General features: G+C 27.5%; 51 protein-coding genes and 1 pseudogene (2 of these 52 running past the window's edge). 25 read left to right on the plus strand and 27 right to left on the minus strand.

The features are described 5' to 3' along the window. From hydG to QZ306_RS04310, 3 genes are all read right to left on the minus strand, one after another. On the minus strand, window positions 1-252 hold the 5' end (the start) of the coding sequence (gene hydG, locus QZ306_RS04300; RefSeq protein ID WP_295161544.1) for a [FeFe] hydrogenase H-cluster radical SAM maturase HydG. It extends 1,167 nt beyond the left edge of the window; only the first 252 of its 1,419 coding nucleotides appear in the window; it begins with the start codon at window positions 250-252; its stop codon lies off the left edge, out of view. 37 nt (window positions 253-289) lie between these two features. Beyond that, window positions 290-544 (minus strand): TM1266 family iron-only hydrogenase system putative regulator, encoded by a 255-nt coding sequence (locus QZ306_RS04305; RefSeq protein WP_295161547.1) that lies wholly within the window; start codon window positions 542-544, stop codon window positions 290-292. A gap of 124 nt (window positions 545-668) precedes the next feature. Further along, the gene (locus QZ306_RS04310) at window positions 669-2,513 is read right to left on the minus strand and encodes a methyl-accepting chemotaxis protein (RefSeq protein ID WP_295161548.1); all 1,845 of its coding nucleotides are present in this window, start codon (window positions 2,511-2,513) and stop codon (window positions 669-671) included. Between the two features lie 173 nt (window positions 2,514-2,686). On the opposite strand from QZ306_RS04310, the gene pbpC reads away from it, so the two are divergent. Both pbpC and QZ306_RS04320 read left to right on the plus strand, forming a co-directional pair. Beyond that, window positions 2,687-5,218, plus strand: coding sequence for a penicillin-binding protein 1C (gene pbpC, locus QZ306_RS04315; RefSeq protein WP_295161549.1), 2,532 nt, complete (start codon window positions 2,687-2,689; stop codon window positions 5,216-5,218). A gap of 76 nt (window positions 5,219-5,294) precedes the next feature. Further along, window positions 5,295-6,008: a FecR domain-containing protein gene (locus tag QZ306_RS04320; RefSeq protein ID WP_295161551.1), complete on the plus strand. Its 714-nt coding sequence runs from the start codon at window positions 5,295-5,297 to the stop codon at window positions 6,006-6,008. Between the two features lie 56 nt (window positions 6,009-6,064). Here the strand turns inward: QZ306_RS04320 and radA are convergent, their stop codons facing one another. Next, window positions 6,065-7,432, minus strand: a complete 1,368-nt coding sequence (gene radA / locus QZ306_RS04325; RefSeq protein WP_295161553.1) for a DNA repair protein RadA — start codon at window positions 7,430-7,432, stop codon at window positions 6,065-6,067. Window positions 7,433-7,685: 253 nt separating this feature from the next. On the opposite strand from radA, the gene QZ306_RS04330 reads away from it, so the two are divergent. Beyond that, a complete protein-coding gene (locus QZ306_RS04330) occupies window positions 7,686-8,420 on the plus strand; it encodes a hypothetical protein (protein ID WP_295161555.1) in 735 nt (244 codons plus the stop codon). Window positions 8,421-8,503: 83 nt separating this feature from the next. Here QZ306_RS04330 and dxs read toward each other — a convergent pair whose 3' ends face one another. After that, the gene (gene dxs / locus QZ306_RS04335; protein WP_295161557.1) at window positions 8,504-10,372 is read right to left on the minus strand and encodes a 1-deoxy-D-xylulose-5-phosphate synthase; all 1,869 of its coding nucleotides are present in this window, start codon (window positions 10,370-10,372) and stop codon (window positions 8,504-8,506) included. Window positions 10,373-10,631: 259 nt separating this feature from the next. Between dxs and QZ306_RS04340 the strand changes: the two genes are divergently transcribed. From QZ306_RS04340 to QZ306_RS04380, 9 genes and pseudogenes are all read left to right on the plus strand, one after another. After that, complete coding sequence (locus QZ306_RS04340) at window positions 10,632-11,744, plus strand: hypothetical protein (protein ID WP_295161559.1); 1,113 nt, start codon at window positions 10,632-10,634, stop codon at window positions 11,742-11,744. A gap of 49 nt (window positions 11,745-11,793) precedes the next feature. Further along, the gene (locus QZ306_RS04345) at window positions 11,794-12,096 is read left to right on the plus strand and encodes a BrnT family toxin (protein WP_295161561.1); all 303 of its coding nucleotides are present in this window, start codon (window positions 11,794-11,796) and stop codon (window positions 12,094-12,096) included. Then, the gene (locus QZ306_RS04350; protein WP_295161563.1) at window positions 12,089-12,304 is read left to right on the plus strand and encodes a hypothetical protein; all 216 of its coding nucleotides are present in this window, start codon (window positions 12,089-12,091) and stop codon (window positions 12,302-12,304) included. Before QZ306_RS04345 ends, QZ306_RS04350 begins: the two co-directional genes overlap by 8 nt. Before the next feature lie 231 nt (window positions 12,305-12,535). Further along, entirely contained in the window at window positions 12,536-13,537 is a 1,002-nt protein-coding gene (locus tag QZ306_RS04355; protein WP_295161565.1) for a type I restriction enzyme HsdR N-terminal domain-containing protein, read from the plus strand. A 12-nt stretch (window positions 13,538-13,549) separates the two neighbouring features. Further along, window positions 13,550-14,566: pseudogene (locus tag QZ306_RS04360) on the plus strand (N-6 DNA methylase); the annotation flags it as partial. Between the two features lie 19 nt (window positions 14,567-14,585). Further along, the gene (locus tag QZ306_RS04365) at window positions 14,586-15,938 is read left to right on the plus strand and encodes a hypothetical protein (RefSeq protein ID WP_295161568.1); all 1,353 of its coding nucleotides are present in this window, start codon (window positions 14,586-14,588) and stop codon (window positions 15,936-15,938) included. 478 nt (window positions 15,939-16,416) lie between these two features. Next, window positions 16,417-16,572 (plus strand): hypothetical protein, encoded by a 156-nt coding sequence (locus QZ306_RS04370; protein ID WP_295161570.1) that lies wholly within the window; start codon window positions 16,417-16,419, stop codon window positions 16,570-16,572. A gap of 186 nt (window positions 16,573-16,758) precedes the next feature. Then, on the plus strand, window positions 16,759-17,280 hold the full coding sequence (locus QZ306_RS04375) for a Panacea domain-containing protein (protein WP_295161572.1): 522 nt from the start codon (window positions 16,759-16,761) through the stop codon (window positions 17,278-17,280). Continuing rightward, window positions 17,267-17,584 carry a hypothetical protein gene (locus tag QZ306_RS04380; RefSeq protein WP_295161574.1) on the plus strand — a complete coding sequence of 106 codons (318 nt, stop codon included), beginning with the start codon at window positions 17,267-17,269 and terminating at the stop codon, window positions 17,582-17,584. Before QZ306_RS04375 ends, QZ306_RS04380 begins: the two co-directional genes overlap by 14 nt. A gap of 3 nt (window positions 17,585-17,587) precedes the next feature. Here QZ306_RS04380 and QZ306_RS04385 read toward each other — a convergent pair whose 3' ends face one another. From QZ306_RS04385 to dnaG, 7 genes are all read right to left on the minus strand, one after another. Continuing rightward, on the minus strand, window positions 17,588-18,559 hold the full coding sequence (locus tag QZ306_RS04385) for a site-specific DNA-methyltransferase (RefSeq protein WP_295161576.1): 972 nt from the start codon (window positions 18,557-18,559) through the stop codon (window positions 17,588-17,590). Window positions 18,560-18,567: 8 nt separating this feature from the next. Continuing rightward, window positions 18,568-20,112: a glutamine-hydrolyzing GMP synthase gene (guaA, locus tag QZ306_RS04390; RefSeq protein WP_295161578.1), complete on the minus strand. Its 1,545-nt coding sequence runs from the start codon at window positions 20,110-20,112 to the stop codon at window positions 18,568-18,570. A gap of 176 nt (window positions 20,113-20,288) precedes the next feature. Continuing rightward, entirely contained in the window at window positions 20,289-21,158 is an 870-nt protein-coding gene (locus tag QZ306_RS04395; RefSeq protein WP_295161580.1) for a hypothetical protein, read from the minus strand. 16 nt (window positions 21,159-21,174) lie between these two features. Then, window positions 21,175-22,149, minus strand: coding sequence for a lysis protein (locus QZ306_RS04400; RefSeq protein WP_295161582.1), 975 nt, complete (start codon window positions 22,147-22,149; stop codon window positions 21,175-21,177). 29 nt (window positions 22,150-22,178) lie between these two features. Further along, window positions 22,179-22,439 carry a hypothetical protein gene (locus QZ306_RS04405; RefSeq protein WP_295161584.1) on the minus strand — a complete coding sequence of 87 codons (261 nt, stop codon included), beginning with the start codon at window positions 22,437-22,439 and terminating at the stop codon, window positions 22,179-22,181. 239 nt (window positions 22,440-22,678) lie between these two features. Beyond that, the gene (rpoD, locus tag QZ306_RS04410; RefSeq protein WP_295161585.1) at window positions 22,679-24,442 is read right to left on the minus strand and encodes an RNA polymerase sigma factor RpoD; all 1,764 of its coding nucleotides are present in this window, start codon (window positions 24,440-24,442) and stop codon (window positions 22,679-22,681) included. After that, a complete protein-coding gene (gene dnaG, locus QZ306_RS04415; protein WP_295161587.1) occupies window positions 24,439-26,271 on the minus strand; it encodes a DNA primase in 1,833 nt (610 codons plus the stop codon). The genes rpoD and dnaG overlap by 4 nt, the downstream gene beginning before the upstream one ends. Before the next feature lie 233 nt (window positions 26,272-26,504). Between dnaG and QZ306_RS04420 the strand changes: the two genes are divergently transcribed. From QZ306_RS04420 to QZ306_RS04460, 9 genes are all read left to right on the plus strand, one after another. Continuing rightward, window positions 26,505-27,551: a hypothetical protein gene (locus QZ306_RS04420; protein WP_295161589.1), complete on the plus strand. Its 1,047-nt coding sequence runs from the start codon at window positions 26,505-26,507 to the stop codon at window positions 27,549-27,551. Further along, window positions 27,535-28,104: an NUDIX domain-containing protein gene (locus QZ306_RS04425; RefSeq protein ID WP_295161591.1), complete on the plus strand. Its 570-nt coding sequence runs from the start codon at window positions 27,535-27,537 to the stop codon at window positions 28,102-28,104. The genes QZ306_RS04420 and QZ306_RS04425 overlap by 17 nt, the downstream gene beginning before the upstream one ends. 74 nt (window positions 28,105-28,178) lie before the next feature. Then, window positions 28,179-28,697: a signal peptidase I gene (gene lepB, locus QZ306_RS04430; protein ID WP_295161593.1), complete on the plus strand. Its 519-nt coding sequence runs from the start codon at window positions 28,179-28,181 to the stop codon at window positions 28,695-28,697. A 59-nt stretch (window positions 28,698-28,756) separates the two neighbouring features. Next, a complete protein-coding gene (locus QZ306_RS04435) occupies window positions 28,757-30,754 on the plus strand; it encodes an ATP-dependent helicase (RefSeq protein WP_295161595.1) in 1,998 nt (665 codons plus the stop codon). Window positions 30,755-30,826: 72 nt separating this feature from the next. Further along, on the plus strand, window positions 30,827-31,810 hold the full coding sequence (locus QZ306_RS04440; protein WP_295161597.1) for a DUF2157 domain-containing protein: 984 nt from the start codon (window positions 30,827-30,829) through the stop codon (window positions 31,808-31,810). Between the two features lie 110 nt (window positions 31,811-31,920). Continuing rightward, window positions 31,921-32,703 carry a diadenylate cyclase CdaA gene (gene cdaA, locus QZ306_RS04445; protein ID WP_295161599.1) on the plus strand — a complete coding sequence of 261 codons (783 nt, stop codon included), beginning with the start codon at window positions 31,921-31,923 and terminating at the stop codon, window positions 32,701-32,703. Further along, window positions 32,700-33,698, plus strand: coding sequence for a hypothetical protein (locus QZ306_RS04450; RefSeq protein WP_295161600.1), 999 nt, complete (start codon window positions 32,700-32,702; stop codon window positions 33,696-33,698). The genes cdaA and QZ306_RS04450 overlap by 4 nt, the downstream gene beginning before the upstream one ends. 6 nt (window positions 33,699-33,704) lie before the next feature. Beyond that, complete coding sequence (locus QZ306_RS04455; protein ID WP_295161602.1) at window positions 33,705-34,067, plus strand: NusG domain II-containing protein; 363 nt, start codon at window positions 33,705-33,707, stop codon at window positions 34,065-34,067. Between the two features lie 7 nt (window positions 34,068-34,074). Then, window positions 34,075-34,599: a Gx transporter family protein gene (locus tag QZ306_RS04460; RefSeq protein ID WP_295161604.1), complete on the plus strand. Its 525-nt coding sequence runs from the start codon at window positions 34,075-34,077 to the stop codon at window positions 34,597-34,599. A 114-nt stretch (window positions 34,600-34,713) separates the two neighbouring features. Here QZ306_RS04460 and QZ306_RS04465 read toward each other — a convergent pair whose 3' ends face one another. Beyond that, window positions 34,714-36,375 (minus strand): methyl-accepting chemotaxis protein, encoded by a 1,662-nt coding sequence (locus QZ306_RS04465; RefSeq protein WP_295161606.1) that lies wholly within the window; start codon window positions 36,373-36,375, stop codon window positions 34,714-34,716. Between the two features lie 210 nt (window positions 36,376-36,585). On the opposite strand from QZ306_RS04465, the gene QZ306_RS04470 reads away from it, so the two are divergent. Further along, entirely contained in the window at window positions 36,586-37,770 is a 1,185-nt protein-coding gene (locus QZ306_RS04470; RefSeq protein ID WP_295161607.1) for a DUF815 domain-containing protein, read from the plus strand. 25 nt (window positions 37,771-37,795) lie between these two features. On the opposite strand, the gene QZ306_RS04475 is transcribed toward QZ306_RS04470, so the two are convergent. From QZ306_RS04475 to lysS, 5 genes are all read right to left on the minus strand, one after another. Continuing rightward, complete coding sequence (locus QZ306_RS04475; RefSeq protein ID WP_295161609.1) at window positions 37,796-38,677, minus strand: metallophosphoesterase; 882 nt, start codon at window positions 38,675-38,677, stop codon at window positions 37,796-37,798. Between the two features lie 19 nt (window positions 38,678-38,696). Beyond that, complete coding sequence (locus QZ306_RS04480; protein WP_295161611.1) at window positions 38,697-40,736, minus strand: hypothetical protein; 2,040 nt, start codon at window positions 40,734-40,736, stop codon at window positions 38,697-38,699. Window positions 40,737-40,979: 243 nt separating this feature from the next. After that, on the minus strand, window positions 40,980-42,176 hold the full coding sequence (locus tag QZ306_RS04485) for a glycosyltransferase family 9 protein (RefSeq protein ID WP_295161613.1): 1,197 nt from the start codon (window positions 42,174-42,176) through the stop codon (window positions 40,980-40,982). Between the two features lie 31 nt (window positions 42,177-42,207). Beyond that, complete coding sequence (locus QZ306_RS04490; RefSeq protein ID WP_295161615.1) at window positions 42,208-43,449, minus strand: glycosyltransferase family 2 protein; 1,242 nt, start codon at window positions 43,447-43,449, stop codon at window positions 42,208-42,210. 269 nt (window positions 43,450-43,718) lie between these two features. After that, entirely contained in the window at window positions 43,719-45,233 is a 1,515-nt protein-coding gene (gene lysS, locus QZ306_RS04495) for a lysine--tRNA ligase (RefSeq protein ID WP_295161617.1), read from the minus strand. 237 nt (window positions 45,234-45,470) lie between these two features. On the opposite strand from lysS, the gene QZ306_RS04500 reads away from it, so the two are divergent. Next, window positions 45,471-45,824: a hypothetical protein gene (locus QZ306_RS04500; protein WP_295161620.1), complete on the plus strand. Its 354-nt coding sequence runs from the start codon at window positions 45,471-45,473 to the stop codon at window positions 45,822-45,824. 18 nt (window positions 45,825-45,842) lie between these two features. Here the strand turns inward: QZ306_RS04500 and QZ306_RS04505 are convergent, their stop codons facing one another. Further along, window positions 45,843-46,178 carry an ankyrin repeat domain-containing protein gene (locus tag QZ306_RS04505; protein ID WP_295161622.1) on the minus strand — a complete coding sequence of 112 codons (336 nt, stop codon included), beginning with the start codon at window positions 46,176-46,178 and terminating at the stop codon, window positions 45,843-45,845. Window positions 46,179-46,459: 281 nt separating this feature from the next. On the opposite strand from QZ306_RS04505, the gene QZ306_RS04510 reads away from it, so the two are divergent. Both QZ306_RS04510 and QZ306_RS04515 read left to right on the plus strand, forming a co-directional pair. Beyond that, window positions 46,460-47,989, plus strand: a complete 1,530-nt coding sequence (locus QZ306_RS04510; protein ID WP_295161624.1) for a sodium:solute symporter — start codon at window positions 46,460-46,462, stop codon at window positions 47,987-47,989. Window positions 47,990-48,005: 16 nt separating this feature from the next. After that, window positions 48,006-49,163 carry a cyclically-permuted mutarotase family protein gene (locus tag QZ306_RS04515; protein ID WP_295161626.1) on the plus strand — a complete coding sequence of 386 codons (1,158 nt, stop codon included), beginning with the start codon at window positions 48,006-48,008 and terminating at the stop codon, window positions 49,161-49,163. 69 nt (window positions 49,164-49,232) lie between these two features. Here the strand turns inward: QZ306_RS04515 and QZ306_RS04520 are convergent, their stop codons facing one another. The 8 genes from QZ306_RS04520 to QZ306_RS04555 all read right to left on the minus strand — a co-directional run. Further along, window positions 49,233-49,451, minus strand: coding sequence for a putative Se/S carrier-like protein (locus QZ306_RS04520; protein ID WP_295161627.1), 219 nt, complete (start codon window positions 49,449-49,451; stop codon window positions 49,233-49,235). A gap of 2 nt (window positions 49,452-49,453) precedes the next feature. Further along, complete coding sequence (locus QZ306_RS04525) at window positions 49,454-50,557, minus strand: aminotransferase class V-fold PLP-dependent enzyme (RefSeq protein WP_295161628.1); 1,104 nt, start codon at window positions 50,555-50,557, stop codon at window positions 49,454-49,456. Window positions 50,558-50,582: 25 nt separating this feature from the next. After that, window positions 50,583-51,158: a sulfurtransferase-like selenium metabolism protein YedF gene (gene yedF / locus QZ306_RS04530; RefSeq protein WP_295161629.1), complete on the minus strand. Its 576-nt coding sequence runs from the start codon at window positions 51,156-51,158 to the stop codon at window positions 50,583-50,585. A gap of 79 nt (window positions 51,159-51,237) precedes the next feature. After that, window positions 51,238-51,726 carry a CvpA family protein gene (locus QZ306_RS04535; RefSeq protein ID WP_295161630.1) on the minus strand — a complete coding sequence of 163 codons (489 nt, stop codon included), beginning with the start codon at window positions 51,724-51,726 and terminating at the stop codon, window positions 51,238-51,240. Further along, the gene (locus tag QZ306_RS04540; protein WP_295161631.1) at window positions 51,726-53,678 is read right to left on the minus strand and encodes a methyl-accepting chemotaxis protein; all 1,953 of its coding nucleotides are present in this window, start codon (window positions 53,676-53,678) and stop codon (window positions 51,726-51,728) included. Before QZ306_RS04540 ends, QZ306_RS04535 begins: the two co-directional genes overlap by 1 nt. Window positions 53,679-53,689: 11 nt before the next feature. Further along, a complete protein-coding gene (locus tag QZ306_RS04545; RefSeq protein WP_295161632.1) occupies window positions 53,690-55,624 on the minus strand; it encodes a methyl-accepting chemotaxis protein in 1,935 nt (644 codons plus the stop codon). A 169-nt stretch (window positions 55,625-55,793) separates the two neighbouring features. After that, window positions 55,794-57,194 (minus strand): MATE family efflux transporter, encoded by a 1,401-nt coding sequence (locus QZ306_RS04550; RefSeq protein ID WP_295161633.1) that lies wholly within the window; start codon window positions 57,192-57,194, stop codon window positions 55,794-55,796. A gap of 112 nt (window positions 57,195-57,306) precedes the next feature. Continuing rightward, window positions 57,307-57,671, minus strand: the 3' portion of a protein-coding gene (locus QZ306_RS04555; protein ID WP_295161634.1) for a hypothetical protein. 163 nt of this gene lie beyond the right edge of the window; 365 of the gene's 528 nt are visible here — the last part of the coding sequence; its start codon lies off the right edge, out of view; it ends in the stop codon at window positions 57,307-57,309.

Raw genomic sequence — 57,671 nt, forward strand, 5'->3', positions numbered from 1 at the left:
TTTACCGTATATTTCTAATTTTATTTTTTTAGCCGTTTCAAATATTTTGCTTTCAGTATCTTTATCACCGCAAAGAAGCAAAGCTAATGCTTCTTTAGGTTCAAGACCTTTCATTTCATTTGCTTTTTCTAGTATATCTTTTATACTATATTTTCCGTTTTGTACCTGAGATATTGTTTTTAGAATTTCCTCATCGTTTATAAATTCATTTGCATTTTTTGATTTTGAACTATAATTAAATAAAGCATACATAAATAGAACTCCTGCTGATAATAAAAACCGTTAAAGATTATCGTTTTCTATCTGCATAAAGCGCTTTTGCAAAAACGCCTTCAAGCATACCGATTTTACCTGTTAAACTGTTAATTTTATCAATAGGAGCATTTAAGACTATACTGATTATATTTATATTTTCTTCTCTGTAAGGAATGCCCATTCTTCCTATAATAAAATCGCTGTATTCATGCAAAGCTTTATTTACTTTTGAAGCATTTTCAGTTTTCTCAACTATTATGCTGATAACAGCAATTCTATTATTTTCCATAAACTAATAAATCAGATAAATATAAATTATAAAAAATTCCTTTATGATAAACATTAAAAGTTATTCATTTAGGTTTTAAATATTATAGCCTTTATTTTTTATTTTGTAAATAGTTTTTTAATCATTATTGTTCTATACTGAAAAAACTTACAATATTCTGCAGTTCTTTAGCATTATTATATAATGATATGGAAGAAGCTGTGGATTCTTCCACTAAAGCTGCATTTTCCTGAGTAATATTATCCATTTCCGTAACAGCTTTATTAACCTGAGCCACACCTGATTGCTGTTCTAAAGCAGCAGAACTTATATCTTTAATGATGTTTGCCGTTTCTTCTATCTGTTCTTTAATGCCCATAAATAATTGTTCCTGACTTTCAACTATTTCATTAGCTTTGCTTATTTTTTCATATACCTGATTAACTAATTCAGTAATATCTTTAGCCGAATCCTGACTGCTCTGCGCTAAACTTCTTACTTCGCTTGCAACAACGGCAAAACCTTTTCCCTGTTCTCCTGCACGGGCCGCTTCCACTGCGGCATTAAGAGCTAAAATATTAGTTTGAAAAGCTATGCCTTCTATAACTTTTATAATATCTTTAATTTTTGCACTGTCATTATTAACTTCATTCATACTTCTTACCGTTTCAGACACGATAGATGAAGCCGTTTCTATAGATTCTCTGCAGCTGTTCATCATGTTATTGCCTTTAACCGAATTATTTGCAGCCATAGATATTGCAGAAGCTATTTCTTCCATAGAAGAAGCTGTCTGTTCAAGGTCAGCCGCCGTGCTCTCAGACTTTTTTGCAAGATCTTTATTTCTGGAAGCAAGTATATTAGCCGCATCTGACATTTTTTCTGCATTACTTAAAGTGCTGTCTATTATCTGTATAAGCTTGTATTTCATATTATGGAAGGAATGAGATAAATCGCCGAGTTCGTCTTTTCTATTCATTTTTCTTCCATGTCTGATAAGTTTTCCTTCCTCTATTTCTTTAGCCTCTTCAACTACAATATTAAGCGGCTTTATTATGCTTCTGGTATATAAAAATACCACTAATGTCATAACGGCAATAGAAAATATACTGATTATCACGCTGGTTGCAATTATTGAATTATTGATTTCATAAATCTCTTTATTGTTCATAACATAAATAACTGTCCAAGGTTGAACGCCCATTTTTTTATAATATCCGCTGCGTATATTGTTATTATACAAGTATTTTAACTCCCCTTCTGTACTCGCTCCTTGAACTATTTTAATATATTCGCTAATAGCTTCTTCGCCTATATTGGAAATATCGGAACCCATAACGATGATTCCTTTTTCATTTACCATAACTATTTTAGCGGTTTTTCCAAGTCTTATATCGCTGAAATATTTTTTATGAATAACGGGCAATTTAATAACGGATAACAAATATCCTATTAAATTATTATTAAAATCTAAAACTCTTATTCCTAATGAAATTGTAAATTCTTTTGACTCTTCGGATCTTATAATATTATTGCCGAATACGAACTCTCTGCCTGATCTTAGCTTACTCCAAGTATCCGATCTAAAATCCTGAATATTTCTGCCTATTAATTTGCTGCTTCTGGCTAAAGATATATTGCCGTTGGTATTAATCACATATATATCTTCAATATATTCATTTCTATCGCAGAATAAATTTATATCTATCAAACTATTCTGCCTATATGTTTCGTCATTACCGTTCATCAAATAATTTATAATATTAACACTGCTGGCATAAGCTGTAGAAACCATAAGCTGCGACTCTAGTATAGAATCAAATAAATCAACATATCCGCCAGTAGTATTGTGAAAACCTCTATATGTAGTATCTGTTAAGCCTTTATTCGAAAAATAGAGTGAAGTTCCAAGAAGAAATACCAGCATTAATATCAACATTGAACTTATAGTTACAGGCATTTTAAAAGACAAGCTATGTATTTTTTTCATAAGATGATTTACTCCTGAAATTGAAAATAATAAAACGGTAATAAAACCCATAACAAGTTTAATTATAGTAAATAAAAATATATTTGTCAATGAAAATTTAATTTATATAAATATTCTGTTTCTTCAAATAAATAATTTGACTATTTGTTAATTCTTTTGTAAAATAGCGCTCTATGGAAAAAATTATCAGAAGAACTGCATTAACTATAATATATACCGTATTGTTGTTTTTGATAATATTATCGGTTATATTCATACCTAAAGTATATAATTTTTATAAATACTGCAGAGAATATATAAATAAGCCGTTTTCAAAAGATGAATTAAATATAAAAGAAGAGAGAGCTTTAAAAATATATGATAGAAATTCTGTACTAATATCAACCGTATTTCCGAAGTACGGCGGATTTTTTGAAGAAGTGGAATATAAAGATTTATCAGCAAATTTAATTAATGCCGTAATAAGTGCGGAAGATAAAAATTTTTTTCATCATAGCGGTATAGATTATAGATCCGTAATAAGAGCATTTTTATCAAATCTGATAAGAGGCAGAGTTGTGTCGGGAGGAAGTACAATTACTCAGCAGCTCGCTAAAAATATCATACCCCGCAGAAGAACATATATAAATAAGTTCTATGAAGCCCTTGATGCAATAAGACTTGAAAGAAATCTTTCAAAAGAGGAAATAATTACGGAATATTTAAATAGAATATTTTTCGGAAATAACTGTTACGGAGCAGGAGCTGCAAGCGATTTGTATTTTCATAAAAGTACAAAAGATTTAAATAATAATGAAGCTGCGGTGCTCGCTTCAATAATAAAATCGGGTACAAAATTCAATCCGTATAAATTTGAAGAGAGATTAAATTCAAGAAGAATATATGTATTAAGCAAAATGAAAAATAATAATTTCATAACAGATGAAGATTATATTAAATATATAAATGAAAAACCTAAAATCTATGATGATAAAGAAAAATATACATTTAAAACGCCTCATTTTACAATGTATGCAAGAGAATCACTTGATAAATTAAAATATACTGAAGTAACGGAATTAAGAACCACATTAGATTATAATATGCAAAAAGAGGCCGTTTTGGTTATAAGCAATTCAAGTCAGTCTCTTCATACTTTCAACGTGCGTAATATATCATGCATAATACTCAATGCTAAAACTGGAGAAGTTCTTTCAATGATAGGCTCAATGGACTATTTTGATGCGGAAACTCATGGCGCTGTAAACGGATCTACTGCATTAAGGCAGGCGGGAAGCACATTAAAGCCTTTTATGTATGCATATTTATTTGATAAAGGAGAATCTCCTGCTTCCGTTATAGCCGATATTAAAACATATATTAATTCGCCGGGCGGAGATTATATACCTGAAAACTTTGATCATAAGTACAGAGGTCCTGTTACCATAAGAGATGCATTAGCAAATTCGCTTAATATACCCGCAGTTAAATGGCTTGCAAGATACAGTATAAAAGATTTTCAGAATATACTTCTAAAATCTGGCTTAAGTTCTATAGATAAAAATCCCGACTATTACGGATATTCTCTTGTGCTTGGAAGTGCTGAGGTAAGATTAATTGATTTAGCATCGGCATACAGCATATTTCCAAACTCGGGTATATTTATAAATCATTATTCTATAACTTCATTAAAAAAAGCAAACGGAGAAGTTATAACGCTGCCTAAGAAAACTTCAAGAAAAGTAATATCGGAAGAAAGCGCATATCTGATAACAAGCATACTTTCCGATAGAAATGCAAGAATGGGATCTTTTAGAAGCTATAAAGGAATAGTGTATCCTTTCTCTGTTGCAATAAAAACCGGTACTTCAAAAGGATCAAGAGACGCTTGGGCTGTGGGCTATACAAAAGATTATATAGTGGGGTTATGGCTCGGAGATTTTGCAGGAAGCGAGATGATTAATATAACAGGGGGAAACGGAGCTGTTCCTATACTTTATGATTTATTTGCTATGCTTAATAAAAGCCATAAAGAAACCGAATGGAATAAGCCTGATACTATAATAAAAAAAGAAATATGCCTCATAAGCGGAAAATTAAGAGGGGAGTTCTGCAAAGAAACAAGAATTGAAGAGTTTTCTCATATAAATATACCAAAAGATGAATGCGATGTTCATAATCTGTATATAAAAATAAATTCCGACGGTTCTGTAACAGCAAAGGTTTTTATTAATATGCCAAGCGAATATAACGGCTGGATAAAAGAGCAGCAGATTGAACGTCCGAATCATCAATGGACAAAAATAGACAGTATCTATGAATACAATAGAATAAAAAATAATATTAATTATCAAAACGGTAATTTTGAAAATACTTTAATATATAATTCAGTTAATGAAGTTGATATAAATAATGAATCATCTGAAATAAAAATCGGCAATGCGCAAAGACTTTCAATAAAAGAGCCTGCTGACAATTCTGTATACAGTATAGATTCGTCTCTTCCTATAGAATATCAGAATATATTCATATCTTCATACATACCGAAAAATATTGTATCTGCAGTATTATTCTGCAATAATGAAGCGATAGCTGATATTAATGAATTAAAAAAAGAATATATAAGATGGAATCTTAAATACGGAGATTATACTTTTTATATAGAAGCAAAAACCGATGAAGGGGAAACTATAAAGAGCCCCAATATAAAAATACATATACAGTAATAAAAAACAGTATTGATAATTTTTTTAATGCCGATATTATTAGCAATATAATATTTATTTTTGATGGAGTTTATCAATGAATAAAAAAATTACTGCCTTATTGCTAATGCTTTCTATAACTTTGAGTTTGCAGTCCGCTTATAAAACAAATCAGTATATGCAGGTAGTTGATGTTAAAGGAAAAGTAAAAATATCTTCTCAAAAAGCTATAGTAAAACCTGCCAGTAACGGAGATTTTATATTTACTAAAGATAATATATCTACAGAAAAAAATTCTTCTCTTACCTCATACTTGGAAAGCAATAATATATTTAAAGTTAAAGAAAACTCATCATTAAATATAAATGAATCTTATGATAAAACAGGAAATACAAAATTATATTTAGACAGAGGTAATTTTTTAATTGCAGCATTTTCAAATATTAAACCTGACTCTATTATAGTATCAACTTCTAATGCAAGCATAAAAGTATCGGGAGCCGCCGCCGTATCTTATGAAAACGGAAACACGAAAGTAAAATTTATATACGGAGACGGAGAAGTAAACGGTAAAAAAGTTAATCAATTTATGGAAGCAGACATCGATAATTCTAATAAATTGTTGGTAAAAAATATAGAACTGAATTATGATTTAACAAATACAATAAATGAAATATCTTCTATGCCTTATATAGAGACCGTAGTTCCAAATATGATCAATATTAATGATATAAAAGATTATGCATATACAAAAAATGATGCTATTGAAAACAGAACAACTTTTATAATAACTAATGAGATAAATAAATAATAACTTATTATCAGCAGCAATAAAAGCGGCTGCTATTTTATTCTGTATTTGCAAAATTATATACCTAATTTCTTTACCGCTTCCGATATATGATCTATTCCTATAATTTTTATATTGTCTGTATTTTTTACTTCTTTCAAAGCTCTTTTAGAAATATATACTTCTTTAAGAGAAAATTTTTTCATTTCTTTTATACGCCTCTCTATAAATCTCACAGGTCTTACCTCTCCTGAAAGTCCTAACTCACCTATATATGCGCTTGTTCTTTGAATCGATATTCCAGACATACTTGAAGCTATTGCCATTGCTATTGACAAATCGCTTGCAGTTTCCTTCACATTAAGACCGTTTGCTATATTAATATATACATCTTGATTTGATAAATTAATATGTGCTCTTTTTTCAAGTATGGCTATTATTATTAAAAGTCTGTACTGATCATATCCTATTGTAAGCCTTCTGGGATATCCGAAAGCACTGCTTCCAACCAATGCCTCCTGCTCCACGCAGAATACTCTGCTTCCTTCTATCACAGGAGCAATTATGCTTCCTGCAAATACGGAATCGTTTAATCCTCTTGCGAATACTTTTGAGGGATCTTTTACTTCAGTCAATCCTCTCTCATTCATCTCAAATATTCCAACCTCATCAACAGCTCCGAAACGATTTTTTACGGCTCTTAATATTCTGTATATGCCTTTGTCATCACCTTCAAAATATAGAACGCAATCAACAATATGCTCTAATATCTTAGGTCCTGCAATAGTTCCTTCTTTCGTGATATGGCCCACTAAAAATATTGTTATGTTTTTTAATTTTGCAGTCTGCATTAAAGCCCAAGCACAGTTTTTTATTTGTGCGGGAGAACCTGCTATACTGTTTGCAGAAGAAGTGTATATTGTCTGTATTGAATCTATTACTGCAAGAGAAGGGGGATTATCCAATAATGTATTTATTATATTATCGCAATTGGATTCTGAAGATATTAAAAAATCGGAATCTTCTAATGCGAGTCTTTCTGCTCTTAACTTTATTTGTTCAAGAGATTCTTCTCCCGTAAAATAATAAACTTTTTCACTCTTTGATATGTTTGAAGCAACCTGCAAAAGAATTGTAGATTTCCCGATTCCTGGCTCTCCGCCTATAAGTATTACGCTTCCGGGTACAATTCCTCCTCCCAATACTCTGTTAAGTTCATCTATATCCGCAGATATTCTTATATTTTCATTAGTCTTAATTTTTTTTATAGATGTTAATTTGGATTTATCCGAAGAAACGGATACTTTTTCTTTTATATTTTCAGATGATTCTGCGAAAGGTTTTAAGGTATTCCAAGAACCGCAGGATGGACATTTACCCATCCAATTAATAGTGCTTTCTCCGCAATTATCGCATACAAATACAGTATTATTTTTTTTTGCCATTGTATTACCGTTTTATTTATTAAGTTCTATCAATTTTATTACAAGTTTTAATATATTATTTGGGCTAAAAATACATATACTGAATATTTATTTTTACCATAAAATTATTATACTAAATTAATAATAAATGTAAAGCTGTATGAAAAACTTTAATGATATATTTAAATAAAAAAATATTTTAATATAAATAATCTTTGACATAAAATCAATGATGCATTATACTACTTAATAATATAAAAGTTAGGAGTAAAAAATGAAAAAGATTTTTATTATTTTTATAATATCTGTTTTAGTTCTTTCCTGTAAAGAACAGAAAACGGAAACTATGTCTGATGCCGATTTTAAAGCTGGAACATTAACAATAGATTTTCAGGCTGTAATAGGTCAGACAGATAATACTGTGATAAGCGATAATTCTTATTTAAAAATTACAGGTACTTACGGCGATATAGACGGAAAAATAGATGCTGCTACTGGAGCGTCCATACCTTCAGGAACACCGAATTTATTAGACAAATACAGATCTGCAGATAATAATATTTTAAACAATAAAATTGAACTTGGTATGGGGGAATTCTTATTATTCGGCACTGCTAATGCAGAAAGATATATAGATGATGGTATGTCTGGTTCAGGCATTGCACAAAGAACTGTTGACGGAGAAACAGGACCTAAAATTACGGGAACTGGAATTACAAAAGATGCTGACGGCGTTATAACTATCAGATTTGCACATGCAGGAGGAAGAACAGTAGATCCTTATCTGTTTGAAATGAAATCAGACAGCAATGGTATTTTCAATATAGGTGCGGGTACTGAAAACTTCAAAAGAAGCGAATCTGTTATTATAAATGATACAGATATAATTAATACGGATATTTTAATAATAGATAAGCCTAAAGCATCTCCTTATTGGAAAGGCGATTTGAAAGCTGTTTATGAAAATAATATAATAAAAATTACAGGTACTTTAACTGAAACTAAATAATCACTCAGTTTATTATATATAAAAAAGAGTATGGTGTCTTTGCTGTGCTCTTTTTTATTTATTCTTACAAAATATAAAATATATTATTTTGTATGATATGATAAATAATTTTTAATAATTTCTTTTATGCCTTCTTTATCAAGCTTATATATTTTTAGAAGTTCTTCTCTGGAGCCTGACTCAAAGAATTTATCGGGAAGAGCATGAATTTTTACTTTTTTAATTATATCATTATCCGATAATAATTCAAGCAAAGCGCTTCCAATTCCGCCTTTTTTAATACTCTCTTCAATAATTAAAATATTATCAGCCTTCTTTGCCATATTTAAAATAGTTTCCTCATCTAAAGGTTTTAAAGTTGAAAGATTTAATACTGCTGTATCAAAATTAATTTCATCAACAGCATCAATTATATCAATAAGAGTCTGTCCGTAGCTTATAATAAGATTATTAGTTTTATAAGCCTCTTTAATAATATGCGCCTTTCCAATTTCAAAATTATCAGAGACTATATTGTCTTTTAATTCTCTGACAGATGATTTACTGTATCTTATAACTGTAGGTCCTTTATATATTAAAGCTTTTTTAACCATATCTGTAAAATCTTTTTCGCCTACAGGAGCCATAATAGTAATATTCGGTATAATTCTCAGAAAAGATATATCAAATAAGCCTTGATGAGTGGATCCGTCTTCAGGCACAAATCCAGCCCTATCAATCATAAGCTTAACATTTGCATTCATAATACCAATATCATGTATAACCTGATCAAATCCTCTCTGAAGAAAAGTAGAGTATAGGCATACAAAAGGTATTATTCCGTTTTCCGCAAGTCCTACTGCAAATGTAACGGCATGCTGCTCTGCTATTCCTACATCAAAGAATCTGTCATTAAAAAGTTTTGCATATTCGGTAAGTCCTGTGCCCGATTCCATAGCTGCAGTTATTGCCACAACATTTTTATTTTCTTTAGCGGCATTTATGATACATTCTCCTGCAATATTTGAAAAAGTTTTTGTATTAGATTTATTCTTTAACTCTCCCGTTTCAACATGGAAAGGGGCTATTCCATGAAATTTAGAAGGATTATCTTCAGCCATTTTATATCCTTTTCCTTTGACTGTATTAACCTGCACTAATCTAGGACCTCTTATATATTTAATTTTCTGAAATGTATTAATTAAATCATCATAATTATGTCCGTCAACAGGTCCGAAATATTTAAAGCCTATTTCTCTGAATATAATACCAGGTGCAACAAATGTTCTTATGGCTCCTTTTCCTCTGTCTATAAACTCATTTGCAATATCTCCGAAAGGAAAAGATGATATAAGTCCTCTAAATTTTTCGGATGCATCCTGAACTAAATTATCATTCAGCGTATTATTTAAAAATTTGGACACGGCTCCTATATTTTTTCCTATAGACATTTCATTATTATTTAATATTATTATTATATCTGCATCCGTATTTGAAATATTGTTCAAAGCCTCTAATGCCATACCTCCCGTCATAGCTCCGTCTCCGATAACGGCTATAACATCGCCTCTAAGCCCCAGTATTTCTCTTGAACATGCAAGTCCGTATGCAAACGATAAAGAAGTGGATGCATGACCTGTTTCTTCTATATCATGTTCGGATTCATTTCTTTTAGGAAACCCAGATATTCCTCCGTAAGTTCTTAATGTATGAAATTTATTCTTTCTTCCTGTAATAATTTTATGAGTATAAGACTGATGCCCGACATCAAATATGAATGCATCTCTGGGAGAATCAAACAAATAATGCAGTACCAATGTTAAATCAACAATGCCTAAATTGCTTCCTAAATGACCTCCTGTATTTGATACATTATTTATCAAAAACTCTCTTATCTCTGAAGATAATAATTTTAGTTCTTCAATATTCAGTTTTTTTAAATCAATAGGACTGTTTATATTTTCTAAATACATTATATTACCTTATAATATTTTAATTAAATTTTTAAATAGATTATAACTATAAAATATTTTATTTCAATATATTATAATTATATAAATCATAAATTTGCTTAGTCTTCATAGACATTGAGAATTTTATTTATAATATATTTTTTATAATATTAAACTAATAATTGATTAAAAAAGTTTACATAATAAAAAATACTAATGAAAGTTATCATAATATCGATAATTATATTAATATTTTAATATTAGGATTGTAATCTGAATTATGAAAAGCAAAATAGCATACAAAGCGTATACTTTTATAAAAAAAAAGAAATATAAAAAAGCAAAGGATTTTCTTCTCGGCAATAAGTCAAAAATTACTCATGATGCAGATTCCCTTGCCATGCTTTCTTTTTCCGATATATTTTTAAAAGATTTTTACGGTGCGGAAGAGCTTTCAAGAAAATCTCTTAGAGAGGATAGTTTTTGTATTAATGCTATGCTTGCTAAAGCCTATATAAGTCTGCATAACGGGCATAGAGAAAATGCTTTAAGGGAGTATTTCAGAATATTGGACTTAGAGCCTGAAAATAAAATTGCAAAAGATAATATAGAAAGAATAAGATTTTTAACAAATAATGCAAGAGGAGATGAAATTAACCCTAAAGCATATCTGCTTGGTAAAAATAAATTATCAATTGCCAAATTTTTAGTTCTTATACCTATAGCTTTTATACTTACATTTATTTCATATATAACAATAGACAGAATATATCCTAAAATAAGATATGTGCTTCTAGATAAAGAACAAAAAGAGCTGAGAGAAAAACTGGAAAATGTATATTTATTTGAAGGGCTTGAAGACGGCAGGATTCCAGACAGTGCAAAGAGTCCGACATATTCTCCGCGTGAGGTAGCCATTATGTTTGATAAGGCTAAAAACAATATGAGAAGCGCCTCCGTTAATGAGGCTGTCATTATAATAAACGGAGCATTAAAAAGCGATATTAACGAATACTTAAAGGAAAGATTCAGAGTTCTTAAAGAGTTTGTGATAGCGCCCGATTATAATATATTCAGAGAGAGTCCCGATTATATAACTGTAGCTGAAAATTATGATCTATACAGCGGAGGATATATAAAATGGAAGGCAGATGTAAATACTGTAAATCAGATTAGCATAGACGGAGTTCCAAAGAAAAAAGCAAGACTTTTAATTTATGATGCCGCAGATAAAAGTATTGCAGGCATTGCTGATTTAATAGTGAATGCTACTGTAACATTAGAGTCTAAGAACTATATAGAAGTTTACGGCAAGATTTTAGGCTATGATGAAAAGCAGAAATCAATACAGCTTGAAGGACATATTATAAAGCATTTGCCTAAGAAGAAGTAAATTAATTCCTTTCTATTGATATTATAGTTTAATAATATAAAATAATATTATGATAAAATTTGAATGGGATAACAATAAAAATCTTATCAATATTAAAAAACATAAAATTTCATTTGAAGATGCTATATATGTTTTTTCAGATAAAAATGCCCTTATTATAAAAGATGAAGAACATTCTGATTATGAGGACATATTTATTACAATGGGTAATATTAAAGGAAAGTTTATTGTTGTTGTTATTCATACAGACAGAACAAAAAATTCTAATGAAGAAGTTATAAGAATCATATCAGCAAGGTATGCAACTAGAAACGAAATTAATCAATATTATAATAGGGGTGATTATGAGTGATATAAAAAAAGAATATGATTTTTCAAAAGCTCAGAGAATTACAGATTTTGAAAACGGTAAATTTTTTATTAATAGCGAAGATATAAAAACTCCTATTTATTTAGATAAAAAAATATTATCCGAATTAGAAATTTTATCTAAACAGTCAGAAACTTCAATATCGGAAATAGCGAACGAAATACTTTCAAAATATCTAATTAGTAAATAATTTAAATTATTAGATTTTTTCTATAATATGCGAAAAATTTTTTATTCATTAATAAACCTCAATATTTTATATTTTAATTATAACAGAAATTATTATTAATTTAAGCCCATTTAGCAAATTTCCTAAACGCCTGAACAGTATGCACCGTATCAAAAATATGTTTATAATAATAAATATCTAATAAATTTTTATTATGCCGATAAGTAAAATAAAATATATAGGGCTTATTTTATGAAAAATTCTGTTTTATCTGAAGAATTAAATAAATTGACTTTATTTAATGATGAAGAAAAAAAACATATAGAACAATTATGTACTGTTGATGAAAAAAATAATATAAAAATAAAATGTCAAATTAGAAATAAAGATATAAAAGCTACACCTGAAGAACTTGTACGTCAATTATATTTATATAGATTGATGAAAGATTATAAATATAAACCTTCTGATATAGCATTAGAAAGTGAAATATCTTTTGGAAGAGAGAAAAAGAGAGCTGATATTGTTATAAATAATAAAGATGGGGAAGCAAAAATTATTATAGAATTGAAAAAATCTAAAGAAAAAGAAGGTAAAGAACAATTAAAAAGCTATACTAATGCAACAGGTGCCCCTTTGGCTGTATGGACTAATGGCATAGATATAGAATATTGGCATAGAAAAGATCCTAATTATTTTGAAAGTATTAAAGGTATACCAGAAGACGGAGAAAAATTAAGTGATTATTTAAATGAACCTTTCACATTATTAGATTTAATGATTGAAGACAGACTCCTTGAAAAAAATATTACATTAAAAAAAATTATTAAAGATATGGAAGATGAAGTATTAGCAAATGCGGGAGTTAATGTATTTGAAGAAGGTTTTAAATTAATATTTACCAAACTTTATGATGAATTTTCAGTAATTTCAAAAGATAAAACTGTAATATATATGCTTGCTGATATAGATGAAGATGAACCATTTACAGAAAAAATAAAAAAACTAAAAGAATTAAAACATTCTAATAATAGCAGACTTTCAAAGCTAAAAAAATTAAACTTTTATAATTACGGTGATGATAATGAACTAAAAAGAAATATCAATATATTATTTGAAGATGCACAGAAAAAGTGGAAAAATGTATTTCCAGAAAATAGTACAATTTCACTTTCTGCATCTCATTTAGCTGTTTGTGTATCTTCATTACAAAAAGTAAAATTATTTAATTCTAATCTTGAAGTAATAGACTAAGCATTTGAATACTTAATAAATAAAGACTCCAAAGGTGAGAAAGGACAATATTTTACGCCTAGACATGTTATAGATATGTGCGTAAAAATGCTCAATTCTCATAAAAATGAAAGTATGATTGATACTGCGGCAGGAAGCTGCGGATTTCCTGTTCATACTTGGTTTAATATGATAGGACATTTATTTGACGGACAAGAACCTAATGATGATGAAAAAAAGTTTGTAAAAAATATATTTGGACTTGATTTTGATGAAAGGGCTGTACGTGTGGCAAGAACTTTGAATTTGATTGCAGGCGATGGTGAAACTAATGTACTTCATATTAATACATTAGATTATGATAAAAAACGCTGGGACGAAAAAAGAGATTCTGATTACAGAGATGCATTTAATAATTTAATTAAGCATTCTGTTAATAAAGATGATTATAAATTATTTGATTTCTGCATGCTTCTTGCTAATCCTCCATTTGCAGGAGAGATAAAAGAACATAGAATATTAGCAAAATATGAAATAGCAAAAAAAGGAAAAAAATCTGTTGGCAGAGATATTTTATTTATAGAGAGGAATTTAGATTTTGTACGTGACGGCGGACGCTTAGCTTTGGTTTTACCTCAGGGAAGATTTAATAATGCTACAGATGAATATATAAGAGATTTTATTTCTGAAAAAGCTAGAATACTTGCAGTAGTGGGGCTTCATGGAAATACATTCAAACCGCATACAGGAACGAAAACAAGCGTAATATTTTTGCAGAAATGGAATAATGATGATTCAGATCCGTTATATTATTGCCCTAAAGTGGAAGACTATCCGATATTTTTTGCTGTTAGTGAAAAAGCTGGCAAAGATAATAGCGGAGAATATGTATATGCCAAAGATAAAAACGGCAATGAACTTTTAGATAAACATGGACATAAAATAAAAGATCATGACCTTCATAATCATGACGGTTCATTAGATGACAGTATAGCCGAGGCATTTATAGAATTTGCTAAGGAAGAAAAATTCAGTTTTTGGACTTATTAATTTAATAAGGATTTTAATAATGCAATATTCTATAATTAATTTTAGTGAAGCTAAGAGAGATAAACGTTTTGATTCTGAATTTTTAAATAAAAAAGTTATAATTAATAAACTATTAACTAAACATAAATATGTGAATTTAGGTAGCATATCATATATTACAGATGGAGAACATGGATCGCCTGAATATGATGAAAACGGTTATATATGTTTAACTGGAAAAAATGTTAAGGATTTTTATATTGACTTATCAAATATTTACAAAATTTCTGAAAATCAATTTAAAAAAAATTCAAGAGTTTTAGTAAAAAGAGGTAATATTTTAATTGGTATAGTTGGTACAATAGGTAATTCTACTTTAATAATGGAAGATATAAATGCTATAACATCAAGACATTTAGCTACAATAAAATGTAAAGATAATTATAACGACTTTAATATATCAAAATCATATATAGTAACTTTTTTAAACTCTAAGTATGGTAAAGAACAATCTATTTTATACTCTGCTGGAAATGTGCAACCTTTAATTAATTTAACAAATATATCAAAATTTTTAATTCCAATATTTAGTAATGAGTTTCAAAAATCTATAGAAAAACTGGTATTAGAGGCTCATAATCAAAGGCAGATATCTAATTCTTTAATGAAAGAGGCTAATGAAATTTTAGAAAAAGAAATTGGATTTGATAAATTAGAAATTAAAAAGAAAAAAGTTAATTATTCTATAGTTAATTACAGCGAGACATTATTATCAAAAAGAATAGATGCAGAGTATTATCAGGAGAAATATAAAATAATAATGGATAAAATACAGTCATATAAAAATGGATATAAAAAAATAAATGATGTATGTGATATATATAAAAATGTAAAATTAAAAATAGATAAAGAAAAAAAGTATGATTATGTTGAAATTGGTTCTGTCAACATATCAAATGGAGGTATAGAACCTACATCATTATACGGGGATGATTTGCCTGCTAATGCTAAAAGAATTCTTAAAGTTAATGACATAATAATATCAAAAGTGCGACCATATAGAGGTGCTATATCATTAGTGGATAATGATTATATAGGAAGTAGTGCATTTACAGTTTTAAAAGAAAAAGATATTATTAATAAAGAAACAATATTTATTTTTTTTAGAAATAATTTTATGCTTAATTATATAAATAAATTTTCTACTGGTACATCTTATCCTGTAATTGTAGATGAATATATTTATAATACATACATACCTATTATAGATAAAAATGTTCAAAATATTATAGCTGATAAGGTTAAGGAGGCTTATAAGTCCAGGGATAAGGCTAAGGCTTTACTTGAGGAGGCTAAAAAGAAAGTTGAGGACGCTATAGAAAATGGGGAATAATAAAAAGAAATAAACAAAAGAAGATAAAGATGAAGCTAAATATAAATTTTATAAAAATAATATATTTACTTCATTAAAAACTATATTGTTATATTTCATCAACATTTATAATAGTCATAAAAAAACTCTTAAAAAAATTTATGCCTCAATTATAAACCAAATAATTAAATCATCAGCAATATATAAGATGATAGTCAATAATTGCAGTCTTTTTGATTCTCGACATAGGCGCCAACAAAAGAAGTTGGGGAGCGGGGAAAAGACACCGCAACTAAAATTACTCTTTCAAAAAACCATGCTCATACACTTTAACAGTAATTTCTTATACACTATCTGTTAGAGTTAAATTTATGTAAAATAACAATATTTTTATATTATATAATTTTTACAAAAAATATAATTTTCTATTTGTGAATTTTTCATTATATAGTATAATACCTACAGAACAAAGCTATATTTAAAAAAGGAGTTTACAAATATGGTTACAGCGATCACTACTACTGACACAACTAATACTTATGTTACATCAATAGGGGGGGTAAATATCACCGTCAGAAATAATTTTTCTGACAAAACGGCAGCCGTTGAGGTAGAGCCTAAAATTACAGGCGGCGCTTTAAATGTGCGGGGCTGATTTTTCATTTACCGCATTCAGATTATCGGTTATTTATTTTTTATACTTTAATAAAAAATAGTCTTTTGTTCATTTATTAAAAGCAATGGGGCTGTTTGTGGGAGGCGGCTCCATTTTTTATACTTGAATTATTAATATTTTTTGTTTATACTTTTATATTAGCTAAATTATAAAGGCGGAGTTTTTATGAATGATAATAAAAAATATGAAACTATAGTGCATTATATAATAAACAGCTGTGATGATATCAGAAAGCTTGGAAGTATTAAATTAAATAAAATACTTTTTTATTCAGATTGCGATATGTTCATCAGAAAAAATAAAACTATTACTAATGATAAGTATATTAAAATGCAGTTCGGACCTGTGCCTAAAAAAATACTGACTATATTATCCAGCCTTGAAAAAAATAAAAAAATTTCTATAAGAAAACCTTCTCAAAATAGATTATATAATACAACATTATATTTCAGCTTAACTGATGATATTAATTTGGATATTTTGACGGCTGAAGAGGTTTCTATATTAGAACATTATTTAAAAATTATATCAAATAATTATACTGCCAAAGAAATAAGCGAAATATCCCATGATAAAATATGGGAGCTGGCAGATTTAGGCGAAGAGATACCTATATATACTATACATGCTTCAGAAACTGAAGAAATACTTTCTGATGATATAGAGGCTTTAAGTGCAGCATTATAATATTGAAGTTAATCAAAAAGTATATGATTTTATAGAAGAATATAAACCTATATATTCCGACTTATCAATTCTTTATGATGCGGCTTATTGGAGACTTAAAAGAGATGAAGAAGATTATTTTAATGATAAATTGCAATTGTATATATTAAAAGTAGGTTCTAAAAGCAATCAGATATCATTATGTTTAGCTTTTGAAAAAGGTATCAGTCAATTAAGTAAAAATATATTTGAAGAGGTAAAATACATTGTTTCAGCTTCTATAACGGATAAAAGAACTAAAAAAATTATAAGGATAAAAAAATAATTATTAATTTCCGTTTTTTATTTTTTTCTGTACCAATATAGAGTTTCTCTCCCAAAATATATTATCAGTATAGCCTTGTATTTCTTTATTATTCCCTGCATTCTCTATTCTCTTTTCAGCCCAAGCACAGTATATTTTATTCTGTTCTATGCCTAAGTAATTTCTTCCCAATTTTTTAGCGGCAACAGAAGTAGTACCGCTTCCCAAAAAAGGATCAAATATAAAATCATTTTTGTTTGAACTTGCAAGTATTAATTTAGCTATTAGTTTTTCAGGCTTCTGAGTGGAATGTGCTGTATTTTCAGGCATAGACCAATAGGGTATAGATATGTCGTCCCAAAAGTTTGAAGGATAAGTATCTCTGAAATTACCTTCTTTTGTTTCTATCCAATCTTTAGGCTTTCCGCCGTTTCTGTACGGAGCTATAACTTTTCTTCTTATTTTTACATCATCTGCATTGAAAGTGTATTTATTTGAAACGGTTGCAAACCAAATATCTTCCATAGAGTTTTTCCAATTATTTTTTGAGCCTCTGCCTTTCTCCCTCTGCCAAGTTATTCTGTTTTGTATCTTAAAATATTGCTCTAATACATTTCCTATTACAAGGCTTGATTTCCAATCGCAGCATACATATAGTGTTGCATTATCTTTTAATATTGGAATAATATTTTCTACCCATAAGTGAGTATATTTTTCATAAGTTAAACTATCACTATTTTTAAACTTAAATCCATGATAGTTTTTATATATATTATAAGGAGGATCAGCTATAATTAAATCAGCAATATTATTCTCTATTTTTTTTAATACATCAAAAGTATTTCCGTTTATTGTTTTATTTAAAATATCTTCTTTTTTATATTCTTTATTTTTATTATTATCTGTAATACATTTATTAAAATAAAATCTGCCTTCTTCTGTATTTATATCAAAATCTATAGTTTTATTTTTAATTGATTTTATTTTAGTATTCATGTATTTTATTATTCCCATTCTATAGTGGCAGGCGGCTTTGAAGATATATCATAAACTACTCGGTTAATGCCTTTAACTTCGTTTATGATTCTGTTTGATATTACAGCTAAAACATCATAATCAATTTTAGCCCAATCGGCAGTCATAGCGTCCGTACTTTCAACTGCTCTTACTGCGCATACCTGTTCATAAGTTCTTCCGTCGCCCATAACTCCTACGCTTTTTACTGGAAGAAGCACGGCAAAAGACTGCCATAGTTTTCTGTAAAGTCCCGCTTTTTTTATCTCGCTTACAACTATATCATCGGCTTGCTGAAGTATTTCAACTCTTTCTTTAGTTACGCCGCCTATTATTCTAACGGCTAATCCCGGACCGGGAAAAGGCTGTCTATATACTATATCTTCTGGTAATTTTAATTTCAATCCTATTTCTCTTACTTCATCTTTAAATAATTCTCTGAAAGGCTCAAGCAGTTCAAACTTCATGTCTTTAGGAAGCCCTCCTACATTATGATGACTTTTTATAATATCTGAGCTTCCTCTTAAAGATATGCTTTCTATAACATCGGGATAAAGAGTTCCCTGAGCCAAAAATCCCACATTCTCTATTTTTTTAGCCTCATTGTTAAATACATTTATAAATTCATGTCCTATTATCTTTCTTTTTTGTTCTGGGTCTGTAACTCCTTCCAATTTATCTAAAAATATTTTTGAAGCATCAGCATAAATCAAATCAATATTAAAATTATCTCTGAATATTTCCAATACTTTTTTATCCTCATTTTTTCTTAAAAGTCCGTTATTTACAAATATGCATTTTAACTGTTTTCCTATGGCTTTTTCTATCAATACTGCAGCTACAGAAGAATCAACTCCGCCTGATAGTCCGAGTATTACATTTTTATCTCCCGCTTTTTCTTTTATATTTTTTATCTGATATTCTATAAAAGAACTCATATTCCAATTATTTGCACATTTGCAGATGTTAAATAAAAAGTTTTCTATAATTTTTATTCCGTTATATGTATGAAATACTTCGGGGTGAAACTGTATAGCATAAATATTTTTCTGTTTATTTTCTATAGCGGCAAATTCAGTATTATGCGTTTTTGCTGTAAGCTTGAAGCCTTCAGGAATCGATTTGATGCTGTCCCCATGGCTCATCCATACGATATTATTTTTTTCAAAGGATTTAAATATGCTTTCATGATAAATTATTTCTATTTCGGCTTTTCCGTACTCTCTTCTTTGAGCACTTTCAACTTTTCCTCCCATAGAATGTACTATTATATGCATACCGTAGCATATTCCGAGTATAGGAATGCCGAGTTCAAATAATTTTTTATCAACTTTAGGCGCATCTTTTTCATATACGCTTGAAGGACCTCCCGAAAGTATTATTGCTTTTGGATTGAAGCTTTTTATAAAATCTATAGATGCATAAAACGGGTGAATCTCAGAGTATACATTTAATTCTCTTATTCTTCTTGTTATCAGCTGAGTAAATTGAGACCCGAAATCCAGTATTAAAACTTTATCTGTATCATTTTGCATATATTCCTCTTTAATATAAAATTACAATAAAACTTTGATAATATTATATTAAAATAGTAAAATTTCAATTGATAATTATATAAAAACCTGTAATTTTATACGGAAGTACAAGTTTATAATTTTTATAGTATTTTAAGAAAAGTTTTAATTTTTTTATACTATTATATGCTTAAATATTAATTTCCGAATTTTATTCCTAAATTGAAGGCTATTTCAAAACTAGAAAAACCGTATTTCTTAATATCATAATTTTTATAGTAACCAATAGCACCGCCTCCAATACTTGGATATCCTTCATATATTTTTTGATAATCTTCATAAGACATATTAGCAATATCATAGAATATATCAAAGTTATATATTAAACTTACACCAAATAAAAATGCTACCTTTTCATTAAAATAAAAATAATCATCAATTTGAAGTTTTATATATGGTATAAACGGATAATCAAATTTTCTTTTTATGTCTTTGAATGAATATTTTTCTGCCAAATGACTTTCGTAATTTTTATCAGCATTATTATTCATTGTATTATAATATTCACCAGCCAATGCTATTTTTATTCCGAAACCTATACCTATATTAAGCTCTATTTTACCTTCATAGTTTGGATTAATATTTTTTAGTAAAGAGGTAAGATTAACAGCATATTTAGGCATTAATCCTATATTGAGTGTATGAAAAACTAAATTCTGACTTGCATTATATATTTTATTGTTTCCGTAATTATTATCAGTTTTAGCTTTAAATCTAGAAGCGAAATCAAGTCTTGAATATCCTATTTCAGTTAATATACTTACAGCATTATTTTCATTTATGTTAAATCTATACCCGAAATTCCCGGTAACCCCCATATTAAAACTCATATCTGATTTAGTTGTATCTATATAAATATTTCTGACAAACTTCCATTTAGGATCCACTATATTAGGAAATGTGGAAGCAATACCTATAGGTACATATATATTAGCTTCAAATTCTGTAAATGCTGATTTAGTAAATATTGAAATGAATATTAAAGCAAATAACACTATTTTTTTCATAATACCTCCTATTAATTTATTCTAATTTTAATTTTTTTCCTGCTCTATTATTGATTTCTATATTGCTTGTATGAAATGTAAAAACTAGATATATTTTTTTATCATCTTTTTTATCTAGTATATTCTGTAATTTTTTTACAGAAAATTTTTCAGTGCATCCTTCATTTACATTTATATTGCAAATATCATATTCAGAATTTAATACAAATTCTTTATTACCAGAATAAAATGTAAAATATCTTCTTATCGTTGAATAATAGTTAGTAATTTCTTTATCATCTACTTCTGCTTCTACAGATATTAAAGCATTTAATATATTATTTTTTACAGCTTTTATATCTAGTTTTAATGTATCATTTTGTGTATATGCATCTAATTTGAAAAAATCGTCATTATTAATTAAATTATTATTGTTTAATATATTAACAATTAATTTTTCATTATTTAATTGTGTATTATAATCTTTATTTTCTTCTGTTTTTTCATCAGAATGATAAATTAGTTCATTTGCTACAGTTACTGCTGCTGCAGATGTTCCAGCCATACCAATACCAACAACTGCTGCAGCTGCAGTTCCGCCAATAGCGGCAACAGCAGGTATAACTACTGGTATGAATACTGCTATAACTATTGCAACAATTCCTATAAATATCCCTATTAATTTATCAAACCATCCTCTTGCCATTATACTATATGTATTTGGTGAAGATGAACTGTTATATTTATCTATAGATTGCCATATTAATAAACTATTTTTTATTGTTTCTACTTGGTATTTTAGTTTTGTATCTAAATTTGAAAAGTTATTAGATGTATTTATATCTTTTGATAAGTTTATATCTGAGAAAGTTTCTACTTCATTATCCATATACCATATTATATCATAAGTCTGAGTTTTTTCTCTATATGGAGTAATAGTTCCAACAGCAAGTTGTCCGTCTTTAAAAACCCTTATCTCGCTTGGAAAACTGGAACCATTTTTATATACCATAGAAATAACAACACCATTTTCATTTTCTGTTAGATAAGAAGTGTATTCATTTTCAGCTGTTTTTTTGAATACATATAGAAGCCTTCTGCATTATCCTTCAATTTCATAACTATAGAATCTGTTTTTTCTTCTACTATATTATTGGATGTATCCAAATAAGAGATTTGTAATTCATCTATTTTTTGAGATGTTGGAGATGTAATACTTGCTTTAGAGCATGAATAAAAATTAAATAATACTAAAAGTATCATTAAGTAAATAAATAAGTAAGTAAATTTTCCTTTTTTCATATAAAAACTCCTAAATAATTTTTAGGAAAATATATCATATAAAAAATTAATGATAAATAATATATTGTATACATTTTTTGTAAAATTATTATTTACTTAAATTTTAATATAAAAATAATAAAAAAACAAGTATATATTAATGATATATTTACATTCCCCGCCCTCTATTCTTTTTTATTTATGATATATATAAAAAAGGAGACATAAAAATGCCTCCTTTGAAATTTTTAATTTAAATATTAAGAATCAAGAAAATCTTTTAATTCTTTTTTCTTTGATTGGGCTCTTAATCTTCTTATTGCTTTAGCTTCTATCTGTCTGATACGCTCCCTTGTTACTTTGAATACATATCCTACTTCTTCAAGAGTATGAGAATATCCGTCAACTAGTCCGAAACGCATTCTTATAACTTTCTGCTCTCTGTCAGGAAGGCTGTCTAATATAGAGTCTATCTGCTTTCTAAGTATTTTGAAAGTGGTTATATTCTGAGGGCTTTCAAATTCTTTATCTTCAATGAGTTCGCCTAATATAGTATCCTCTTCATCTCCTATAGGAGCATTTAAAGATACGGGATCTTTAGCAACATTTCTTACGCTTTTTACTCTGCTTTCAGGCCAGCTTAATGCTTTTGCAATTTCCTGAATAGAAGGCTCTCTTCCATGCTGCTGCATATACTGTCTTAAAACTCTCTGAACTTTATTAATCTGCTCTATCATATGAACAGGTACCCTTATAGTTCTAGCCTGATCGCTTATAGAACGGGTAATAGCCTGTCTTATCCACCAAGTGGCGTAAGTGGAGAACTTATATCCTTTTTTATATTCGAATTTATCAACAGCCTTTATAAGTCCTATATTTCCCTCCTGAACTAAATCAAAGAAATGAAGCCCTCTATTAACGTATTTTTTAGCTATTGCAATAACAAGCCTTAAATTAGCTTTAACTATATGATCCTTAGCCTGAGCAATTTTTCTTCTTGAAGAGTCTATTTTACGCACCCATTCCACTAAAGTTTCTTTATCAATACGCACTTCATCATAAATATCCGCCATTCTTACCTGAGATTTATGAAAGCTTGTTATAACAGCTTCTATTGCTTCGGGTGTTATATTAAACTCATCTACAAGTCTGATATATATATCCTTATTTCCAGCTTCTATTTCTTTATAATAGTTTTCAAAGTCTGATATTTCTTTATAGTATCTTTTTTTCAGTTTTTCAAAGTATTCTTCTATCTGATTTATTCTATGCAGATAGAATTTAAGCTTTTCTGCTATTCTGTCTATTTCCATTCTGTTTAATCTTACTTTATTTAAAAGCTTAACTATGCTCTCTTTAATTTCTTCCTGTTCTTTGGTGAGAGCTTTAATTGTTTTTTGCGTTGTAATCTTTTTTATTCTTTTATCTAAGCCAAGATATTTTTCGGCTAATGCTATGTACTCTTTTTCAAAGTTTTTATATTTTCTCTCTAATTTTCTTTTTTCCTGAGTGGAAACATTATATATTCTAGGCGGCTCCAGTATTTCATGTATGGAAACTTTTCCTATCTGTACATTTTTAATTGTATTTAATACTTCTCCCACTACAAGATGCGTATTTAAGATAATGCTTTCAATCTCGGATTCTCCTGATTCAATCTTTTTGGAGTAATCAACCTCATCATCATGGGTAAGAAGGCTTACCTTCCCGATTTCTTTTAGATAAAGCCTTATAGGATCATCATTATTTCCAACTTTATCTTCCACATGTATAAATTTAGCGGCATCGTCAATTTTATTCTGATTCTTAGAGAGACTGTCAAATTCTCTTTTATCTTCAACTATAACAATTTTTCTGGCAGCTAGCAATTGAAAAAGTATATCCATAACATCAGTATCCATATTATCTATGGCGCCGTTAATCTCTTTGAAAGTAAGATATTTGTTTGTATTTCCTTTTTCAAGCAATTTTCTAATTTTTTCATTATTTTTAATTAAAAGATCGCAATCTTCTTCTGTCATCATAAATCACTTCCTTGATGTAATTTTTCTTTTTGCTTATTAAGTAAATGTATTTCACGGGCTTTACTGCAAATAGCCTCAAATCCGTCATCATTTTTAAGAATGCCGTTTAATGAATTATTTTCAAGCACTTCTTTTCTTTTTGAGTCTATCTCTCCGCTTTTTATTTTAATAATAAGCTCTTCCAACTTTTCATATACATTTTCAGTATACATTTTCTTCCTGCTTAAAATCCGATTAGCTATATGCTCGTTTCCAAGTACGGCAAGAGCATCTTCGCAGCATGCTTCTTTATTAAGAGTTAAGAGTCTTATATAAAATTCTCTTGTTATATCTTTTTTAATAAGATCAACACTAATTTCTCTTTCAGCCTCTTTAATTAAAGAAGGATTCAAAGCAAGCAGATATATTAAATTGTTCTCATAATAAAATTTATTGTCTGTATTTTTTATTTTTTTACCGCTTCTGATATTAGAACCGTACCGATTTGATCTATGCGCATGCTGCAGCAGATAATCCTTATTAAATGCTTCTCTATCTATATAGAGCTTGGAAGCTATATATGAAATTATCATTTGCTTTTCAGTTTCACTTTTAAGCGCATCAAGATATTTGTAAAAGCCTTTAATAACTTCCAATTTTTTTTCTATAGTTATGTCTGCAGAAGATGCATCGCTTTTTATTTCGCTTTCTATAATAAAATCATACCAATTAAGCTTATTATTATACAGTATATCAAACCTGCTTCTATCATAAATTGTAAAAAAATCATCTAAATCTTTAGTTTCTTTTATAGAAAGTACAGTCAATTTCAAATCAAACTTCAATAATGTGAGTATAGCCTTTTTTGAAGCTTTAATACCAGCTTCATCGCTGTCTAAAGCCAAAACAACATTTTTAGTATATTTTTTTATTTCATTAGCATGCTCTTCGGTTACGGCAGTTCCTAAAGATCCTACTGCATTTTTTATTCCCATTTTATGGCATGCTATAGTATCCATATATCCTTCAACCAGTATAACTTCGTCTTTCTTCATTATATGAGTTTTTGCTATATTAATACCGTACAGAGAAGATTTCTTTTTAAATATAAAACTTTCTTTTGAATTTAAGTATTTAGGTTCTTTTCCGTCTATGCTCCTTCCTCCAAAGCCTATAATTTCCTCTCTTTCATTAATAATAGGAAACATTATCCTATTAACAAATGTATCATAATAATGATTAGGATTATTCTTGCTTATGCTGGCTAAACCTAATATATTCATATTATTTGCTGTAATTTTATTCTCCATAAGAGCATTAATAAGTGCATTCCAGCTCGGGGGCGCATATCCTATTTTAAACTCTTTTATAATACTAAACGGAATTTTTCTTTTTTTTAAGTATTTTTCAGCATCTTTATAGAAATAATTCCCGTTTTTATCTTTTAATAATAAAGTTTTTCCGAAAAAGTTGCATGCTATTCTATTTATTCTTCTGCTTTCTAAATATATTTTATCTTTCTGCGAAGTTTTAGCTGAGAAAAATCCGCTTACATCAACAGAAAATCTGCTTCCTAAATACTGTACAGCTTCTTTAAAAGATTTATTTTCTTTTTCTTTCAGATATGTGATAATATTTCCCTTAGCCCCGCAGGTAAAGCATTTATATACTCCTTTATCATCATCAACCGACATAGAAGGATTTGTTTCCTGTCCGTCTTTATGAAAAGGGCATTGTACAGTGTATTTATTACCGCCTCTTGAAACTACTTTATATTTATCTCTTAATATATCAATGAAAGATACTCTAGACAATAGATTATTTAATTTTTCAATAAATAAATTATCCACAATAAATAAACCAAATTTAGTATCTATATATAATCGGATATAGGATACATAAAAATTATATATTATACCTGTAAACAAATATCCATAAATATAAAAATATTTTAAAAAAAGTCAAGCATTATATACAAAATAATAAAAAATATTGATAAAAAATAAATTTATTTTACATTTTTATTACTTGACAAAAATTATTTTTTTAATTATTATTAGCAATATTTTTTTGGGCAAGTATTATGATTAGTTATTTTGAGAAGAACAGAAGAATAAGAAGGATCTTAAGCAATATAAAATCAAAAAGGATTATTATTGATAATTTTCATATTCCGCTTGGAATAGTTCCTGCAGAATATGCTTATCCCAAGGAAGGAATTAAAATAGAATTAAAAAATACAGATAGCGGAGATTTGTATCATTATAGAATATCTGTATCTTCAGAGAAAATATATTTATTATATCTGAAATTATTAAAATTGTTTCCGTCTTACGGAACCATAGTTATAGAAAGAATAAGCGAGGATATTAACAGATATTTCGATGTTCTTATGAGCGATCCCGATATTTCATTGAATGAGATAAGGAAAGTTTTTAAAAGATACAGAGAATTATGGATTGAATGCGGATTTGTTGGATTTGGAATAATAGATGAACTTACTGGTTTTGAAATATATATAAATTTAGATAAAGAAATAGAAATTACAACAACTTATAAAAATATGAAAAAGATTAACAGTATATTAAAGATGTATAATCTTTTTAATGATAATGTTTCTTTTATGAGCAATTATGATCATCTGCATTATTCTTTATCTTCTGTAGCCGCTGATGACGGATGTTCCGAAACGGACAAGTATATTTTTGATTATTATGATATTATTAATAATCTTAAATCATCATACGGATTTACAACTATAAATTTAAATGATTCGGATAATTTGATTAAGATTCCGAAATGGTGGAATGTTACAGTTAAAAGTCTTGGAAAATGTCAAAAAAGAACTTTTGTATCTACATATTATATAGTTGCAAACACAATAGAAGAAATGGAAACTTTAATAGATGAAAGAATGGATAATATGAAGGTTGATTATTATTACATATATGATTTTTATAATGTGGATCCTAAGGATTATAATTATGAAAGCGTAAATGTTACAAATGTTCATAATGTTTCCTTTGAGAAAGCGCCTTTCGGAATATGGGCTTATTCTGATATATTTATATGCAATGCTAAAAATATAGCTTCATATTATATTAATAAAAATTATGCAAGAATATACTGATTATCATTTTGAAAATGCTTTAAAAATTGAAGAACATATTAAATATCAATTTAAATATTGTCCTTATTGCGGAGAAAAAGATTCTTTTGTATTTGATAATGTAAAAATTTTTAAATGTTCTAAATGCTTAAGAACATATTTCATTAATCCTGCATCTGCTGTGGGAGCTATAATAGAAACGCCTTTAGGAATAGTATTTGTGGAAAGGGCTATAGAACCTAAAAAAGGTTATATTGATGTGCCAGGAGGATTTTGCGAGCCTTATGAAAAAGTTGAAAATGCTGTATTAAGAGAAGTTTTTGAGGAGACTGATATAAAATTAAATGATGCTGAGTTTCTTACAAGTAATTATAATGAATATATATATGACGGTATTATGTATATTACGGCGGATATGTTCTTTTATAAAAAATTGGATTATGTTCCTGAAGCGCATGCTAATGATGATGCCTCCGATGTTATTTTTATCAAAAGAGAAAGCATCGATTTAGATAAAGTGGCTTTTGAATCTGCTAAGAATGCTCTTTTATACTATATGGAAAAATTGAAATAGTATTAATTATTCTGAAATATTTTTGCTTAAATTAATATTTAAAAAATATATTTTTTGTATATAATATCTTGAATATGATAAATAAAAAACAAATTGCAGAGATTATATTAGCTTCTTTCAGTGCCGTATTTTTAGCAGGGTTTATAAGAGTATCTTTATTCGATGCATATATAGTAACTAATAGATCTATGGAGCCTACATTTTTTGAAGGAGATCAGATACTTCTTTTAAAAAATAATTTTATTTTTAATAAAATAAAAAATTTTGATGTTATCGTTTTTAATTACGGAAGCAGTAATTTGGTAAAGAGGGTAATTGGAATAGAAGGCGATAAAGTGGAAATTAAACACGGAGGACTTTATTTAAATGACATGGCTGTAGAGCATGAATATTATATATTTTCAGAAGAAGATTACGGAATATATATCGTTGGAAGCGGTCAGTATTTTGTATTAGGCGATAATATAAAGATAAGCGAAGACAGCAGATATTTCGGCTTTATAGATAAAAAACATATAAAGGGGAGAGTTATATTAATATTTAGTCCGAAAAACAGATTCCAATTGTTTAAAAATATATTTCATTCAAGATAAAAATATATAAGGTTTTATATTATTTTAATATGATATCAGAATAAGAGGTAATTAAGATTATGGCATCAATTTTAAATGATGAGCAAAGACAAGCCGTTGAACATATAAACGGACCTCTTCTTGTACTGGCAGGAGCAGGATCAGGGAAAACAAGAGTAATAACGGAGAGAATTGCATATTTAATAAATCATGGTTTGCTTCCAAGCCAAATATTAGCGGTTACATTCACAAATAAAGCGGCTCTGGAAATGCGCGAGCGTATAATAAAGATATTAAAAGAAAAGCCTAAGCAATTGGTGGTAAGCACTTTTCATTCATTTTGCGTTAGGGTATTAAAAGGCGATATTGATAAGCTAGGATATAGAAATAATTTTACAATATACTCTTCGTCTGACAGCAGAATATTAATAAGAAATATTTTAAGAGAAATAAAGATAAATACTCTCAATTATGATGAAAATCTATTTGCTTGGTATATTGACAGATTTAAAAATAATCTTATAAAGCCTTATGAAGTTGAGCCTCATGATGATTTGGAGAGAATAGCTAAAAGGGTATATGAAGTTTATCAGAATTATTTAAAAGGATATAATGCTCTTGATTTTAATGACCTTATTAATTTAACTATTGATTTATATATAGAGTTTCCCGAAGTTTTAGATAAATATCAGGAGAGATTCAGATATATAATGGTGGACGAATATCAAGACACTAATTTTGCACAGTATAAGCTTACAAGTCTTTTAGCATCAAAGTACAGAAATATTGCCGTAGTAGGAGATGACGATCAAAGCATATATGCATTCAGAGGCGCAGATGTGTCAAATATACTTTCTTTTGAAAATGATTATCCCGATGCAAAAATAGTAACTCTTACAAAAAATTACAGAAGCACAAAGGCTATACTTGAGGCTGCATATTCCGTAATAAGCAATAATACTAATAGAAAAGATAAGCAGGTTATTGCTGAGGGAGAAGAAGGAATACCGCCCACAATAATGCCTTGCGAAGATGAAAGAGAAGAGGCTCAGTTTGTTGCAGATTCTATAATAAACTATTCTATAAGTAAAAAATTAAATTATGAAGACTTTGCCGTACTTTTTAGAATGAATTCGCAGTCCAGACTTTTTGAAGAGGCTTTCAGATTTAGAGGGCTTCCATATACTGTGGTAGGCGCTTTTCAATTTTATGAGCGTAAAGAGATTAAGGATATATTAGCTTATCTTAATTTATTTATTAATCCTGAAGATGAAGTTTCTTTGATTAGAGTGATAAATATACCTAAAAGAGGAATAGGCGCTGTTGCAATAAATAATCTCAATGAAACCAGCATAAAAAACGGAGTTTCTTTATATCAGACTTTGCTTAATTATGAGAGTATGGAAGATATTTCTCCTAAAGCAAAAGCGGGAATAAAAGATTTTCTTGAAGTTATAGAACATTATCATAATTTATTTACTGTTGATAAAAATGATATTGAGCGTCCTAAACTATATGAAAATATAAATAAGTTTTTAGATGTTATTGCTTATCATAATGAAGTTTTAAACTCAAGCGACACAAAAGAGCAGGGTACTAAAAAGATGGAAAATGTGGAATCTCTTATGAACGGCATACTTGAATATGAAAGAGCCAATAAAAATGCCACTTTAAAAAATTATTTGGATAGAATACTTATTATGAATATGGAAGAGCAGAATGATGAAGAGGATAAAAAGAAGGGTATTATGCTTATGAGCATACATGCCGCTAAAGGTCTGGAGTTTCCATATGTATATATATGCGGTATGGAAGACGGAATTATGCCTCATCATAAAAGTTCGTCAGAGACTGAGATAGAAGAAGAAAGGCGTCTTTGCTATGTTGCTATGACTAGGGCTAAAAAACATTTAACTCTTACATACTGCAGAAGCCGAACCAAAATGCGTAAAAAGATAGAATGTACTCCTTCCGTATTTTTAGAGGAGATCAGTAAAAATCTTCCTGAGGAAATGGCTATAAATGAAGAAGAGTTTTTTTCAAATTTGAAAGCATCTTTGAAGCCTGATATAAAATAAAAATATATTGTAATTATTTTATTATAATATTAAATTATATAATACGGATTAACTATAATAAACTGGCATATTATGGGAAGCAGAAAAAGACTTATATTAAGAGAATTAAAAAAATGGAATAAAGATAATATTATAAGCAATGAGCAGTTTGAAATATTATCAAAAAAATATAAAAATGATTATATAGATTGGCAGCCTATAATAAGAGCAATAATGATTATAGGGATTATAATGGTAGCTGCAGGTTTTATATCTTTTATAAGCTTTTATATTTTTTCTATATACTTTATTGCATTTTTATTTACAATATTTTTTATATTAGGATTTGCAATAGATAAGGCTTTAAAAATAAAAGAAATATATCTTCCTAAAACATCTTCCGCTGTAATATGCGTATCATCAATATTTTTATCGGCTGATATTTTTACTATCTCATATATTATAACAAATAATAAAGATAACTTTATATTTTTATCTCTTATAAGCATTATTATATTTTTTATAATAGCCTATATAAAGAAAGATTATGCCGTATTATCTATAGCCTTAATAGGACTTATAACTTGGTATGGTTTTGAAGGCTTTGATATATCGGGAATTGATTTAACTCTTAATAATTACATAAGATTTATAACAACAAGCATATTTGTATTTTTAATAGGCATAACGGATATTAATAAAAAATTAGGTGTAAAATATTTAAGATTTTCGGTTATTTATTATAATATAGGATTATTATATTTAAATATAATATTTGCAGTAATGTCTGTATTTGGAAACTCTGATAAAGTTATGATATTTGAGTATAAATCTGAAGAGATTTTAATATATAGTTTTTTATTTCTGATATCAAATATAATAACTCTTATAATAGGATGCAGATTAAAAAAATTTTCTATAATAAGATGTTCAGTATTTTTTATTATACTTAATATGTATATAAGATATTTTGAATATTTTTATTTGAAGGTGAATACTTGGATATTTTTTATTATTCTTGGAATCTCCACAATATTAATAGGAATAGTGATAGAGAGAATAATAAAATACAGATAAGAATATTAACAGCAATAATCAATATAAAAGAATAAATTACTATATATTGTTCTAAGGATTAAATAAAATCATGTTTACAAATTAAATATTTATGATATAATTAAAAGGCTATGTTTTATATTATAAATAATTATATATCAACTACAAATTGGCGATATTTCTTTTATGGTCTTGATATAATATTAGTAGCAGTTCTGTTTTATATAGTATATATGTTAATGTATAATACCCGTGCTTACAGCATAGCGGCAGGTTTTATAATATTATTTTTTATAACTCTGATAGCAAAAATTTTCGGTCTTTCCACATTATCTTGGATATTTGATAAATTTTTTCAGGTAGGTCTTATAGCCATAGTCGTATTATTCCAAGCTGAAATAAAGCATGCCCTTAGAATATTGGGGGCGAGAGTATTTTTTAAAAAGTCATTCAGATATAATGAGGATCAGATTCAAAAGATACTAAGCGCCACATTTAATTTATCGTATAAGGGTTTCGGAGCTTTGATAGTTTTTCAAAAAAATATATCTCTGCATTCTTTAGTTGATAGGGCAGTAAGACTTAATGCAGATATATCAATAGAACTTGTTGAGACTATATTTTTTAAAAATAATCCTATTCATGACGGAGCAGCTATAATAATGGAAAATAGAATAGCTGCCGCAAGCGCATATCTTCCGCTTACAGAAATGGAGCCTAAAATAAAAAACAGAAGGCTCGGCACAAGACATAGAGCAGCTCTTGGAATATCCGAGCAGACTGATGCCGTAGTTATAGCTGTTTCGGAAGAGACTCAATGTGTGTCTATTGTTCATAACGGTATATTGGAATATAATCTGAACAGAGAGGAATTGGATAAAAGACTTGGAGAACTTTTAGAGATAAAAAAATGAGCGATAAAAAAAATATAACTTTAAAAAAATTTGATTTGAAAAGAATATTTCTTATTATAGCAAATAGATTTAATATAAAATTATTATGTCTTTTAATGTCTTTTTTATTATTTTTATTTGTAAGATATCAGAAAGAATATACTAAAGATTATATTACTAAAATAGAAATCAGAAATACTCCTTCAGGATTATTAATAGCTAATTATATACCTGAAAATGTTACAATTACTTTAAAAGGATTTAAAGATAATGTATATGAACTTCCGACAGAATTCAGCTCATATATTAATCTTACTAATGCCGAAATAGGAAGCAATATGTACGATGTGTATTTAGCGGGAGATATAGACTATTCTAAAATGAATATTACTGTAAATCCGAATAAAATACCTGTAGTTTTAGATGAATTATCATATAAAACAGTTCCTATAGCTGTTCCCATAATCGGAGACCCGTTATTGGGATTAACAGTAGATGATATAATAGTAAACCCGTCAAATACTATAATTTCAGGACCTAAGACATTGATACATGAAATAAATAAAGTTGAAACATATAACTTAGATTTAACAGGTAAATTTTCAGATTATTCCGCAATATCAAGGATATATCTGCCTAAAAATATAAAATCAGATGTTTCAAGAGTCAGCATTAATGTATTATTCAATAAATATGTTGAAATTATTGAGTTTAGCAATATAGCTGTTAATATAGATAATTTAAACAGTAAATTTAATATTAACAGCGTACATCCGTTTATTGTAAATAAATTAGTTTTAGAAGCAAACAAATCTGTTTCTTCAAATATAAGCATCAGCGATATTTTATTATATATAGATTTAAAAAATATGACTAATGCTGGTATATATTCAAATGTATCTGTAGAGGCTGATATACCTATTTACACTAAACTTCTGGAGATAGAACCTTCATTTTTTGACATAGAATTAATAGACAGAGAAACATCAAATAATCAAAAAATAACGGCAGATTAATAAATAATGAAAAGATTAAGATACGGAGATATATTAATATTTTTATTCATAATTATTTTTTCTTTATTTTATGCTAATACATTAATATCATACAGAAGCGCTAAAATAATAATAGATTCTTGTGACAAATCGTTCAGATATGATTTGAATTATGACAGAGAAGTTAAAGTAATAGGTTTATTGGGAGAATCAGAAGTAGCGATAAGTAATAATCGGGTTATGTTTAAAAGCTCTCCATGCAGAGATAAATTATGTATTAAGGCAGGCGCATTAAAGAATGCTCCTATAATATGCATGCCTAACGGCGTATCCATAAGATTTGAAAAAAATATTGAAAATGATATAAAAATAGATTCTGTAGTTCAGTAGGAGAGTTATGATATTTTTAGAAAATATAAAACTTCATAAGAGAAAGCGGAGAATATATGATATAATATTTTTTGCTTTTTTATCATCTTTCATAGCGGCTGTTGAAAATATGTTTCCGAGACCGATACCGTATTTTAGAATAGGTTTTTCTTTTGTGGTTATATTAATTATAATAGATGCCTTCAGTTTAAAAGAATTATTATTATTGATATTAATAAAAAATGTTTCGGTTGCTTTAGTTTTTGCCTATATACTAACGCCTCCTTTTTATTTAGGTCTGTTGGGCGGAATAACATCTATTATGATAATGAAATTAATGAGTTATTTTAAAAATATATTTTCTCTTTTTGGAATAAGCTTAGCAGGTTCTTTAATCAGCAATTTATCGCAGGCTTTTTTATCTAAATATTTATTTAAATTGCAGGATATAAGATTTTTGATTGTGCCCGTATTTATATTATCTCTTATTACAGGAAGCATAGTCGGTATTATATCTATGATATTATTTTCAGATAATAAAAAAAATATATGATAATTTTATGCTTGAAGATTTATATTATTAATTTTAATTGATATTTTATTTAATAATAAAAAACGGCAGTTAATATTTTCATTAACGCCGTTTAATTTTTTTAATAACTATTAATTAAACTTTAAAAAAATGCATTAGGTCAACTAATTCTTTAGCCTGACTCATTAAAGCCTCCGAAGAAGCTGTTGTTTCCTCTACTAAAGAAGCATTTTGCTGAGTGGATTGATCCATCTGCGAAATGGCTACATTAACCTGATCAACTCCAGCCTGCTGCTCCACAGCCATAGAGCTTATATCCTGCATAATTCTTGAAGTATCTTCTATTTTATTTTCAATATCTATAAATATTTCTTTAGATTGTCTTGCAGTTTCAGTAGCAGTTTTTATTTTTTCATTGGAATCTGCAATCAGAGATGTTATATCTTTAACCGAAGACTGACTTGTCTGTGCTAAATTCCTAACTTCGCTTGCAACAACGGCAAAACCTTTTCCCTGTTCTCCTGCACGCGCTGCCTCTACCGCCGCATTAAGAGCAAGTATATTAGTCTGAAAAGCTATATTTTCTATTATTTTTATAATATCAGTTATTTTATTGCTTGCCTCATATACAAGTTCTATATTATTGGTGGTAGCCTCTATTATGCTTCCCGCTTCCTGAACCGATTTTTCAGAATCCTGCATCATTTTATTTCCTATTACTGAATTATCAGCGGAAGATTTTATTGTAGATGCTATCTGTTCTATGGATGATGCTGTTTCTTCCAAATGTGAAGCCTGCATTTCCGTTCTATGCGATAAATCTGCATTTCCCTGCGCTATTTCAGTAGCGGCTTCGGATATTGATTTAGAACTTTCAAGTACTCTGGATATGATATCTTTTAATTTTTCTATCATATTATGAAAATTATTAAGAAGCAAAGAAAATTCATTATTTCCTTTTATTTTGCTTTCATCTATTTTTACCCCCAAATTGCCGTTGGATATTTCAGAAGCTAAACGCATACATAAACTTAGATTCCTGCCTAATCTTCTTGCTAAATAAGTTAAAAGTATCACAACGGAAAATCCGACAATAAACAGACATATAAAAAATAAAATATTATATTTTTTTACTTTTGAGGTAGCTTTCTGTAAATTCAGATTATTGCTTTGATAAAGTACATCAAAAAACTGATTTATAGGAGATATTATTTCAGAAACTTTTTCTTCATAGGATTTGCCATTAACAAGTTCTATGGCCTCAAGCTGTACTGTCTTATATTCATCTGGTATCTTTCCGTCAGGTGTTTTCGGAATATTTTTTATTAATTCCATAGCTTCAATTTCTAATTTTACCAAATCTTCGGAACGCTTTTTAGATAAAGTAAGAAAATCAAACATCTCTTTAGAAAAGTTTAAATCCTTCATAACATTAGAGTATGATTTAGCTTCTCCATCGCCTGAAGGCTTATTTCCGCTTCCTAAATAAATAGACCAATATAAACCTCTGTCATAATCTATAGGAGTAGCTTTTTGCCCTCCCGATATGGCTATGCAGTCATTATATGCCTGTTCATATTTTGAATCGCCTGTTGCTACATAGCTTCTTACAAACTGTGTCAGAAATGCTGAATTTTGCTGATATTGCCTTGCTATTGCCTGCGATTTTATAGTATGCTGATAAATACGGCTGTACTCTTTTACGCTTATTGCTATTCTAATCTGCAGATATATAAGCATAAAAATAAAAGCTAAAATATATATTCCAAATATTATAAAACTTGTTCTTATTTTCATAAATTCGGCACCTCTTTGAGAATAGTTTTTTATTATTTCGGTATTAATATCTATAAATTTATTTAAAACATATTAAAAATGATATATAATTAAATATAACAATTATTTATATTTAATACATAAAAAAAAAATTATAATAAAACACTTGAATATTATTAATAATAAATTTAAAATATATTTTTAAAATAAAAAAAATTAACAGGTGAATCTATGAAAAATAAAGAGATGCTAAAAATTATGATAGGTTTTTTCAATATAGTCATATTCAGAGATATACTTAAAACAAAAGTTATAAAGAAACTTATAAGATTTTTAAATAATTATGATTCTGACAGCATAAAAGCATTGGATTATTACAGCAGTTTTTTATATGAATTATTTAAATACAATGACAATATATCTGATTATATATTAGAACAAATTATTAGAGATAATAATATATATATAAGAAAGATTATAAAAAAAGAAATTATAAATAAAAATTTAGAAGAAGCATTAAAAAATGAGCTGGATTTTTTTAGTTTTTTATCTTCATTTGATTTTAATGCTTTATTTTCCTCAGAGTATTTTGAAAATATATGCAGATTAGAAAGCAGAAAAATTGATTTTTATGATATTTACGGAAATTATATAAAAGAGATAGATAAAAAAGGATACGGAATCTTCTATAATAATAATATGTTTATTCTTGACGATAAAAAAAATATTATACCAGCTAAACATAAAGATATGCAGGATATAAAAGAATTATTTGGATATGAAACGGAGAGAAACAAAGTTGTTTTAAATACTAAGAATTTATTAGAAGGAAAAAAAGCTAATAATATACTGCTTTACGGAGATGCAGGAACTGGAAAAAGCAGCACTATAAAAGCTTTGGCAAATTTATTTAAAGATGAAGGATTAAGGCTTATAGAGATTAAAAAGAGCCAGCTTTCGTTTATAACAGATATAATAGAAAAATTAAGTTCAAGCCCGCTTAAATTTATAATATTTATAGATGATTTAACTTTTTCTTCAAGTGACGACACTTTCTCATATTTAAAGGCAGTACTTGAGGGAGGAGTAAATTCTTTTCCTTCAAATATTTTAGTTTATGCAACTTCAAATTATAGGCATTTAATAAAAGAAAATTTCAATGACAGAACCGGAGATGATATTCATTCCGAAGATACAATTCAGCAGATAATAAGCTTAACCAGCAGATTCGGATTAGTTATAACTTTTCAAAGACCTGATAAAGATTTATTTGCAGATATAGTTTTATCTTATGCCGAAAATAATAATATTCAAATGGATAAAGAAGAACTTATAAAAAAAGCTGAAAGCTATGCCATAAGAAGCGCAGGAAGAAGTCCGAGAGCGGCTAAGCAGTTTATAGAATCCATAATATAGAAGCCTAATATTGTTTTTATGAAAATTATTTTTGCTTTCTTTTAAGAGTCATTATTACAGTTTCAGGATATGCGAATAATCTAAAAGGAAGAAGTACAGCACCTATTCCAGATGTTATATAAACTTTCATGTTTCCATAATTCATAACACCGTAAACTGATTGAAAATAAGGATATTTTTTATTTTTATTCAGTCTTTCCAAAATACCCAAAGGAATAAAACTTATTTGAAGTCCATGAGTATGACCGGATAAAAATAAGTCTATTAATTTATCATATCCTTTTTCTTCTGCTATTTTTAAAGGCATATTAGGTTCATGAGAAAGAAGTATATTAAAATCATTAGATTTAACATTGTATGTGGCAGCATCAAAGTTTATATTGTCTGTTAAATAATCGCCGATTCCTCCTATAGATATATAGTCTCCGACTTCATTTGTAATAAATAAAATATTATTATCCATAAGATTAAATCCGTTTGAATATAGGGCATTTGAAATATCTTTTTTACTTTCCCAGTTATCATGATTTCCTAAAACGGAGTATTTCCCGTATTTAGCTTCTAATCCCTCTATGCCTTTTGAAAATTTATCTGTATTCTTACGGTTATAATGCTTAAATATATGCGGAGCACTGTAAATATAGTCTCCAAGAAATAATATCATATCTGGTTTTGCCTGCATTATTATATCTGACATTTTTTTTATATGTTTTTCTGATATATAAAGCCCCGCATGCATATCCGCCGCTAAGGCAATTTTTATATTATCAAAACTTTCGGGCAAATCTTCAAACTCTAATGTAATATGCCTGACTATTATAGTATGCATAGTTTTATACATATATATGCTTAAGTATACTGATAATACTATAATGATTATTAATATTATTTTAATTCTCTTTGTCATTTCTTTTACGCTCTTAAAATTATAATATATAATTATAATTGGATATTAAAATAGATAGTATAAATGATAATAATATTATAGATACAGTAAATATTAAAAACTTAAAGCTGAAAGGCATAAATATAAATATTATTAATATAGATATTATAGCTGCAATAAACAGAGATACAGCATATAAAATATTTAATGATTTTCTTTGATATGATTGTGACTGTCTTCTGTAAAAAATAGATATTATTGATGAAGATAATAAAGAAACAGAAAATGCAGAAATTACTATAAATAAAATAATAATTATTTTATTTGAATTATTATATTTGCTGTAATATTTTTTATTATATGCTGCAACTTTTAAATTATTGCTGCTTATAATGCCGCTTTTGCTTAAAATAGAGTTCATATTGTCATTATATGAAAAAATCAGTATGCTTTCATTATACGGAGATTTATTGCCTTCCTTAAGATATATAAAATTATTCATAGAGTTTATATCGCCTATAATATCATAGTTTCTATATTTTAAATCATATATTCCGCTTACATAAAAATATTCCGTTTCAAGCCAGCCTCTTGATGCTTTTGCTATCAATGACAGAGCATCTCCTATTTTAAGATTTAAATAATCGGCTAAATATTTTCCTGCAATAATCTCTTTTTTAGGACTTTCAAATATTCTGCCTTCTATTATAATATTGGATATGCTTAATCCGTTTTCAAGTATATTTTTTTCATAAGTATAAACTCTTGAGCCTATGCTTCCAGTTCTTATAACAGCTGCTGCGGGAAAACTTAATACCCGTTCAATTTCTGCATATTTGTCATAAGAATAAATTTCATTAAACAGCATATTGCTTATATTATCATTATATAAAGAGCCGTTCAATAAAAATGTATTTTCTGATGTGTTGTTTTTTACTATCCTTACAATACTTTCCGGTTTTTCATTGTTATTTAAGTTATTATTTGCTGCAAATGAAAGAAACGGAATATATAATAATATAAAAGCCGCTGTATAAATAAATACCGTACCAGACATAATTAATATATTTTTATATTTTGATGTAAATAGTTTTTTTAAAAAATAATATTTAATATCGGCGCATATATGAGATATTATATTAATAATAATCATATAGGTGTATATATAATTAAATATAAAATCTTTTTGATAATATAATTTTATAATAATAATATATATAATAAATGATATTATAAAACCTATAAGAGAAGATAATATCTTTATTTTTAATAGCCTCTTATATTTATAATATGAATTAATAAATATTGATGCTGAAAATATAGAAAATAAATATGCTAATAATATATAAATATTGAATCTGCTGTTATTTTTATTAATGCCGTAATTCTCTTCTAAAATATCTCTCTTAGAATATAAAGAAAAATCATCTCCGTAAATTTCTTTTATATTATTATCATATCTGATTAAATCTTTAATATTTTTTTTAATATATACTTCCGTAGCGGCATTTTTCAAACCTGTAAAATTATTCAAATTATTAATATCTATTAAGGCATAATTATAATTTAATTTTTCCGATACTTCTATTACGGTATATTCTTCTGCATTATAATGTCCCGTTTTTGCAATAAGTTTTAATATAACTATATCATTGGTGTTTATATCCAATACGGAAGATATAGATTTGCTTATGATTATAGAATTATTTGAGTTAAAGTTTTTTAATGTATAATCTGTTAAAATATCAAAAACTTTTTCATCATTTTTTATATCGATTCCGTTTATAATAATTTCTTCTTCTCCTAAATGGGTTATTAAACTGGCTCTGTATTTCAGTCTTGACGCTATATCGCTTGATTTGAATATTTCTTTTAGTTTTTCTTCTTTTTGAATATAATCATATATATAATAATCGTCCGATATATAATCTCTTAAATGCATATAATTGGTATTCATTATATTTATAGAACTTAAAGATGTATCATTATAATCATCGGTTTTTACATAATTTAAGGATAATAGGGCGGCTAATGTAATTATTGCAGAAATCAGACAAATTAGTATGCTTGTTTTTTTCATAAATATTCCGTATAAAAAACTGTATTTATGAAATTATATCTTAATAGTAATTTTTGTAAATAGTAAATATTATTTTTTGATAAACTGATTACAGCTTTATTAAAATACTGACATATAAAGTTATACATCAGCATATAAATTATTTTTTAATATTTAAAATTATTATTAAAATAGAGGCATTATTTTATTGGTATCAAACCCTATAACTTTTGTAACTATTAAAAACATATTTGAAGTGTCTTCTTAAAAATATTTACTATGTTTATTATCTATTAATTCACATATAGTATCAGCTGATATTAAATTTAGAAAATCTTTATTATAATAATGTTCATAATAAGGATTATCAAAAGAATTTTCTGGTATTGGTGTAGAAACAATTTTATATTTTTTAAATTTATCAGGATAATTTATAAATCTTATAAAATTTGCTCCGCTTGAAATTACAATTATATTTGAACCAACTGTCATTGCCATATGATACCCTCCTGAATCATTACTAATGACTATTTTAGATTTATTTATTATGTAAAATATGCTGTTGATATCATATTTGCCACATATAGATTTTATATATTGTCTATTTTGTATTATCTTATTAGCTATTTGCTGATCATTCATAGATCCAGCAATATAGGAAATAATATTATATTTTTCATATAAATGATCACATACTTTTTGAAAATTTAAATAATTCCATTTTCTATCATCATTTGTAGCACCTATAAATATTAAAGCATAATTTTCATAAAAATTAAAATTAATATTTTTAAATATTTCTTCTTTTAATTCTATAGATATACTTGATATATCTATAGAATGATTAAATAATTTTTCAAAGAAATGTATATTCCTATACAATTCAAACATATCATTTTCATCACTATATATAACTTTAGTATAAGCACTAATGTCTGTTCTTTGTCTTTGAGACATTACAAATAATCCTCCATAACTTCCTATTTTATCATTAGCATTAATTAATTTACAAAAATCATCAGTCCATGTTCCTCTTAAATAATAATTTGATATAAGAATATCATAATTAATATTGGAAAAAAACTTTTTAGCAGTTACATTTTTATTATTTATATTACCTTCAAAATATATATATTGATTTATATATTCATTGTCAAAAGATAGTACTATATCTATAAATCTATCATTTCCAATAAAAGTTATTTTATCATATTTATAGTAATCTCTAATGAATGGTAATATTGGTCTAAACATTAAATAATCACCGATTCCAGCATCAAAATATATAGCTATATTTTTTTTATGATCGCAATAGTTTAAATTTATAACTTTAAAACTATCATTTTTTTCATAATGATTAGTTGCTACATATAATAAATATTCTCTAAGAGAATTTCTTAATTTTTTAAAAGGTATCCACCATACAATATTATCTATACATCTTTTGATATTATCATTCATTAAAATACTCCTAATCATATTAAAACAGTTTTTATTTTACAAAATTATACAGATCTATTAAATACCATAAATTCCTTTTATCACATATATCTAAAAAAATTTCTTCAGTTATATATCCGTCTTTTATATTATCAATAATTAATTTTTTTAATAATTCTCTTTGAATATTATGAATATTAATATCATTTTCAGTTTGTTTGGTTTTATGAAATTTGATATCTATAAAAGTGTAGGTTAATCTATAAAAAGTAACAAAAAAATTATACATTTCTATATCAACATCACAAATATTTAATTTTTTAGAATAATCAAATATATTTTTTATTGCTTCATATTTATCAATTATATACTTGTTGTTAACAATATTAGTAACCGATTCTTTTCTCCTATAGTGAAAATATAATGGAATAGGTATATATTCTAATGAATTAGAAATGGAAAATATCTTAAAAAGCCCAACCATATCCTGACTATAAATATTTTCAGGAATAAAATCACAATCTAATTTATCTAGTAATTCTTTTTTATAAATTTTATCCCATAAAGGCGCATGCATTTTTTCTATACATAATAAATGTAATATGTAATATCCGTATAAAAATTGTTGTATATTTATATGCATATCCGTTATTTCATCATTTTCTATCCAATAATAATTAAAACAAACTATATCAGTATTATTTAATAACATTCTTGAAACGGCTATTTCATAGGCATTTAAAGCAACAGTATCATCAGGATCAGCAAATCCTATAGCATATCCTTTAGCTTCTTTCAATCCTGTCATTCTAGCGCCGCCGGATCCCTTATTTTCTTTATGTTTTATATATTTTATTCTTTTATCTTTTGAAGCATATTCTTCGCATATCAAATTATCTTCTTTATTTGGCGAACAATCATTAACTAATATTATTTCTATTTCTTTCAAAGTTTGATTAACTAAGCTATCTAAACAATTTACTAAATATTCTCTGCCTATATTGTATATAGGTACAATTATAGATATATAAGGCGGTTTAATTTTATTAAATATATTTTTATCATAATTATATTCTTCTGAAGCAATATGATTTAATTTTACTTTTATATCTCTATAAAAGTAAGGTATATTGTTTACTTGATTTTCTATATTATTTACCTTTAATTTTATCTCATTTATTTGAGATAATAACAAATTTATTTTATTTTTTAAAGGCTTTGTGGTTATTTTTATTCCGCAAATATTTCTAACTTGATATATTCCGTCATCATATTTACTATAAAAAAAATTCATAATTACCACCTATAAAAAATTATGCAATAAAAAACCTATTCTGCAAGATTAATTTCTTGCGGAATAGGTTGTAATTTATTTATTTTTATTGTAATATTATTTATATATTCTCTGCATATTTGCGTCTTGTCTTGTCTTGTCTTGTCTTGTAAAACATTATAGTTCCTAATAAAAAATATTATACTTTAAATAAAGTAAATATTAAATAATTAATTTAGTCAACCAAATTATATATTTTTAGATTTAATCTGATTAAAAACGATATTTCATTAATCTGACTTTCTCATCTGAGGAAAAAGTATTGTGTCTCTGATGCTTTGAACATTTAATAAAAGCATAGCCATTCTGTCAATACCTATTCCAAGTCCGCCTGTGGGAGGAAGTCCGTATTCCAAAGCATTAATGTAATCTAAATCCATATCCATAGTTTCATCTTCTCCGCGTGCTTTTGCTTTCAGCTGTTCTTCAAAACGCTCTTTTTGATCTATAGGATCATTAAGTTCGCTGAAGCCGTTAGACATCTCCATTCCTCCTATAAACAGCTCATATCTTTCCGTAATATCCGAATTATCAGAGTATGATTTTGAAAGAGGGGAAACTGATTTCGGATAATTGATAACGAATGTAGGCTGTATTAATTTATCTTCAACTTTATCTTCAAATACGGCAACCATTACTTCCCATTTATTAGGTTTAGTTTTTGAAGTGTCTATTTCTACGCCTATAGATTTTGCTTTTTTCAATGCCTCTTCATCTGAAGATACTGCATTAAAATCGATTCCTGAATGCTCTTTAACTATATTAACCATAGAAACTCTTTCAAACGGAGGCTTAAAGTTAATCTCATATTCTTTATATTTAGAAATGTATTTTCCATTTAATTTAAAGCATACTTTAGAAAAAATATCTTCAACAAGCTCCATAACTTTATAAAAGTCGGCATAAGCCATATATGCTTCCATCATAGTAAACTCTGGATTATGCTTTGTAGATATTCCCTCATTTCTGAAATTTCTATTAAGTTCAAATACTCTGTCAAAACCTCCTACAACAAGTCTCTTCAAATAAAGTTCGGGTGCTATTCTTAAATAGAGAGTCATATCCAAAGTATTATGATGCGTGATAAAAGGCTTGGCTTTGGCGCCTCCTATAAGAGGATGCATCATAGGAGTTTCAACTTCTAAAAAATTATGCTCTGTCATTATTTCTCTTATAGAAGATATCATTTTTGAGCGTTTAATAAAAGAGGCTTTTACATCATCATTCATTATTAAATCAACATATCTCTGTCTGTATCTGAGTTCCGTATCCGTTAATCCATGAAATTTTTCTGGCAGAGGATTAAGCGATTTTGTAAGAAGTTTTAATTCGCCTGCATATACAGTTATTTCTCCCGTTTTGGTTTTGAATACGGTCCCTTTAATGCCTATAATATCTCCTATATCTATAAGTTTTTTAAATACCGTATTATAAAACTCGTCTCCTATTTTATCTCTTTGTATATAAGCCTGAATAGTTCCAGAAGAATCTTTTATAGTAAGAAATGAGGATTTGCCCATTACTCTGTAAAGCATAATTCTGCCGGCAATTGACACTTCCGTCTGATTTTTTTCCAACTCGTCAAATTGTTCAGATATGTCTTTTGACTTATAAGTTATATTATAGCTGTTTGGAAACGGGTTAATTCCCATATTTCTTAAAGTATTTAATTTTTCTTTTCTGTTTTCTTTTTCCGCATTTCTTTCCGAAACAGTATTTTCAGAATTATTTTGATTTTCCGACATTAAATTATCCTTAAACTTAAAAATTATTTGTTATTTATAATGAAAATAACATGAAAAAATATTATATTAATATATATTAAAAATAAAAAAAATTCTATAATAAAATGTATTTTTATATTATTAATAAATAATTACAGTTTTATAAAAAATGAAAATATATTAGCATATAACATTATGTATAATAAGCTTAAAATTATAAAATATAAAATAACCATTTATTTAATGGCAATTATTTTTTTGTGCGCATCTTTTATAATAGTTTATATTTATTTTGTCTTTGATAGTAATAATATAATAAAAGTTAATGCAAATATAGAAAGTATTGAATATTATGAATATGGTATTATTAAAAAAAATAAATTTGCTAATATAGTTTACAGCTTTAATTACAGTAATAAAAATATTATTCTTACCAATTCATATTTAAAATATAATGAAAGTAATTTTATCATTAATTCAAAATCTGAAATTTTATATAATAGTAAAACTAATTCAATAGCTGCAAAGCCCAGAGCATATACATTAATTTTTGCATTTATATTTATGTTTTTATCTATAGTCTTAATAGTATTTACATTTAAGTTAAAATAACGGTATAACTAAATATTATTATTTTCCATTTTTCTTTAAAAGCTTTGCAGTATCATTATGTCCATTTTTTTCTGCATAATCTAAAGCAGTCCAGCCTTCATCATCTTGAATATTAATATCTGCTCCTGCCTTTATTAATTCCTTTGCTGTTTCAGTATGACCATTATATATAGCCCACATTAAAGCAGTAAAGCCGTTATAATCTTGAATATTAATGTCAGCTCCTAAAGCTAAGAGCTCTTTTACTTTTTTAGTATTTCCATTCTCTGAAGCTGTTAGAAAGTTTTCTTCATTTTGTGTCAGAGAATATAAATTAAAAGATATTAAAATTAAAACAGCTAATATTTTTTTCATTGTTTTATTCCTTTTTTCATTTTTTTCTTAAAGAACGCAAAAGCTTTGCAATTTTGATATGCCTATATACTTTATAAAAAAGCCTGTTAATTATAATACAAAAAAAATTATTAGCAATAATCAGTAATTTTGATTATATAAAAAATGAATATATGAGTTTTAAATAATATTTTTAATTATTAATTTATTTTAATATTTTCATTTTTTTATTTACAATATAATTTTGTTTTACTATACTATAAATGTTCGCTTGAACAATATTATTTATTAGGAGAACAAATATGGCTTGGCATTGGTTTGATTGGATAGTTATCGGACTATACTTTATAGTAATGTTTTTAATAGGTATGTTTTTTGCTAAAAGAACAAAATCTACAGATGACTATTTTAAAGCAGGGGGAAGGGTTCCTGCATTGGTTACGGCTATGAGTATTTATGCTACAGCTTTATCATCTATTTCATTTATTGCCATACCTGCTTCCGTTTATAATAACAGCTGGCTTTTGGGTATGGCGCCTTTAGGAATTATTTTAATGGTATTATGGGCTGCCCATACATTTGTACCATTTTTCAGAAGGGTTAATGTTACAACCGCTTATGAGTATTTGGGAAGAAGATTTGATGATTCTTTCAGATTGATTGGAAGCTTAACATTTATACTTTTTCATATAGTAAGAATGGCTATAGTAATTTATCTTCCTACTTTAGCTATTCAGCATGTACTGCCTTCCCTTAATCCTGTTTTAATAACCGTTATTGTTTCTATATTCTGCGTGGCATATACATCTATGGGCGGTATAGAAGCCGTATTATGGTCAGATGCCATACAAACGGTTGTCCTTCTTTTAGGAGCTTTTTTAGTAATTATTGTAGGGTTTTCGTCCGCTCCTGAAGGAATAGGGCAGGGATTCAAATTATTAGCCGATGACGGTAAGATTATAACTCCTGATTTCTTCTCATTAGATTTAGCTAAATCAAGTATTTGGGTTATGATAATAGGAGGCTTTGTTAACTCTATTTATTCTTATGTTGGAAGTCAGGATATAGTTCAAAGATATGCCACAAATAAAGATGAAAATGAAGCTAAAAAAAGTTTATTTATGAATGTTCCTTTACTTTTGACTAGTATAATAATATTTATCGGTATGGGTTCTGCTTTATATATATATTTCCATTTTAAAACAGCACTCCCTGAAAATATTAACGGTAATTCCATACTTCCTTACTTTGTTGTAAATGCTTTGCCTGTCGGCATATCTGGTTTGGTAATAGCAGCCATATTTGCAGCCGCTCAGTCCACAGTATCTTCCAGTCTGAACTCTGTTTCTACCTGTATGACCGCCGATATATTAGAATATCTTAAACCAGGAATGCAAGATTCGTCTAAATTAAAATTTGCAAGATTATCAAGCTGGATAGTCGGTATATTCGGAACCTTGATTGCTATTTATTTCATATATAATGGTCAGGGCGATATGTTTTTATATTTCCAAGCAATAACAGGACTTTTAGGCGGACCTATAGCTGCAGTATTTCTGGTAGGCATATTCTTTGATAAGGTGGAAACAAAAGCTGTATGGATTGGATTTATAGTTTCCGTTATAGTGGCATTCTATATAAGCGATCCTGCAGGTATGCTTAGTAAATTTATACCTATGTATTCTAAACCTAAGATATTTGAGTTTATGATTTCATTTATAATTATAGGTGTCGGTATAATAGGCTCTTTATTAGCTTCTTTTGCCTTCGGAAAACCAAGCGCAGAGAAAATAAAAGGTTTAACTTATTCTGCAACTATGAAAAATAAATAATAATAAAGGAACTGTAATGGAAAAATTTACTTTAATGTTTTTATTAAATATTATATTAAGCTTATTTGTTTTAAGCTGTTCATATAATATCTCGGATACTGATTTGCTTGATTCAAAAACAGATAAAAAAATAGTTTGGGAAGTCGGCGGACATCTGCCTGCTCAGACAGGAATGGAGAAAAATATAGGCACAGCTGGGCTTTTATACGGCTCTTTAGCAGGTAAGTATATAGTTGTAGGAGGGGGAGCTAATTTTCCTGAAGAATCCGTATTAAACGGCGGAGTTAAAAAAACATATTCTGATATTTATATGCTTGAGGATAAAAATGGAGTATTGGAAGTAGTTGAGCATATCAATTTAGATAATGAAATAGCGTATGGCTCTTCTGTAACCGCTGAAAACGGAATATATTATATAGGAGGTTCTTCAAATCCTGAAGCTGATGACAATATACTATTTTTTTCATTAAAAAAAAATAAATTGAATGTTGAGAAAATAGGGGATTTGCCTTTCACATTACAAAACGGCGCTGCAGTATATAAAGATAATAAATTATATATTATTACAGGAAAGCAGGCGGGAAGAGGGAGCAATAAAGTTTATGAATATGATTTAACATCTAAAGAAACAAAAGAATTAGCACCTGTACCCGGTTATGAAAGCAGAACTCAGGCAGTGGCTCAGTTATTAAACGGAAATATATATGTATTTAGCGGCGGCGATGCTGTAGCTTATACGGACGGGTATAAATATGATTTTGCTAATAATATTTGGGAGAAAGTTGCCGATGTATCTCTTAATAATGAAGGCATATCTCTGCTGGGTGCTGTATCCGTAAAGCTTAATGAAAAAGAAATGCTTGTTATAGGTGGTTTTAATAAATCTGTTTATGATAATGCTGTTTATAATTTAGGAGCTCTTCAGGGAGTTGCTTTGTCTTATTTCAGAGCGGGATATTTCGGCTCCGATCCTTATGAGTTTAATTGGAATTCCAATATATTAGTTTATAACTGCGAATTAAATACTTGGAAAACAATAGGCGAGGTTCCTTTTGATGCTCCTTGCGGCGAAGGATTAATATTAATAAAAAATAAAATATATTCCATAAACGGAGAGATTAAGCCTGGCGTCAGAACAGATAAAATGTATATCGGCACAATATCAGCTAAATAAACAAAAGTTTTTATAATGTTTGAGGGCTTGCTTTTTCAGCAGCCCTTTTTTATAAATCTGCAAATCATACTAGTTCATATTTTTAATTTTTACAAGCAGTCCTGCAGATTCCAGCAATGATATAATATGTAATTTATCTTTCTCCTCTATATCTATAGCCATATTGCATACCCCGAATACAGGTTCTGGAGCAGGGCGTACAATAACTTCTATCCCTGCATCCAATAATATTTTTTCAGCTTTGATTAAATCTCTTGGTGTTTGTAAATAACAAAAAATTCTTGACATAATTATTGTCCTAATACATTTATTAAATATTTTAAATCTTTTTTAACAGTATACGGGGAGAAAGAAAATCTGATAGCGCCTTTATTATTTCCGTAAAAATTATGAGCCAAAAAAGAACAGTGAAAACCGTATCTGCATTCTATATTATAATCTTCATATAATCTATGAGCCAAATCAGGCATATTATCAGCTGTTATTGAAAATAAAAACCCCTGAGAATATTTATTTTTTGACCATATAACATTATATTTATTCATAGATTCTATTTCTTTTATTGAATCAATCATATCATTTATATCAATATTCCAGCTTGGTCTGTTTTTAAGAGCTGCCGAAAGCCCTATAATCCCAACGGTATTCGGAGTACCAGATTCGTATATTTCAGGTATGCTGTAAGGAGTTTCATAAGAGTCTCCGAATCCCCCTCCGAAGTATGCAGGTTTAAGTTTATCTGGATTTTTAACATAAAAACCTCCTGTACCTGCAGGACCAAGCAAGCCTTTATGACCAGTAAAGCTAATAAAATCAATATTCCATTCATCAGCTTTTATTTCATGCATACCTGCAGACTGTGTTGCATCTGCAAGCAAAGGTATTTCTCCTATAGCCTCTTTAATTTCTGCCATAGGCTGTATTAATCCGCTTACATTGCTTTCCATATTAACAATGACCAGCGATATTTTTTCTTTTTTAATTATCTGAGAAAGAAGATGAGTATTTATTATTCCGTTTTCTAAAGAAGGTATTATATTATATTTTACATTTTTATTTTTGCTTAACTGATATATAGGTCTCAGTACCGCATTATGTTCTAAATTAGATATTAATACTTTGCAGTCATGCAAATCAAGTCCTATAAGTATATCGTTTATTGATCTTGTGGCTCCTGAAGTAAATATAACATTAGAATAATTTTCTGTCCCTAAGAATTTTTTTGCCAATAATTCTCTGCATTCCTCAATTTTCTTAGTGGTTTCTTTTCCTCTTTCTGTATTAATTCTTCCGTAAGTTCCTCCTGTATTCATTATAAAATTATAAATCTCTTCGGCAACTTCTTTAGGCTTCGGAAAACTAGTAGTGGAGTTGTCAAAGTAGTAATTTTTCATAATGCATATTTATTAAAATTTTTTATTATGCTCTTATAACCGCAGAAGCATTGCCCATAGCTTCAATAATTCCAAGCATATTAGTCTGCTCTTCAGTTTTTATTTCATCTAATTTATAGAATTTAACACATGTTCCGCAGAAAAATATTTTTATTCCCGCATCTCTTAATTCCTGCAGTAGAGTTTTATATGGTTCTTCAGCTCCTAAATAAACCCCTCCGTTGTAGCAGTATAAAGCTTCTGGTTTAGGACTTGCATCTTTTAATGCTCCCAGAAATGCCTTTAATAATAATTCCCCAAGTTCATCATTACCAGCTCCCATTACTTTTTTGTCGGCAACAGCAATTACAGGTCCTGAAAATTTTTCTATATTTGAATAATTAGAAGATGATATATCCTTATTCTTAATGATTTTAAAGTTTTGCCCTTCATTGGTATATGTTATTGCATTATTATTTAAAAAGTCTTTGATATTATGAAATGCAGTATCATCATCTATTAAAATTTCTATTTCTTCATTTAAAGCGGCATTTGTTATTGAGGTTTTTGTAAGGATTAAAGGTTTTGGACAGGGTATGCCTCTGGCGTCTATTGTTTTCATAATTTTTACTTCCTTAAGACAAATTTAATATAATGCAACATAATATAATAAAAGACTTTTATTGTCAATTATATGTTTTTTATAAAAACTGATAAAAATAATTTGTATATCTATTGTTTTCAAATGAAGAAAAAATGCGCTTGAATAAAATAAATATATTATTTAATATAATTGAGTTTGAAAATAATTTTTCATAATCGGGAGATAAATATACTGCTGTAATCATTATTAAATAAATAACAGAGCCTGATATAAATAATATTACAATACCGCCCATAAGTCTGTCTATCCATGATAAATATATTATTTTTAAAATATCTTTTATACTTTTTTCAACTTTTGAAAGTATTATTCTTATTATTGAATAAGATGCTATAAGAGATATTATTTTTAATATTATAGAATGATTAAAATATTTTGACATTTGATTATATATGAGAGGAGATATTATTAATACTGATATTACGGCTGCAGCAGGCGTAATTACTGATATTAATCCTTTATACAAACCATACAAAAACATAGCAGTTAATAATGCAGTTAATAATATATCAATATTACTCAGCATTATGATCTCTTAAGTAAAGATATTATAGGAGCAAATGTAAAACTGCTTTTATTTCTATGAGTATTTATAATATTTGATAATGCTTCTATATCGGTATGCATAAATGAGGAATAATTTCCTATTTTCTTTGTTATTTCATTCAATTCATCTTTTGATTTTATTATATTATTGAAATTATTAAATATTTTATATACATCTTGATTTTGATATTCTATTTTAGAGTTTAAATTATTTTGAACTTCAAGCATAGCAGATATATTTTCTTTTATAGATAATACTATTAAATTCTGATTTGCTAATATATTGGACATTGCATCATTATATTGCTCTATGGATTTGAAATGACTTAATTTTGCAGAATCCGTATTAATATTATTTTCTATTTCTTTTATAAACTTATCAATATTTTCAGATATTCTATTAACTTCTTTTGTAATTATTTTACATCTGTCTTTAATGTAGAATGAAGAGTTTTCTATCACTACCAATCCTGCAAATATATCCGTAAGCATTTTTTCTATTGAGTCTGTTCCTTTGGATATTTCAAAAGATAAAGCTCCTATTTCTTTTGCCACAACAGAAAAACTTTTGCCGTAAAATCCTGCTTTTGATGCCTGAATACCTGCATTTATAGATAAAAGGTTGGTTTTATTTGTAATAGATTTAATATATTCTATTGTTTCATATATGGATTCTGTTATATTATTGACATCTTTAAATTGATTAGCAGATTCTATTATGGCATCTAAAAATTTTTCAGAAGTTTCAACCATACTTTCTTTTATAAGCCTTAATTCGTTTTTTAAAGTAGCTATTTGATCATTAGAAAAATTTGAATCTTTCATATTTGAAATAGTCTGATTTAATATTCTGAAATGATCCTGCATTTGAGATTTATATTTATCAAAGAAAGTAAATATAGTATTTGTATATTTTAATCCGTCTTTGATTATATTTTTTTTGCTGTTTTTTGCATCTATTAATTTATCATTGGATTCTAATATTGAATCTATCTTGGAGCTTATTATATTATAAGCATCTTTATTTTCTTTATCTATTTCAAAGACAAACATAGAAGTATCCATCAGATTTTTGTCTATTATATTTAATTCTTTTGAAATTCTGTCTATATTATTTAAAGTTTTCAGATTCAAATGTAATTTACTATTTAATATGCTCTCTCTCTTTATAGAATCCATAGCATTTTTTGCAAATGATGAAAATATAGATATGGATCTGAATGAAGATGATATTACAATAGCAATTCCCACTCTGTCAAAATCTATACCGTTTAATGTTTTATCTATATAGATGGATCTTAATATCAGCGCTAATGCCGCAAGTATTGAAATAAGCATTAATATATTATCTTTATAGTTATAATTCATTATAATATCCGTTATAGTAGATATAAACATAATTAAAAATATAAATAATATGATATATGTTTTTAATTTATAATATAATCCTGCTGACTTTATAAGATACGATGAACTTTCCGAGTCATAATAGCTGATTGAAATTGAAAAAAATCTGTCAGGGTATATTATACTTAAAGTTATAAGTATTACAGATAATATTATTCCAAGTACAAATGCGATATTGCTTAAATTCATAAGGCTTTTATTTTTTAATATAAAATTTTTAGAGTTTACAGGCATTAATATAACTGTAATTAATACTATAATATTTATTGTCAAATACATAGCCGATGATAATTCTTTATTTATTCCATATACCTCAAAAAATATTATGAAAAGAGATATTATATTATATAATAATATAAATGTAAGCGTAACTGAAATAGTAATATATATAATTTTCTTTGTTTTTATAGCTAATAATAAATACAGCATAATAAATACTGTCATTAAAGAAATACCTATAATAGGCGTTAATAATTTTAATATTGTTATATTATATCCGTATATCAAATTTGAAAATATATTCATATCCGTTCCTCTTACATAACCTTAGAATATTCATATACTTTATTTTCTAAGTCGCCTGTATACTCTAAGAATTTTTTCATTTCATTATTAAGCTTGCCTGTTATAGATTCCAAATCATCGGAAGTAGCTAAAAGCTTATTCATATCGCGCATAAGATTTTTTATTTCAATATTTTCTATAGACGCTTTTTCAGATATATTTATAATATAGCCGTTAATTTCTTCTATTTTATTTTTAATATTTAAAAAGTCATTTTCTTCATTTACAATAATACTTGTCATATTAGATACAGACTCATGCATTTTATCTGTACTTTTTATTATATTCATATTGAAATCGTTTTGTTTTTCCATATTTTTATTAAATTTATTAAATCTTTCATAATGAATCGAAACTTCTTCCAGTAATGAAGATATATTATTATTAATGCTGCTGTTTGAATAATTAAATTTTTTAAATATATCCTCTATTTTAAATAATAAACTCCTCATTCTGTTTGTCGCCTTATAAGTTTCATTTACAAGTTCAGAAACTTCCTTTGATACTACAGAAAAGTTATTATACCATTCTCCCGATTTAGAAGCCTGTATGCTTGAGTTTATTGCAAGAGTTTTAGTTTTATCGTACATATTTTCCATAAAAGATATAATTCTATTTATTTGAAAGCTTAATTGACCAAAACTTTCAGATTTACGGAATTCCTTTGTAAAATTTAGTTTTTCCGTTTCTATTTTTTTATTCAAATCTTCAAACATGCTTATCATATTTCTGCTTTGATTTTGCAGACTGTATATTTTTTCTATCGATTCGGATAATTTTTTGTTTGATTCTTCAAGCGTTTTTTTCTGCAGTTCTACAGAAGCCTGCAAATCAGGATATGTTTCTATTAATTCATTTATTTTTTCTATATTTATTTTACCGTCATTTATTTGAAAATTTTCTATGGTAATAAATTCATTGGTATAATCTATAATTCTATTTATATCCGTTTTCAAATTATTAATAGTAGAGTAAGTATTTTCTACTTTGTCTACCAAATGATTAACAGACTGAGAAAAACTTTCTTTTAATTCGGATAATTTTTCAGATGTATTTATAGCTGTTCCAATTATTATAGAATCCTGAGCCTTTATACTTTCCAAATCATAAGACGGAGTTGTTTTTTTATATACTGCTGAAATAAATCTTATTACGGATAAATATATTATTATAACATTAAATACTGCATAAGCTAATGTGATTCTGCTGAATGTCAGTTTATTAAAAAATAAAAATCCGCTTGAATATTTTGTATAAATTGATATTCCGTTGAAATCATCAAAAAAAGATATAGATATTATAGATATTAATATCAGTAAAGTTATATTTTCTTTGATTTTTTTATTAACCAGTATTTCATATAAGAATGCGCATATTATAATAAAATAATATATTGTGAATATAAAATCTCTTAATATATAAATTGTTCCTATTTCGCCTCTGCTTTTTATGCTGTTTTTCATAGTATCATTTAATGTAGTCATTGCTTCTTTTGTTACTATAAAAAGCTGAGGATATAATAGAGCTACGGCAATTAATAGTATAAGTATGAATACTGCTGCTATATATAATTTATCCAATATAAAATGAAATTGCTCACTCAGCTTTAATTTATTTTTTATATACATCATCCAAGGAATAATTGTCAGAGAAAGCGCCAGCTGTTCAAATTTATATAAATTGGGGGCTAGCTCATTATTCGGACTGTATAGAGAAGTTATAATATTTAAGGCTTCTAATGCGGAAAATATAAAGCATAGAAACCCTATAAACATAATAATAGCCTGAGTTTCATCATAGAGCTGAAAGTATATATAAGTATATAATATTATACCAACTATTGATATAATAGTGGCTATAACAGGAATACCCAATTCTAATGTTATAAGAGAGAAAGTGTAATTCATAAATCCTCTATAAATAAAATAATCTATAATTAAATTATAGTTATATATTATAAGTTAATTTTAATATATTAAAAGCAGAAAATTAACTAAAACACCGTTTATATAATCGGAATTAATTTATTAACTATTTACTTAACTTAATAATAATTTTTATATTTTGATGACTGTATTAATCCGTAAGTTTTTTTACCCATCTCTCTTTTTTAAGCATTATAGTGCCTATAGTTATTTTAACAAAGTCCGTTAATTTTGCTATACCGAACATGGCAACGGGACCTGCAGAAGTAAATTTAGCAAGTATTAAAGCTAAAGGCGCAAACATTAATAATGATACAGGAACATCAACTGCAAATCCGAATAATGTATCTCCTCCCGCTCTTGAAACTGCAAATTGAGCATTAATATATGTCCATACTGGCATGTAGCATGCTATTAATATTACCAGATTTCTTGTAATAGCCTGAGCATCAGCCGTAAGTTTAGAGAATATAATAGGTATTAATAAAGCAGACGACATTTGAATTAATCCTACGGCTAATCCCGCTATTACGGATCCGTTTAATATCCATTTGGCTTTATTTTTTGCATCTTCCAATTCTCCCCGTCCTAAAGTTCCGCCTACAACTACCATTGTGGAAACAAATATGCCTTGAAAAACTAAATAAAATATATTGGCTATTGTAAATCCTGAAGCCATGCCTGCAACTGTTTCCGCACCTCCTCTGCTGTTATAAAGAGCCGTCATAAACATTTCGCTTAATCCCCAGCTTATTTCGCTTAAAAATATAAGACTTGATTTTTTAAGCATAGAATAAAACACATTAAATTTTACTTTTAATATTTCCCTGCTTCTTACATAAAATTTTTCTTTATGAAGCTTTATATAGGCTATAAATAAAATCATTTCTATTATTCTTGCTGTCAGCGTTGCAATCGCAGCCCCCGTTTCTTCAAGTCTAGGAGCGCTGAAATTTCCGTATATAAGTATATAATTTCCGATAGTATTTAAAATGGTGGCTATTACAGATATTATAAGAGGAATATGCGGTTTTCCTATTTCCCTGTATGAAGAACCTATAGCCCCTGATATTGATATAGGTATAAATGTAAATGCTATTATACGCATATATTTTGTACTTGATACAAGTATTTGTTCCTGAGCCGTATTGCCTTTAGTCATAAGTTTCATAAATATTTCAGGATTAACAGTCATTAGTATCATATAAGAAATTGATATTATGAGAGGAAGAATAATTTTAAATCTGAAAGCCTGCTGCATTCCTTCTTTATTATCGGCGCCGTTATTCTGAGCCATATATATTCCGCCTGCGCCGTAACATGTATTAAGTATAACAATATATATAAAGTTTAATTGATTTGATACATTTACAGCAGCCATTTTTATATCGCCGAGCTCTGCCACCATAAAATTATCTATTAAGGAAACCATTCCCATTATAAGCTGCTGAAGCATTACAGGTACTGCAATAGATATGCATAATTTATAGAAGTCAAAATTACCGAATAATTTGTTTTTATCACTGTAAAATTTATATGAATTAGTATTCATAAACAACCTCTTGGATATGATGAAAAGATTTATAAAACAGTGACGAAAATATACAGCTATTTTAATATTTGTCAATATTATTTATGCGTATTTTTTATAATTATAATAAATATTATTTTGATAATAAAGTTTTCATTTCGGTATATAGTTTTAATAAATTATTTGCTGTCTCTTCAGGTACGGTATAATTTTTAAAACCTTCGGTGGTTTCAACCCTTACAGCTTTTAAAATAGAGAGATTATCTATCTTATTTTCCGCCTGTATGCTGTAGCTTCTGTCAATATAAGCCGTGTCCATAAAGTATATTGAAGCGCCATATATTACTTCTGTATCTGTTTTAGGGGCTAATGATTTATAATTAAGCTCTGCATACTTTTCACCGTCAAATTTTAATATTATTTTATTATCTTTAGAAACATTAAAAGAGCTGTCTCTTACATACTGAGCTTCTATTATTATATTATCGCTGCCGCTTA

This window comes from uncultured Brachyspira sp. (genome assembly GCF_910588665.1).
In the GTDB taxonomy this organism is placed as follows: Bacteria; Spirochaetota; Brachyspiria; order Brachyspirales; family Brachyspiraceae; genus Brachyspira.

What these genes read in the sequence shown, in the direction of transcription:
- QZ306_RS04305 (WP_295161547.1), bottom strand. Translation starts at nt 544, where the DNA reads ATGGAAAATAATAGAATTGCTGTTATCAGCATAATAGTTGAGAAAACT.
- QZ306_RS04310 (WP_295161548.1), bottom strand. Translation starts at nt 2,513, where the DNA reads ATGAAAAAAATACATAGCTTGTCTTTTAAAATGCCTGTAACTATAAGT.
- pbpC (WP_295161549.1), top strand. Translation starts at nt 2,687, where the DNA reads ATGGAAAAAATTATCAGAAGAACTGCATTAACTATAATATATACCGTA.
- QZ306_RS04320 (WP_295161551.1), top strand. Translation starts at nt 5,295, where the DNA reads ATGAATAAAAAAATTACTGCCTTATTGCTAATGCTTTCTATAACTTTG.
- radA (WP_295161553.1), bottom strand. Translation starts at nt 7,432, where the DNA reads ATGGCAAAAAAAAATAATACTGTATTTGTATGCGATAATTGCGGAGAA.
- QZ306_RS04330 (WP_295161555.1), top strand. Translation starts at nt 7,686, where the DNA reads ATGAAAAAGATTTTTATTATTTTTATAATATCTGTTTTAGTTCTTTCC.
- dxs (WP_295161557.1), bottom strand. Translation starts at nt 10,372, where the DNA reads ATGTATTTAGAAAATATAAACAGTCCTATTGATTTAAAAAAACTGAAT.
- QZ306_RS04340 (WP_295161559.1), top strand. Translation starts at nt 10,632, where the DNA reads ATGAAAAGCAAAATAGCATACAAAGCGTATACTTTTATAAAAAAAAAG.
- QZ306_RS04345 (WP_295161561.1), top strand. Translation starts at nt 11,794, where the DNA reads ATGATAAAATTTGAATGGGATAACAATAAAAATCTTATCAATATTAAA.
- QZ306_RS04350 (WP_295161563.1), top strand. Translation starts at nt 12,089, where the DNA reads ATGAGTGATATAAAAAAAGAATATGATTTTTCAAAAGCTCAGAGAATT.
- QZ306_RS04355 (WP_295161565.1), top strand. Translation starts at nt 12,536, where the DNA reads ATGAAAAATTCTGTTTTATCTGAAGAATTAAATAAATTGACTTTATTT.
- QZ306_RS04365 (WP_295161568.1), top strand. Translation starts at nt 14,586, where the DNA reads ATGCAATATTCTATAATTAATTTTAGTGAAGCTAAGAGAGATAAACGT.
- QZ306_RS04370 (WP_295161570.1), top strand. Translation starts at nt 16,417, where the DNA reads ATGGTTACAGCGATCACTACTACTGACACAACTAATACTTATGTTACA.
- QZ306_RS04375 (WP_295161572.1), top strand. Translation starts at nt 16,759, where the DNA reads ATGAATGATAATAAAAAATATGAAACTATAGTGCATTATATAATAAAC.
- QZ306_RS04385 (WP_295161576.1), bottom strand. Translation starts at nt 18,559, where the DNA reads ATGAATACTAAAATAAAATCAATTAAAAATAAAACTATAGATTTTGAT.
- guaA (WP_295161578.1), bottom strand. Translation starts at nt 20,112, where the DNA reads ATGCAAAATGATACAGATAAAGTTTTAATACTGGATTTCGGGTCTCAA.
- QZ306_RS04395 (WP_295161580.1), bottom strand. Translation starts at nt 21,158, where the DNA reads ATGAAAAAAATAGTGTTATTTGCTTTAATATTCATTTCAATATTTACT.
- QZ306_RS04400 (WP_295161582.1), bottom strand. Translation starts at nt 22,149, where the DNA reads ATGGTATATAAAAATGGTTCCAGTTTTCCAAGCGAGATAAGGGTTTTT.
- QZ306_RS04405 (WP_295161584.1), bottom strand. Translation starts at nt 22,439, where the DNA reads ATGAAAAAAGGAAAATTTACTTACTTATTTATTTACTTAATGATACTT.
- rpoD (WP_295161585.1), bottom strand. Translation starts at nt 24,442, where the DNA reads ATGATGACAGAAGAAGATTGCGATCTTTTAATTAAAAATAATGAAAAA.
- QZ306_RS04420 (WP_295161589.1), top strand. Translation starts at nt 26,505, where the DNA reads ATGATTAGTTATTTTGAGAAGAACAGAAGAATAAGAAGGATCTTAAGC.
- QZ306_RS04425 (WP_295161591.1), top strand. Translation starts at nt 27,535, where the DNA reads ATGCAAGAATATACTGATTATCATTTTGAAAATGCTTTAAAAATTGAA.
- lepB (WP_295161593.1), top strand. Translation starts at nt 28,179, where the DNA reads ATGATAAATAAAAAACAAATTGCAGAGATTATATTAGCTTCTTTCAGT.
- QZ306_RS04435 (WP_295161595.1), top strand. Translation starts at nt 28,757, where the DNA reads ATGGCATCAATTTTAAATGATGAGCAAAGACAAGCCGTTGAACATATA.
- QZ306_RS04440 (WP_295161597.1), top strand. Translation starts at nt 30,827, where the DNA reads ATGGGAAGCAGAAAAAGACTTATATTAAGAGAATTAAAAAAATGGAAT.
- cdaA (WP_295161599.1), top strand. Translation starts at nt 31,921, where the DNA reads ATGTTTTATATTATAAATAATTATATATCAACTACAAATTGGCGATAT.
- QZ306_RS04450 (WP_295161600.1), top strand. Translation starts at nt 32,700, where the DNA reads ATGAGCGATAAAAAAAATATAACTTTAAAAAAATTTGATTTGAAAAGA.
- QZ306_RS04455 (WP_295161602.1), top strand. Translation starts at nt 33,705, where the DNA reads ATGAAAAGATTAAGATACGGAGATATATTAATATTTTTATTCATAATT.
- QZ306_RS04460 (WP_295161604.1), top strand. Translation starts at nt 34,075, where the DNA reads ATGATATTTTTAGAAAATATAAAACTTCATAAGAGAAAGCGGAGAATA.
- QZ306_RS04465 (WP_295161606.1), bottom strand. Translation starts at nt 36,375, where the DNA reads ATGAAAATAAGAACAAGTTTTATAATATTTGGAATATATATTTTAGCT.
- QZ306_RS04470 (WP_295161607.1), top strand. Translation starts at nt 36,586, where the DNA reads ATGAAAAATAAAGAGATGCTAAAAATTATGATAGGTTTTTTCAATATA.
- QZ306_RS04475 (WP_295161609.1), bottom strand. Translation starts at nt 38,677, where the DNA reads ATGACAAAGAGAATTAAAATAATATTAATAATCATTATAGTATTATCA.
- QZ306_RS04480 (WP_295161611.1), bottom strand. Translation starts at nt 40,736, where the DNA reads ATGAAAAAAACAAGCATACTAATTTGTCTGATTTCTGCAATAATTACA.
- QZ306_RS04485 (WP_295161613.1), bottom strand. Translation starts at nt 42,176, where the DNA reads ATGAATGATAATATCAAAAGATGTATAGATAATATTGTATGGTGGATA.
- QZ306_RS04490 (WP_295161615.1), bottom strand. Translation starts at nt 43,449, where the DNA reads ATGAATTTTTTTTATAGTAAATATGATGACGGAATATATCAAGTTAGA.
- lysS (WP_295161617.1), bottom strand. Translation starts at nt 45,233, where the DNA reads ATGTCGGAAAATCAAAATAATTCTGAAAATACTGTTTCGGAAAGAAAT.
- QZ306_RS04505 (WP_295161622.1), bottom strand. Translation starts at nt 46,178, where the DNA reads ATGAAAAAAATATTAGCTGTTTTAATTTTAATATCTTTTAATTTATAT.
- QZ306_RS04510 (WP_295161624.1), top strand. Translation starts at nt 46,460, where the DNA reads ATGGCTTGGCATTGGTTTGATTGGATAGTTATCGGACTATACTTTATA.
- QZ306_RS04515 (WP_295161626.1), top strand. Translation starts at nt 48,006, where the DNA reads ATGGAAAAATTTACTTTAATGTTTTTATTAAATATTATATTAAGCTTA.
- QZ306_RS04520 (WP_295161627.1), bottom strand. Translation starts at nt 49,451, where the DNA reads ATGTCAAGAATTTTTTGTTATTTACAAACACCAAGAGATTTAATCAAA.
- QZ306_RS04525 (WP_295161628.1), bottom strand. Translation starts at nt 50,557, where the DNA reads ATGAAAAATTACTACTTTGACAACTCCACTACTAGTTTTCCGAAGCCT.
- yedF (WP_295161629.1), bottom strand. Translation starts at nt 51,158, where the DNA reads ATGAAAACAATAGACGCCAGAGGCATACCCTGTCCAAAACCTTTAATC.
- QZ306_RS04535 (WP_295161630.1), bottom strand. Translation starts at nt 51,726, where the DNA reads ATGCTGAGTAATATTGATATATTATTAACTGCATTATTAACTGCTATG.
- QZ306_RS04540 (WP_295161631.1), bottom strand. Translation starts at nt 53,678, where the DNA reads ATGAATATATTTTCAAATTTGATATACGGATATAATATAACAATATTA.
- QZ306_RS04545 (WP_295161632.1), bottom strand. Translation starts at nt 55,624, where the DNA reads ATGAATTACACTTTCTCTCTTATAACATTAGAATTGGGTATTCCTGTT.
- QZ306_RS04550 (WP_295161633.1), bottom strand. Translation starts at nt 57,194, where the DNA reads ATGAATACTAATTCATATAAATTTTACAGTGATAAAAACAAATTATTC.